30 protein-coding genes (1 of these 30 running past the window's edge) are annotated in these 43,620 nt (G+C 65.3%); 15 read left to right on the top strand and 15 right to left on the bottom strand.

The annotated features are described in order from the left end of the window. Positions 1-19 precede the first annotated feature (19 nt). From ACFPO9_RS14450 to dnaE, 3 genes are all read left to right on the top strand, one after another. Complete coding sequence (locus ACFPO9_RS14450; RefSeq protein WP_379771837.1) at positions 20-7,681, top strand: hypothetical protein; 7,662 nt, start codon at positions 20-22, stop codon at positions 7,679-7,681. 288 nt (positions 7,682-7,969) lie between these two features. Further along, the gene (locus tag ACFPO9_RS14445; RefSeq protein WP_379771835.1) at positions 7,970-9,004 is read left to right on the top strand and encodes a hypothetical protein; all 1,035 of its coding nucleotides are present in this window, start codon (positions 7,970-7,972) and stop codon (positions 9,002-9,004) included. A gap of 94 nt (positions 9,005-9,098) precedes the next feature. Further along, on the top strand, positions 9,099-12,593 hold the full coding sequence (gene dnaE / locus ACFPO9_RS14440; RefSeq protein ID WP_379771833.1) for a DNA polymerase III subunit alpha: 3,495 nt from the start codon (positions 9,099-9,101) through the stop codon (positions 12,591-12,593). Between the two features lie 108 nt (positions 12,594-12,701). Here the strand turns inward: dnaE and ACFPO9_RS14435 are convergent, their stop codons facing one another. After that, positions 12,702-13,526 (bottom strand): glycosyltransferase family 2 protein, encoded by an 825-nt coding sequence (locus ACFPO9_RS14435; RefSeq protein ID WP_379771831.1) that lies wholly within the window; start codon positions 13,524-13,526, stop codon positions 12,702-12,704. A 55-nt stretch (positions 13,527-13,581) separates the two neighbouring features. On the opposite strand from ACFPO9_RS14435, the gene ACFPO9_RS14430 reads away from it, so the two are divergent. From ACFPO9_RS14430 to waaF, 3 genes are read left to right on the top strand one after another with little or no spacing between them, the layout of a single operon-like run. After that, positions 13,582-14,823 carry an O-antigen ligase family protein gene (locus tag ACFPO9_RS14430; protein ID WP_379771829.1) on the top strand — a complete coding sequence of 414 codons (1,242 nt, stop codon included), beginning with the start codon at positions 13,582-13,584 and terminating at the stop codon, positions 14,821-14,823. Continuing rightward, entirely contained in the window at positions 14,801-16,546 is a 1,746-nt protein-coding gene (msbA, locus tag ACFPO9_RS14425; protein WP_379771827.1) for a lipid A export permease/ATP-binding protein MsbA, read from the top strand. Before ACFPO9_RS14430 ends, msbA begins: the two co-directional genes overlap by 23 nt. Beyond that, a complete protein-coding gene (gene waaF / locus ACFPO9_RS14420) occupies positions 16,543-17,580 on the top strand; it encodes a lipopolysaccharide heptosyltransferase II (RefSeq protein WP_379771825.1) in 1,038 nt (345 codons plus the stop codon). The genes msbA and waaF overlap by 4 nt, the downstream gene beginning before the upstream one ends. Before the next feature lie 153 nt (positions 17,581-17,733). Here the strand turns inward: waaF and ACFPO9_RS14415 are convergent, their stop codons facing one another. Together ACFPO9_RS14415 and ACFPO9_RS14410 are read right to left on the bottom strand one after the other, a co-directional pair. Continuing rightward, positions 17,734-18,678, bottom strand: a complete 945-nt coding sequence (locus ACFPO9_RS14415) for a VirK/YbjX family protein (protein WP_379771824.1) — start codon at positions 18,676-18,678, stop codon at positions 17,734-17,736. 226 nt (positions 18,679-18,904) lie between these two features. Continuing rightward, the gene (locus ACFPO9_RS14410; RefSeq protein WP_379771822.1) at positions 18,905-21,157 is read right to left on the bottom strand and encodes a family 1 glycosylhydrolase; all 2,253 of its coding nucleotides are present in this window, start codon (positions 21,155-21,157) and stop codon (positions 18,905-18,907) included. Between the two features lie 192 nt (positions 21,158-21,349). Here ACFPO9_RS14410 and ACFPO9_RS14405 point away from each other — a divergent pair, with 192 nt between their 5' ends. After that, positions 21,350-21,586 (top strand): hypothetical protein, encoded by a 237-nt coding sequence (locus ACFPO9_RS14405; RefSeq protein ID WP_379771820.1) that lies wholly within the window; start codon positions 21,350-21,352, stop codon positions 21,584-21,586. On the opposite strand, the gene ACFPO9_RS14400 is transcribed toward ACFPO9_RS14405, so the two are convergent. The 3 genes from ACFPO9_RS14400 to ACFPO9_RS14390 are packed head-to-tail and all read right to left on the bottom strand — an operon-like array spanning position 21,583 to position 25,318. Beyond that, positions 21,583-23,085, bottom strand: coding sequence for a class I adenylate-forming enzyme family protein (locus ACFPO9_RS14400; RefSeq protein ID WP_379771819.1), 1,503 nt, complete (start codon positions 23,083-23,085; stop codon positions 21,583-21,585). The genes ACFPO9_RS14405 and ACFPO9_RS14400 overlap by 4 nt on opposite strands. Next, the gene (locus ACFPO9_RS14395) at positions 23,082-24,236 is read right to left on the bottom strand and encodes an acyl-CoA dehydrogenase family protein (protein WP_379771817.1); all 1,155 of its coding nucleotides are present in this window, start codon (positions 24,234-24,236) and stop codon (positions 23,082-23,084) included. Before ACFPO9_RS14395 ends, ACFPO9_RS14400 begins: the two co-directional genes overlap by 4 nt. Next, positions 24,233-25,318 carry a substrate-binding domain-containing protein gene (locus ACFPO9_RS14390; RefSeq protein WP_379771816.1) on the bottom strand — a complete coding sequence of 362 codons (1,086 nt, stop codon included), beginning with the start codon at positions 25,316-25,318 and terminating at the stop codon, positions 24,233-24,235. The genes ACFPO9_RS14395 and ACFPO9_RS14390 overlap by 4 nt, the downstream gene beginning before the upstream one ends. Before the next feature lie 128 nt (positions 25,319-25,446). On the opposite strand from ACFPO9_RS14390, the gene ACFPO9_RS14385 reads away from it, so the two are divergent. The 7 genes from ACFPO9_RS14385 to ACFPO9_RS14355 all read left to right on the top strand — a co-directional run bounded on the left by ACFPO9_RS14385 (position 25,447) and on the right by ACFPO9_RS14355 (position 35,038). Next, a complete protein-coding gene (locus tag ACFPO9_RS14385) occupies positions 25,447-27,144 on the top strand; it encodes an OFA family MFS transporter (RefSeq protein ID WP_379771814.1) in 1,698 nt (565 codons plus the stop codon). 134 nt (positions 27,145-27,278) lie between these two features. Beyond that, positions 27,279-29,003, top strand: coding sequence for an NAD(P)H-dependent oxidoreductase subunit E (locus ACFPO9_RS14380; RefSeq protein ID WP_379771813.1), 1,725 nt, complete (start codon positions 27,279-27,281; stop codon positions 29,001-29,003). Further along, on the top strand, positions 29,000-31,804 hold the full coding sequence (gene fdhF / locus ACFPO9_RS14375; protein ID WP_379771812.1) for a formate dehydrogenase subunit alpha: 2,805 nt from the start codon (positions 29,000-29,002) through the stop codon (positions 31,802-31,804). The genes ACFPO9_RS14380 and fdhF overlap by 4 nt, the downstream gene beginning before the upstream one ends. A 4-nt stretch (positions 31,805-31,808) precedes the next feature. Next, positions 31,809-32,678 (top strand): formate dehydrogenase accessory sulfurtransferase FdhD, encoded by an 870-nt coding sequence (locus ACFPO9_RS14370; protein ID WP_379771810.1) that lies wholly within the window; start codon positions 31,809-31,811, stop codon positions 32,676-32,678. Between the two features lie 89 nt (positions 32,679-32,767). Continuing rightward, complete coding sequence (locus ACFPO9_RS14365; protein ID WP_379771809.1) at positions 32,768-33,469, top strand: ABC transporter permease; 702 nt, start codon at positions 32,768-32,770, stop codon at positions 33,467-33,469. A 37-nt stretch (positions 33,470-33,506) separates the two neighbouring features. Further along, on the top strand, positions 33,507-34,199 hold the full coding sequence (locus ACFPO9_RS14360; protein WP_379771841.1) for an energy-coupling factor ABC transporter ATP-binding protein: 693 nt from the start codon (positions 33,507-33,509) through the stop codon (positions 34,197-34,199). Between the two features lie 17 nt (positions 34,200-34,216). Continuing rightward, positions 34,217-35,038: an ABC transporter substrate-binding protein gene (locus tag ACFPO9_RS14355; protein ID WP_379771807.1), complete on the top strand. Its 822-nt coding sequence runs from the start codon at positions 34,217-34,219 to the stop codon at positions 35,036-35,038. A gap of 172 nt (positions 35,039-35,210) precedes the next feature. Here the strand turns inward: ACFPO9_RS14355 and ACFPO9_RS14350 are convergent, their stop codons facing one another. The 8 genes from ACFPO9_RS14350 to hemF form a co-directional block, all read right to left on the bottom strand. Beyond that, a complete protein-coding gene (locus tag ACFPO9_RS14350; protein ID WP_379771806.1) occupies positions 35,211-36,314 on the bottom strand; it encodes a glycosyltransferase family 9 protein in 1,104 nt (367 codons plus the stop codon). Positions 36,315-36,765: 451 nt separating this feature from the next. After that, positions 36,766-37,614 carry a class I SAM-dependent methyltransferase gene (locus tag ACFPO9_RS14345; RefSeq protein WP_379771805.1) on the bottom strand — a complete coding sequence of 283 codons (849 nt, stop codon included), beginning with the start codon at positions 37,612-37,614 and terminating at the stop codon, positions 36,766-36,768. A gap of 127 nt (positions 37,615-37,741) precedes the next feature. Further along, positions 37,742-39,220 (bottom strand): ribonuclease G, encoded by a 1,479-nt coding sequence (rng, locus tag ACFPO9_RS14340; RefSeq protein ID WP_379771804.1) that lies wholly within the window; start codon positions 39,218-39,220, stop codon positions 37,742-37,744. Between the two features lie 88 nt (positions 39,221-39,308). After that, positions 39,309-39,929: a Maf family protein gene (locus ACFPO9_RS14335; RefSeq protein ID WP_379771803.1), complete on the bottom strand. Its 621-nt coding sequence runs from the start codon at positions 39,927-39,929 to the stop codon at positions 39,309-39,311. Positions 39,930-39,949: 20 nt separating this feature from the next. Beyond that, positions 39,950-40,420 (bottom strand): 23S rRNA (pseudouridine(1915)-N(3))-methyltransferase RlmH, encoded by a 471-nt coding sequence (gene rlmH, locus ACFPO9_RS14330; RefSeq protein WP_230019787.1) that lies wholly within the window; start codon positions 40,418-40,420, stop codon positions 39,950-39,952. A gap of 9 nt (positions 40,421-40,429) precedes the next feature. Continuing rightward, complete coding sequence (rsfS, locus tag ACFPO9_RS14325; protein ID WP_379771800.1) at positions 40,430-41,152, bottom strand: ribosome silencing factor; 723 nt, start codon at positions 41,150-41,152, stop codon at positions 40,430-40,432. Next, positions 41,152-41,829, bottom strand: a complete 678-nt coding sequence (locus ACFPO9_RS14320; RefSeq protein ID WP_379771799.1) for a nicotinate-nucleotide adenylyltransferase — start codon at positions 41,827-41,829, stop codon at positions 41,152-41,154. The genes rsfS and ACFPO9_RS14320 overlap by 1 nt, the downstream gene beginning before the upstream one ends. Next, on the bottom strand, positions 41,826-42,737 hold the full coding sequence (gene hemF / locus ACFPO9_RS14315; protein WP_379771798.1) for an oxygen-dependent coproporphyrinogen oxidase: 912 nt from the start codon (positions 42,735-42,737) through the stop codon (positions 41,826-41,828). Before hemF ends, ACFPO9_RS14320 begins: the two co-directional genes overlap by 4 nt. Before the next feature lie 175 nt (positions 42,738-42,912). On the opposite strand from hemF, the gene ACFPO9_RS14310 reads away from it, so the two are divergent. Beyond that, positions 42,913-43,206, top strand: coding sequence for a GIY-YIG nuclease family protein (locus ACFPO9_RS14310; RefSeq protein ID WP_379771797.1), 294 nt, complete (start codon positions 42,913-42,915; stop codon positions 43,204-43,206). 47 nt (positions 43,207-43,253) lie between these two features. On the opposite strand, the gene purD is transcribed toward ACFPO9_RS14310, so the two are convergent. Next, positions 43,254-43,620, bottom strand: partial view of a phosphoribosylamine--glycine ligase gene (gene purD / locus ACFPO9_RS14305; protein WP_379771796.1) — the final stretch only. It continues 902 nt past the right edge of the window; the window shows 367 of its 1,269 coding nt (coding positions 903-1,269); the start codon falls outside the window, past its right edge; its stop codon occupies positions 43,254-43,256.

Raw genomic sequence — 43,620 nt, 5'->3', positions numbered from 1 at the left:
GCTGGGCAAGGGCGACTACGTGCAGTTCTCGGTCGACGGCGGCCAGAGCTGGATCGACGCCAGCAGCAACCTGATCCAGACCCTGAGCATCGAAGGCGTTCACGGCACCGTCGACGGTACCGAGCTGACCATCCGCGGCATCGACATGGCCCACACCGACAGCATTTCGGTGCGCGTGGTGGATGCCGCCGGCAACGCCAACGAAGCGACCAGCAAGGAAGTGTCTTACGACACCACTGCGCCGACCACGACCGCGACCGTCACCGCAGTCGGAGAAGACACCGGTAACAGCCCTGACGTGCAAGCTGACCTGGTCACCAACCAGGCCACGACGCATGTGACTGCGACCCTGTCGGCTGCGCTGGCCGCAGGCGAATACGTGCAGTACACGGTCGACGGCACCAATTGGTCGCTGGTCGGCGACAGCCACGTGAGCGTGGACGGCACCGCCGTCACCATCGCCGGCGTGGACGTCACCGGCAGCCCGACCGTGTCGGTGCGCGTGGTGGATGCCGCCGGCAATGCCGGCACCGTCTCCGGCGCGGCGATCAGCTATGACCACGAAGCGCCTACCCAGGTGCTGACGATTCGCTCGATCGACCAGGACAACGGCGACAGCCCGGACACCGTGTCCGACTTCACGACCAACCAGCAGGTGGCGGCCGTCAAGGTCGCCCTGTCGGCACCGCTCGGCACAGGCGACTACGTCCAGTACTCGACCGACGGCGGCAACTCGTGGTCGACCGTGGCTGCGACCCAGGGGAATACCTTTGGCGCATCCGCACCGACCATGTCGATCATGTCCCCGATCGATCACACGATCACCATCGACGGCATCTCGACCGTGAACAATCCGCTGCTGCAGGTGCGCGTGGTGGATGCTGCCGGTAACGAAGGCAGTACCGTGTCGCAACAGATCACCTATGACGGTACGGCGCCGGAAAACAAGGTGTCGATCGTCTCGGTCGACCACGACACCGAAAGCAGCCCGGATAGCGCACCGGACGATTTCGTCACCAACGTGCAGTACGCCACGGTTCACGCGACCCTGGACGCGGCGCTGGGCAACGGCGATTACGTGCAGTTCTCGGTGGACGGCAGCAACTGGATCGACGCCGGTGTCAACAACCCGTCGCTCATCCAGACCCTGAACTTCAGCGGCCCGAGCGCCACTGTGAGCGGCACCGACATCGCCATCCACGGCCTCGACCTGGCCGCGACCAGCCAGGTGCAAGTGCGCGTGGTGGATGCTGCCGGCAATGCCAACGACGGCGCCAGCCAGGCCATCACCTTCGACGACGTCGCGCCGACCACCACGGCGACCTTCGTGTCGATCACCCAGGATACCGGCGCCGGCAGCCCGGATACCGTGGACGATTTCACCACCAACCAGCCGGTGGTGAGCATCAGCGCGTCGCTGTCGGCTGCACTGGTTGAAGGCGAATACGTCCAGTACTCGCTCGACGGCCAGACCTGGCACAACGTGGGTGCGAACCAGCAAGGCTTCCTCCCTAGTGTTTCCAGCAACCTGGACGGCACCACGGTGACGATCGACAACGTCAGCACCGCCGACGTCGGCTCGGTATCGCTGCGTGTGGTGGATGCCGCCGGTAACGAAGGCGCCACGGCAACCCAGGCGATCACCTACGACCACACCGCACCGGCACAGGCGATCACCATCGGCGCGATCAGCCAGGACACCGGCGACAGCCCGGATACCGTGGCCGACTTCACCACCAACCAGCAGCTGGCGGACGTGAAAGTCAACCTGTCGGCGCCGCTCGGCAACGGTGAACACGTGCAGTACTCGGTCGATGGCGGCCAGACCTGGACGAGCGAAAACCTGACCGTGAACGAGAACTCGATGGTCATCGGCAATACCGAGCCGATGATGATCTGGAATGCCGCGCTCGGCATGATGATGCCGAACCCGCTGTGGAACATGGGCGGCGGCATGACCGTGACCGGTTCGGTCACGATCCACGATCTCGACACCACGACCAGCCCGGTGCTGCAGGTGCGCCTGGTGGATGACGCCGGCAATGAAAGCAACGCCGTGTCGCAGCAGATCACCTACGATGGTACGGCGCCGGAAAACAAGGTGTCGATCGTCTCGGTCGACCACGACACCGAAAGCAGCCCGGATAGCGCACCGGACGATTTCGTCACCAACGTGCAGTACGCCACGGTTCACGCGACCCTGGACGCGGCGCTGGGCAACGGCGATTACGTGCAGTTCTCGGTGGACGGCAGCAACTGGATCGACGCCGGTGTCAACAACCCGTCGCTCATCCAGACCCTGAACTTCAGCGGCCCGAGCGCCACTGTGAGCGGTACCGACATCGCCATCCACGGCCTCGACCTGGCCGCGACCAGCCAGGTGCAAGTGCGCGTGGTGGATGCTGCCGGCAACGCCAACGACGGCGCCAGCCAGGCCATCACCTTCGACGACGTCGCGCCGACCACCACGGCGACCTTCGTGTCGATCACCCAGGATACCGGCGCCGGCAGCCCGGATACCGTGGACGATTTCACCACCAACCAGCCGGTGGTGAGCATCAGCGCGTCGCTGTCGGCTGCACTGGTTGAAGGCGAATACGTCCAGTACTCGCTCGACGGCCAGACCTGGCACAACGTGGGTGCGAACCAGCAAGGCTTCCTCCCTAGTGTTTCCAGCAACCTGGACGGCACCACGGTGACGATCGACAACGTCAGCACCGCCGACGTCGGCTCGGTATCGCTGCGCGTGGTGGATGCCGCCGGTAACGAAGGCGCCACGGCGACCCAGGCGATCACCTACGACCACACCGCACCGGCACAGGCGATCACCATCGGCGCGATCAGCCAGGACACCGGCGACAGCCCGGATACCGTGGCCGACTTCACCACCAACCAGCAGCTGGCGGACGTGAAAGTCAACCTGTCGGCGCCGCTCGGCAACGGTGAACACGTGCAGTACTCGGTCGATGGCGGCCAGACCTGGACGAGCAAAAATCTGACCGTGAACGAGAACTCGATGGTCATCGGCAACACCGAGCCGATGATGATCTGGAATGCCGCGCTCGGCATGATGATGCCGAACCCGCTGTGGAACATGGGCGGCAGCATGACCGTGACCGGTTCGGTCACGATCCACGATCTCGACACCACGACCAGCCCGCTGCTGCAGGTGCGCCTGGTGGATGACGCCGGCAATGAAGGCAACGCCGTGTCGCAGCAGATCACCTACGACGGTATGGCGCCGAATATCGGCACGATCGCGTTCAGCCAGGTGACCCAGGGTATCAAGGACACCAAGCTCGACAACGTGACCAATACCGAAGGCAGCGGCGGCAAGACTGGCCATGCCCACGTCGATTTCGTCTACAGCGGCGAAGGTCTGGCCACCGGCGAGAAGTATCAGTGGAGCACCGACGGCACCAACTGGAGCGATGCCGGCATCGACGTGTTCACCGGCACCAAGACCGTGCGCGTGAAGGACGTCGACCTGACCCACGGCACCGCCATCGCCGACAGCGCCAACCTGTCCACGACCGTGTACCTGCGCGCCGTCGACCAGGCCGGCAATGCATCGGGCGTGGTCAGCAAGCCGATCGTGTACGACTTCTCCATCGCCAACGTGACCCTGAAGCTGGACACGGACAGCAAGGGCGACAATATCGGTACGGCGGACGACCACATCACCAATGTGGCCACCTACAAGCTGGAGGGTATCGAGGCGGGCGCGAAGGTCGAGTATTCGCTGAATGGCGAAACCGGCTGGACCGGCAACGCGCCGGCCACGCACGACGGGCAGAACACGTTCTACGTCCGTCAGACCGACAAGTCCGGCAACGTCAGCACCTCGAAGATCGACTTCACGTACGACCACGCCAACCCGGGCACGCCGACCATCACTCTGGATAGCGATACCGGCGCCATCGACGGTGTCACCAGCTCCGGCAAGGTGAAAATCGGCGGCCTGGACACGGATGGTTCGACGATCTGGGAATACAGCCTCGACAGCGGCAAGACCTGGAAGCTGGGCGGCACCGCCGACGAGGCGGGGCAGGGTGAACTCGACCTGGGCCTGACCGAGAACGACGGTGCCCTGACCGTACTGGTGCACCAGGTCGATAAGGCCGGCAACACCAGCGCGAATTCGGCGGAACTGCAATTCACGCTCGATACCAAGGCGCCGGACAACGGCCTGTCGTTCAGCGCGGTGGAGCAAGCCACGACCAATGCCAACGTCACCGAGCTGGAAAGCGCGCGCGTCTATTTCAAGTACACGGGTGACCTCGACCAGAACGCCAAGCTGGAATGGCACTTCACCGATGGCAACGAGAGCGATCTCGCATGGAAAGTCGTGGGTGAGGATGAAATCGACACCGATACGCACACGATCATCGTCGGTCCGATCGACCTGAGCCAGGGCGACCGTACGGTCGAGCTGCGCCAGATCGACGCTGCCGGTAACGTGAACGAGCACCTGGTCACCCAGTTCATCGATGGCCCGATCGAGGCGGCGACCCTGACGACCACGTATGACGTCGATGGAGTTACGGCGAGCAGTACTCAGCCGGGACTGCTGTCCTACGTTGCGGCCGGCTTCGAGGGACCGACCTGGTATATCGATTCGATCGGCGGCGAAGAGCTGGCGCTCCATGCGCGTCCGCCGTACATGCTCGGCGGCACGGTTGATTTCCATGGCGTCGACTATGAGCAAGTGAACTATCAGGACAGCGCCTTCTACAGCAATGTGCGGATCGGCATTTCCCCGCAAAAGGGCCCGTTCTCGCTTGACACCACCGACCGTGTCTATACGCTGGGATCGAACCTCAACGAAGCCCTGCTGGGTCAATACGCCTGGGGCTTTGGTGGCAACGACCTACTGCATGGCACCGGCTCGAACGACTTCCTGTCGGGCGGCGACGGCGATGACATCGTCATCGGCGGCGCGGGTGCCGACATTCTGTACGGCGGCGCCGGCGCGGATATCTTCGTGTTCCGGGGCAATGACGCGGCAGAATTGGTCAGCGCGGACGTGGGCCAGCAGACCATCGATGTCGTCAAGGACTTCGATGCTTCCGAAGACGTGCTGGAGTTCCAGAACGGATTCGTCGCCCATGCCGCATCCGGTGTCACGGTCGATACCACCGCCTACGCGGCGCTCGACGACTTCATCGCCGCTGCCCAGGCTTACCTGGCAAATGGCACGAGCAGCGTCATCGTCGGCCAGGTCGGCAAGGACGTCTATATCCTTGGCGAGAACGGTTCGGGTCTGGAAAACCACTACGACGCCGGCCTGGATGGGATCATCAAGCTGGAAAACGTGAAGGTGCAGGACGTCGATCTGTCGAATTTCACCGGCGTGGAGGGTTCGACCCACTATGTTGGCGATCTTACCGCGGTCGATGGCGTCTCGGCGCCGCATCCGATCAACTCGTCGGAGATGACCGGCCTGGCCTTCGTCGATGGCGAGGGCGAGCCGGTTGGCAAAGGTAGCCCGGAGAATGTCATCTACGTCAGCGGCAAGGGTAGCGATATGGCCATGCAGTTCGGTCATGACCTGTTCGTCTTCAATTCGCCGGCGGATTCCTATCTGGCGACCGACCCGAACGCCGACCCGGATACCGCCGACCTCGTGACTCCGCTGAAGGACGAGGTGCCGCTGACGCTGGACTTCAATGTCGCAGTGACGGCTGTGAAAGCGGTCGACGGTTCCATGCTGGATGGGCAGTTCTATAAGAGCAACACGCAATTGCTTGCCCAACTGAACGACGCGTACCACACCGAACACGGCGCCAACGTCAGCAACGCCGCCATCCTGCTGAACGATGCGAACTTGATGGAATCCGTGCTGGCTGTGGATGCCAACGGCGACGGTTCGATCGACAGCAGCGATTACGTGGTGCGTTTCTCGAATGTGGGAAGCGCGGCGGTCGACCAGCATGGCGACGTCGTCTACACCGTGACGCCGCAGTACATGCTGGTGGGGACGACGGTACAGCTCGATCCCGCAGGACCGACCATGAACTTCCTGGCCGGTGGGGTGCAGACGGCCTACCTCGGCCAGACCCAGGTGGGACAGTGGACGTCCACGATGATGAACACGATCGGGGCACAGCCGAGCGTCGTGTCCGGTGAATATACCCTGGTGGTCAAGGACCTGAATTTCCGGCTCTACGATATGAACCACTTCATCTATACCGTCGGAACGACTGGCGTTGATGAGATGCATGGCAAGTATGTATGGGGCTACAGCGGCAACGACCTGATCAATGCCGATGCGGCGGCTTACATCGCCGGTGGGGCGGGTGCCGACCAGATTCACCTGTTGGGCGGCACTGGCAACACGCTGGCGTACGCAGCCGGCGATACCGCGACGGGCGTGTTCCAGGATGGCGGCTCGACCGCGGCCATGGACATCATTTCCGGCGCGGCGCTCGGCGACAAGTTCCAGATCCAGGCCGTGTATGTCAATAACAGCAATATGATCGGACAGACCAGCTACCTGACCGATGCGACCGCCGGCCATTACGCAATCGTGCAAGGTTCGGATGACAATGGCGTATTCACCGCCAGCACGTCGGCGAACGCGGACGATTACATGGTGCAATGGTCGGATGGTGCGACAGTCAACAGCGTGGTGCTGCACGACTTTGGCACCAGCGCACCGGCGCTTTCGATCAACTGGAACAACATGACCCTGGTGGAAGCACCGGAAGTGCCTGTGACGCCGACGGTGTCGTCGGTCACGTCCGCCACCTACTGGCTGGACGATGGCCTGATCCGTTTGAATACATCGTCGGGCGACGTCGTCAACGACATCGCCAACGCCACATCGTTCGGGCTGGTGGATGCCATCACCAACCAGTCTCTGAGTGCGAATGCGTATGTCAGCGAGGGTGAGCTGCAGTTGAACGTCTACCCGCCGATCGGCGTGTTCCATATGAGCTGGCAGGGCGATACCTTCCTCACCGACAAAGGTGGCGCGGTGCAAGCCGGCGACCTGTACTATGCAGGTGGCACCAACTATGTTGATTCGGTAGAGGATTACCACTGGATCGACGTGAAGGGCTTTACCGTCAGCGCGCCGGTCGACGTCATGGGAATGCCATTCAACGCCGACAACAATGTGGCCAGCAACGACTTCATCAAGGTCGGCCCGCTCATGCCTACCACCGTTCACAGCGGCGGCGGTCATGACGTGGTTTATATGTCGGGCCCTGCGCCGGTCACGCTGCAGTACGACGTGATCGACAACTCGTCGACCGACCTCTTGATTGGCGTTAATCCCATAACTCAGGTTCAGCTGAGCGGTGATCCCGCAAACCGTGTCGATCAAAACCATAACGGGCAGATCGACTGGCAATCCGGTTCGAATGGATCGAGTGCGGAGGGCGTCCAGATCGCGCTGATCGATGGCTTGTCGATGACCAACATGGACATCAACGCTTCAACGCTGAACCAACAGATCGACCTGACCGGAGAAGAAAACGGTCACAGCATGTTGATTCTTGTCAAAGGCGATATGGACGGTGCTTTGTTCCTGTACCAGAACCTCGATGGTAACGACATGATCGACGCCAATGAGCTGACCGCGATTGCGATCTACACCAACGGTGCGTTGGAGTCCGCGCAGATCCAGGTGATCGGTACGCAAACCACCGAGGGTACCGGTATCCCGGGCGGTTAAGCCCGGGCGCGCGTCGAACGACGCGCAATTACCTCGCGAAACCCGCTGCCGCCAGGCAGCGGGTTTTTTTTCGACAGTCGCCAACCCGCTCCGGGTCTGGCCAGAGGCGGGCATCTCCGGTAACATCGCGGCCGGGGCCGATTGGCGGTCCGCGTGTGAAAGCAGACAGGGAAAAGCATGCACCCATCCGGCATATCTCTTGCCGAAGCAAGGCGTCGTGCCCGGCGTGCGTCGACTGGCCGGTCAGCGCCACTCTTGCCGAACGAGCCGCGCATCGTTGGACGCGCCTTGCAGGCCACCCTGACCGAACGCTACCTGCTTTCCATGCCAGGCGCGCTAGAGGCCTGCATGCTGGCCGTGCGCACAGGACTGGACGCTGAGCTGCAGCGAGCGCAGCCGGTCAAGCTAGGCAAGCCCTATCCACTGGGGCAGTGCCTCGAAATTTCCAAGGCCTTCACGCAACGCTTGAGCTCGCTTGACGAGGCGAGTCTGCCGGCGGACGCCGTCGCGGGACTGCGCGCCTTCCGGGCCTTCCTGCGCGCCGGAGGCATCATGCGCCGGGTATGGGGCGATTTGCGCGGTCAATATTTCCAGAATGCGTTTCAGGTCGGCACGCTATATGTCGACGTTGCGAACGATACGGTCAGCCCGGCCAAGCCGAAGGTTGAAATTCTGCCCTTCGACGAGGCCGGACTGACTCCCATCCGCGATTTCGAGCACTTCAGCCGTATCGCGCGCGTTTACTGGGGACATGAGGTTTATCCGAACCACGTACTGCCGGAACTGGCCCCGTATTGCCCACTCATCCATGTCGCACCCGATGGCGTGGTCACGCTGCGCGAGAGTTCGCAATACATGTTGGCGCTGACGTGCTCCCAAGGTTTTGCGCCGAGCGAGGCGGCGCTGCGGCAGGCGTCGATGCCAGATGCCTTGTTCGCGCGGATCTGCAAGGTCTTGCGGAAGGCCGGTCACGCGGTGCCCGGGAACCCTGTGCAGGGCCGCGATCGGGGCCTGGGCTGCTGCCAGGAATACCGTGCCAGTCGGCGGGACCAGGCGCCGGCGCTGGCGGCACATGTGGCGCGTCAGGTGTGGCAGCTCAACCTGCATCTGGCGTCAATCTCAAACGAGGAAACGATGCCCATTATTAAGATCGAAGACAAAGAATACGAACTCGACAGCTTGTCGGCCGAGGCTAGGGCGCAACTTGCCAATATCCGGTTCGTCGATCAGGAACTGGCCCGCCTGCAAGCGACCATGGGCGCGCTGCGCACGGCGCGCGAGGTCTATGTGAATGCCTTGAAAGCGGCGCTGCCGCCCGCCTGAGAGGGGGAGCGGCGGCCGCCGCAGCCTGTTGCATTTTTGAAAGCACCTCGGCCGGGCCTTCGGCGATCCGGCCGTCTCGCGGTAAAATGATGGGATGACATCCCCGACTTTTACCCACCTGCGCGTCCACTCCGAATACTCGATCGTCGACGGCCTGGTCCGCATCGACGACCTGGTGGCCGCCGCCGTGAAGGACCAGCAGCCGGCGCTGGCCGTGACCGACCTGGCCAACGCCTTCGCCCTGGTCCGTTTCTATAAAGCCGCGCGTGGCAAGGGCATCAAGCCCATCGTCGGGGTCGACGCCTGGATCACCAACGACGAGAACCGCGACAAGCCGTTCCGCCTGCTGATCCTGGCAAAGAACAAGACCGGTTATCTGCAGCTGTGCGAGTTGCTGTCGAAAGCCTGGCTCACCAATCAATACAAGGGCAGGGCCGAGATCCGCGTCGAATGGCTGGAAGCGCTCGCGACGTCCGTGTCGACCCTGGAGCCGGAGGTGCCGCAGGCGAATGCCCTGATCGTGCTGTCGGGCGCCCAGTTCGGCGACATCGGCCAGGCCATCGACAACGGCGACATCGAAAAAGCGGAAGCCTGCGCCCAACGCTGGTCGCGCATCTTCCCTGGCCATTTCTACGTCGAGATCCAGCGCGCCGGCCAGCCCAACCAGGAACAGCAGGTGCGCCATTCGGTGGCGCTGGCCGGCCGCCTGGGGCTGCCGGTGGTGGCGACCCACCCGGTGCAGTTCATCAGCAAGGACGAGTACATCGCCCACGAGGCGCGGGTCTGTATCGCGGAAGGCGAGATGCTGGCCAACGCCAAGCGCGTGCGCCGCTTCAACGAGAACATGTGCTTCAAGTCCCAGGCCGAGATGGCCGAGCTGTTCAAGGACTTGCCGGGCGCGCTCGCCAATTCGGTGGAAATCGCCAAGCGCTGCAACGTGACCCTGGTGCTGGGCAAGCCGCAGCTGCCGAATTTCCCGACCCCGGGCATGACGATCGACGAATTCCTGGTCGCCGAAACCAGGAGGGGCCTGGAAGAGCGCCTTGTTCAGTTGTTCCCGGATCCGGAGCAGCGCGAGAAGGAGCGTCCGCGCTACGAGGCGCGCCTGGAGTTCGAGAACAACACCATCATCAAGATGAAGTTCCCGGGCTACTTCCTGATCGTGGCGGAGTTCATCCAGTGGGGCAAGAACAACGGCGTGCCGATCGGCCCCGGCCGCGGCTCGGGCGCGGGCTCGCTGGTGGCCTACGCGCTGAAGATCACGGACCTGGATCCGCTGAAATACAACCTGCTGTTCGAGCGTTTCCTGAACCCGGAACGCGTCTCGATGCCCGACTTCGACATCGACTTTTGCCAGGAGAAGCGAGAGCTGGTGATCCAGCACGTGAAGGATTTGTACGGCCGCGACGCGGTCTCGCAGATCGCCACCTTCGGTACCATGGCCGCGAAAGGCGCGATCCGCGACGTCGGCCGCGTGCTCGATTTCGGCTACAACTTCTGCGACGGCATCTCCAAGCTGATCCCCTTCAAGCCGGGCAAGCCCGTCTCGATTGCCGAGGCGATCGAAGAGGAGCCGATGCTCAAGGAGCGCCTCGAGAACGAGGAAGAGGTCAAGCAGCTGCTCGACCTTGCCCAGCAGGTCGAAGGCATCACCCGTAACATCGGCATGCACGCCGGCGGCGTGCTGATCGCCCCCGGCAAGCTGACCGACTTCTGCCCGCTGTACACCCAGGGCGGCGACGCCGGCGTGGTCTCGCAGTACGACAAGGACGACGTCGAGGCCGCCGGCCTGGTGAAGTTCGACTTCCTGGGCCTGACCACCCTGACCATCCTCGACCGCGCCGTGAACTACATCCGCGCGCTCGATCCGCAGGACGCCGGCTTCAACCTGGAGTCGCTGCCGCTGACCGACCGGCCCTCGTACAAGCTGCTGACGGAGGCGAAGACCGTCGCCGTGTTCCAGCTGGAGTCGCGCGGCATGCAAGGCATGCTGAAGGATGCGCGTCCCGACCGCTTCGAGGACATCATCGCCCTGGTGGCGCTGTACCGTCCGGGCCCGATGGACCTGATCCCGGACTTCTGCAAGCGCAAGCACGGCGAGAAGTTCGACTATCCGGACCCGCGCACCGAGTCCATCCTGTCCGAGACCTACGGCATCATGGTCTACCAGGAGCAGGTCATGCAGATGGCGCAGATCGTCGGCGGCTACTCGCTGGGCGGCGCGGACATGCTGCGCCGTGCGATGGGCAAGAAGAAGGCCGAGGAGATGGCGGAGCACCGCGAGATCTTCCGCGCCGGCGCCGCCAAGGACGGCCTGTCGACCGAGAAGGCCGACGAGATCTTCGACTTGATGGAAAAGTTCGCGGGCTACGGCTTCAACAAGTCGCACGCCGCCGCCTACGCGCTGCTGTCGTATCACACGGCCTACCTGAAGGTCCACCACACCGCCGCGTTCATGGCAGCCAACATGTCGCTGGCCATGGAAGACACGGACAAGATCAAGATCCTGGTCGAGGATTCGATCGACGTCTGCAAGCTGACCATCCTGCCGCCGGACGTCAACGAATCGCAGTTCCGCTTCACCCCGGAAGGCCCGCCGCGCTCCGTCACCGGCAAGCAGGTGTCGAACATCCGCTACGGCCTGGGCGGCGTGAAGGGCGCCGGCCAGGGCGCGATCGAGGCGATCATCGCCGCGCGCACGGACGGCGGCAAGTTCAAGGACTTGTTCGACTTTTGCCTGCGCGTGGACCGCAAGCAGATCAACCGCCGCACCATCGAATCGCTGATCCGCGCCGGCGCCATGGACTGCTTCGGCGTCGACCGCGCGGTGTTATTGGCCTCGGTCGGCTTCGCGATGGAAGCGGCCGGCCAGGCCGCCGCCGCCGCCAACCAGGTGAGCCTGTTCGGCGGCGACGATTCCGACCTGGTCGCCCCGCCGGAATACGTGAAGGCCACGCCCTGGACCGACCGCCAGAAGCTGTCGGAAGAGAAGACCGCGCTCGGCTACTACCTGTCGGGCCACATGTTCGACTCCTACCAGGCCGAGGTGCGGCGCTTCGCCAAGACCAAGCTGAAGGACCTGGAGCCGTCGCGCGACCCGCGCATGCTGTGCGGCGTGATCACCGGCGTGCGCACCCAGCTGACCCAGCGCGGCAAGATCCTGATCGTGACCCTGGACGACAAGACCTCGGTGGTCGAGGTCACGATCTACAACGAGCTGCTGGAAGCGAACAAGAACATCTTCCGCGAGGACGAGTTCCTGCTGGTGGTCGGCAAGGTCTCGGAGGACCGCTTCAACGGCGGCCTGCGCATCACGGCGGAGAAGGCCTTCGGCATCGCCGAGGCGCGCATCCAGTACGGCCACAAGCTGGAAATGGACCTGGCCTGCACGATCAACCCGGCCAAGCTGGCCGAGATCCTGCAGCCTTATCGCCAGGACGGCGGCCTGCCGGTCAGCCTGCGCTTGACGCCGCAGGGGATTCCCTGCGTGGTGCAGCTGGGGGATGGCTGGAGGGTGGCGCCTTCGGATGAGCTCAAGTATGCGCTGGAGCTGCAGCTGGGGGCGAAGGAAGTCGCTGTGGAATACTAGTTTCTGTCGTTCCCGCGAAGGCGGGGACCCAAGTTTGCACGCGCTATCGAAACGCAGGCAGAACTTGGACCCCCGCCTGCGCGGGGGCGACGATTGCCCGAACGTTGGTCAGACCGCGTGTTCCCGCAACCCGATCGTCGCCTGCGTAACCCTGTTCGCCGCCCGCTCCAGCACCACCCGCCGGTTACTCGACTCCTGATCGCGCTGCGCCTCGCGGTGCCACAGGTGGAACACCTCGGTCGCAAACGCCCCGTCCTTGCGCTTCACCCCAGCGTGAAACAGGCGCACCACGAGATCCGAATCCTCGTGGCCCCATCCCGTAAAACTCTCGTCGAAGCCGTTCACGCGTTCCAGGTCGCTGCGCCAGACCGCCAGGTTGCAGCTCTTGATGCGGCGCCAGGAAAAGCTGTTGCGCACGCGGCCCAGGTCGGGCCAGCGCAGGCCCAGCTGCAGGGTCTTGTTGAGGTCGCCGCGCAGGCGCCAGGCCATGCGCGCGGCGACGCCGGTGTTTGGGATCTCGATGCCGTCGTCCAGCACGCGCCGCGTCAGGCGCTCGCTCATCAGGATGCGGCTGCCCGACACCAGGCAGCCCGGCTCGGACAGGGCGCGGTGGCGGGCGATGAAGTCGCGCTGCGGGATGCAGTCGCCGTCCAGGAAGATGATGTAGTCGCCATGCGCGGCCAGGGTGCCGCGGTTGCGCGCCATCGCCGCGCGGAAGCCCTCGTCGGGCTGCCAGACGTGGCGCAGCGGCACCGGCGCTCCCTGGCCAAGTTGTTGCAGAAGATTACGCGTGTTGGCAGTCGAGCCATCATCAGCGATAATGATTTCGAAATTCTTGTCGTTCTGCATAAAACATGCCCGCACCACGGCTTCCAGCGCGTCTGGCCGGTTGTAGGTGGTGATCACGACCGAGATTGTCTGTGCATGCCTCATAAGGTCCGATGTACACTGCTGTATTCAGGGGCAAGAGTATCCCACAAGAACATCAATGAACAGTAATCCGACGAATACGAGGGGACCGGTGCAAGCCTGGACCGGTTCCCTGGCCTTCCTGTTTCCGTTTCTAAGCCTCGTCACCCTGTTCGGCGTCAGTCTTGGTAGTTTCCTCTTCCTGGCCACCGCTTTGATCTCGTTCAAGCCGTGCCGTGACGCGCTGGTGCGCCATTGGCCGCAGGTGCGCTGGGTCGTGCTAGCCTTTCTGCTGCACTTCCTGTTCGTGCTGGGTTGCGCGCTCGTGCGCGGAGCGAATATGAACACGGTGGAAAAGCCTGCCCGCATGTTCTTCGCGGTCACTGCGCTGGCGGCGGTGCTGGCGGCGCGGCCGTCGCGGCGCATGCTGTGGTGGGGCGTGATCGGCGGCGCACTGGCGGCCTTGCCCTTCGTGGCCTGGCAGCGGATTGCGCTGGGCATCGAGCGTCCGGGCGGCCTGATCAACGCGATCACTTTCGGCGACCTGGCCCTGCTGCTGGCGCTGCTGGCGGTGACGGCCGCGATCGACATGCGCGAGAATACGCGCCAGGCTGGCCTGGCGGCAGTGGGTGCGATTGCCGGACTGGCGGCCTCGCTGATGACCGGCAGCCGCGGCGGCTGGCTGGCGCTGGCGGTGGCGGCGCTGCTGTTCCTGCGCCATGCGCGCCGGATCAAAGGGCTGCGCTTGCGGGTGCTGCTGGCGGCCGGGGCGGCGGTGGTGCTGGCCGCCTGGTTCGTGCCGGCCAGCGGCATGCAGGGACGCTTCGACGAAGGCGTGAGCGACGTCCGCGGCTGGTTCGAGGACGGTACCGTCTTCACGCGGGTCGGCACCCGGCTCGAACTGTGGAAAGGTGCGTCCATGCTGGTGGCCGAGCATCCGCTGCTGGGCATGGATTTTTCGGCCTGCCGCGAGCGCCTGGCGGAATTTGCGCGCGAAGGCCGGCTCGATCCTGTGGTATTGACGCTGCCGCACCTGCATAATGATGCATTGCAGGAATTGGCGACCGGCGGCGCGGTCGGCTTCGCGCTGTGGGCCGCGATCCTGGCGGCGCCGCTGCTGTTCTTCCTGCGCGAGCTGCGCGCCGGCGCGGCCAGGCCGCAGTCGGCGCTGGCGCTGGCGGGGGTATTGGTCGTGACCAGCTATGTGTGCTTCGGCCTGACCGAGGTGATTTTCTGGTCGATGAAAGGCAGTCTGTTTTATGCGCTCATGGTGTTCCTGCTCATGGGCTTCTGCCTGAATGCGAAAGATAAAATTGGATAACCGTATCATCATCAAGCGCCTCTGGGCGATCCTGAAACCCTATCGCGGGCGCGCCTTCATGGCGCTGCTGGCGATGGCGCTGACGGCCGCCACCCAGCCGCTGGTCGCCAAGGCGCTGGAGCTGCTGATGGACGAAGGCTTCCGCGGGAATCCCGGCTTTTCGCTGTGGTGGATTCCTGGCGTGCTGGTATCGCTGTTCGTCCTGCGCGGCATCGGCACCTTCGCCACCGCCTACTACAACAACTGGGTGCTGAGCCGGATGACCAACGACCTGCGCGCGATGGCCTTCGCGCGCGTGCTGCGCCTGCCGGTCGCGCGCTTCCACCAGGAGTCGACCGGCAAGATCATCAACACCGTGGTGGCCGACGTGCGCCAGGTCGTGGACATGATCCAGTCGGTGTTCGTGGCCTTCGTGCGCGACACCCTGGTGGTGGTCGGCCTGCTGGGCTACCTGCTGTACCTGAACTGGAAACTGACCCTGGTGGCCATCGTCGTGGTGCCGCTGACCGCGGTCATCGTGCGCACCACCAGCAAGCGCCTGCGCCACCTGAACCGCGAGAACCAGCGCGTCACCGCCGAGATGACCCAGGTGGTCGAGGAAGCCGCGCGCGGCCACCAGGTGATCCGCGTGTTTTCCGGCGAACGCTATGAAAGCCTTCGCTTCTTCCGGCGCGCCGAAGCCCTGCGCGGCTTCTCGCAGCGCATGACGGTGGCGTTTGCCGCCACCACGCCGGTGACCCAGATCGCGACCTCGCTGGCGCTGTCGCTGGTGGTGGTGCTGGCGCTGCGTTCCGGCATGACCCAGGGCGAGTTCACCGGCTTCGTGACCGCGATGCTGATGCTGCTGACCCCGTTGAAGGCGCTGGCCGAAGTGAACGGCCCGATGCAGCGCGGGATCGCCGCCGCCGAAACCGTGTTCCAGCTGATCGACGAACCGGTCGAACACGATCCCGGCACGCGCACGCTGGGCCACGCGCAGGGCCAGGTGCGCTTCGAGAATGTCGCCTTCCGCTACCCGAACGCGCAGGTACAGGCGCTGGATGGCGTCTCGCTGGACGTCAAGCCCGGCCAGACCGTGGCCCTGGTCGGCATGTCGGGCGGCGGCAAGTCCACTTTCGTGAACCTGGTCGCGCGCTTCTACGAGCCGCAGGGCGGCCGCATCCTGCTGGACGGCGTGCCTTACCAGGACATCACCCTGCCCAGCCTGCGCGCGCAGCTGGCGCTGGTGAGCCAGAACGTGGTGCTGTTCGACGACACGCTGAAGGCCAATATCGCCTACGGCGTGGAGGAAGTCGACTACGCGCGCCTGGCGGCGGCGATCAAGGCGGCCCACCTGGACGAGGTGGTGGCGCGCCTGCCGGAAGGCGTCGAGACCAACATCGGCGAGAACGGCATGCGCCTGTCCGGCGGCCAGCGCCAGCGCGTGGCGATCGCGCGCGCGATCTACAAGGACGCGCCGATCCTGATCCTGGACGAAGCGACGTCCGCGCTGGACAACGAATCCGAGCGCGCGGTGCAGGCCGCTCTCGACACGCTGATGGCCGGCCGCACCACCTTCGTGGTCGCGCACCGCCTGTCGACCATCGAGCGCGCCGACCTCATTGTGGTGATGGAGCAGGGCCGCATCGTCGAGCAGGGCACGCATGAGGAACTGCTGGCCCGGAGCGGCACCTACGCCAACCTGTACCGCCTGCAGTTCACGACCCCGGCGGAAGCGGCATGAGCAGTCAGGACCGCACCCTCGTCATCTCGCCGAACTGGATCGGCGACGCCGTGATGGCCCAGCCCCTGCTGCGCCTGCTGAAACAGGCCCACCCCGAACGCGCCATCGACGTGCTGGCGCCGCCGCAGGTGGTGCCGGTGTGGAAGCGCATCCGGGAAGCCGACCAGATCATGGAGACGCCGTTCCGGCACCGCGCCCTGCAGCTGGGCGAGCGCCTGAGGACGGCGCAGCAGCTGCGCAAGCGCGGCTACCGCGACGCCTACGTGCTGCCGAACACCCTGAAGTACGCGCTGATCCCCTGGCTGGCGCGGATTCCGCGCCGGGTCGGCTACAAGGGCGAGATGCGCTACGGGATGGTCAACGTGATGCACTTCGACGACAGCCCGCCGCGCCCGATGGTGCCGTTCTACGCGGCGCTGGCGCGCGAGCCCGAGCTGCCGCTGCCGGGCCAGCTGGCGCGGCCCTCATTGGTGGTGGCCGGCGAGGAGACCGAAGCCGTCGCCCGCCACCTGGGCATCGCGCTGGACCGTCCGCTGGTCGCGTTTGCGCCGGGCGCGGAATTCGGCATCGCCAAGCGCTGGCCGCCGGCCCACTACGCCCAACTGGCGGCGCGCGTGGCCGACACTGTCCCGAACGTGCAGATCGCGCTGATGGGATCGGCGAACGACGCCGAGACCTGCGAGCAGGTGCTGGCGCAGGCGGGCATCGCCGGCGGCGTGGTGCGCAACCTGGCCGGCCAGACCTCGCTCGACGACGCCATCGCCCTGCTGGCGCAGGCGCGCGCCGTGGTCTCGAACGACTCCGGCCTGCTGCACATCGCCTCGGCCCTGAACCGCCCGGTGGTCGCCCTGTACGGCTCGACCGACCCGAACTACGCCCCGCCGCTGTCGGAAATCGCCCGCACGATCTCGCTGCGCCTGGAATGCTCACCCTGCCGCCAACGCGAATGCCCGCTGGGCCACCACGACTGCATGAACAAGATGAGCGTGGACCGTGTCTGGAGCGAACTGCTGCCGATCCTGAACCGCGCTTGAGAAAAAACAAACCGGGGTCAGAGCCCGGTTTTTGGAAATAACTCCCCAGCACTAAACAATTCGGGGTCAGCGCACATTTTAAAAAGTGCTCTGACCCCGATTTGTTTTAGAGCTCTTGCCAAAAATCGGGGTCTGACCCCGGTTTGAGATGGATCAGTTGCGGGCGCGCAGGCCGACGCAGACGCCTTCGGCCAGGCCGCTCAGCATCTCGTGGCGCTTCCTGGCTTCCGAGCGTTTTTTCGATGGGATGCTTTCCAGATCCGGCGCCGCCAGCGGGGCGCAATCCAGTTCGTAGTCGCCGCTGGCGTTCTTGAGCGCGCCCAGCTCTTCCCAAAGCAGGTCGTAGTCGGCCAGCACGCGGCCATGCCTGATCGCCTTGTAGATCACGCGGTTGCGGTTCGAGACCAGGTGCATGCGCTCGCAGCCGTACTCGAAGCCGAGCTGGCGCACCAGGCTCACCATCAGCTGCTTGGGACGCAGGCCGTGCAGGTCGCGGGTGGCGAGGCGGATCGCTTCGCGCGCGTCGTCCGTCTTGCCGCCCTGGACGCAGCCGATGCTGAGGGCGGGGCGGCCGGCGCGCGGCGCGACGGTGAAGGCGACCGTGTAGATCACCTTGCCGTCCTGTGCCAGCTGCAGCACCAGTTCGCCTTCGCGGTCGAACATGTTCACCGTGCGCAGCTGGATCTCGTAGGGCAGGCCGCTCTTGCCTTCGCAGGCCGCCAGCGCCACCGGCCCCAGGCTGGCGCGCGCCAGCGTCTGGCCCAGGCCGCGGCGAAACACGAAATCGTAGTGGGCCTGGATGGCCGCCAGGCGCTCTTCCGGCGCCAGCGCATGGCTGCTGTAGGGCCGGTAGACCTTGTACAGGAAGCGCGGGCAGTTGCGCACGTAGTCCGAAAAGGCCGGATGGGAATTCAGCAGGCGCAGCCAGGCCGGGGTCTGCAGCGGGTGCAGCAGGGCGCGCACGCGGATCTTGATGCGTTCGCGCAGCAGCGGCAGGCGTTTCAGGTGCAGGGGCACCGCAGAGTCCAGCGTGACCGAGGGCGTGGCCGCGGTGGCGAGGCGCTCGGCCCAGGCGAAATCGTTGCGATAGAGCTTCATGCCGGCCGCCCGGCGGTAAAAGGGACAGAAAAGGGCAGAGCGGAGCAGGCTGACATGGCTGTATGTACTGAGTTGCGTAAAGTAACGCTATGTAACACAGTGTAACTAAAGAAATGCAGCCAGTAAATATAATGCGATTCGTTAAGCTTATAAAGCACAACAGCCGCGCCAAATCGATGAGCGGCTGTTGCGATTAGGTCATAAGCGGCAAGGACTACAGGCAGGATCAGCTGGCGTAATGGGCGGACTCCTCGTGGCCGAAACGCTGCTCGCCCAGCTCCCGTTCGCGCAGATAGCGACCCAGGGCGTCGTCGAAGGACGGCAGGATCAGGCCGCGTTCGCTGGTCAGCGCGCTATGGAGGGGGCGCGGGGCCGCCATCCCGAGTTCGCTGGACGGCAGCGCCTGCAAGCCGGCCGGATCGATGCCGGCGGCGGCGCAGGCGCGCCGGGCCAGCTCGGCCCAGCTCATGGCCTGGCCGTTGGTCAGGTGCCAGATGCCGGATTCCCTGTCGATCAGCAGGTCGAGGCAGGCGTTGACCAGGTCCGGCACATAGGTCGGCGACACCGTCACGTCGCCGGCCGCCGCGAACGGCCGGCCTTCGGCCAGCGCCGCCAGGGCCTGGGTCACGAAGTTGTGCCCGTCCCAGGGGCCGAAGAAGGCGCTGGTGCGCACCACCAGCGCCTGCGGATCGGAATCCAGCACGCGGCGCTCGGCGTCGGCCTTGCTGCGGCCATAGGCGTTCAGCGGCGCTACCTTGTCGGACTCGACATACGGCCGTCCGGCAGCGCCGTCGAACACCAGGTCGCTCGAGAAGGTGAGGAAGCGCACCGCATGGCGGATCGCCGCCAGCGCCAGCACGGTCGGCCCGTGGGCGTTCTCGCGCATGCAGCGCTCGAACTCGTGTTCGGCATCGTCGACCCGCACATAGCCGCTGGCATTCACGATCGCCCATGGCTTGTAGCGCACGATCGCCGCTTCGACCGCGGCCGGGTCGGTGATGTCCATCTCCTGGCGGCTCAGCACGTGGCAGGCCAGGTTGCGCCGTTCGCAGATGCGGGCGAAGGCGCGGCCCAGGGTGCCGGTGGCGCCGGTGATCAGGATCGGCTGCGGGAAGGTCGAGCGGAAGGCGCCGCGGTCGTTGATGTCGGCCACCGCCGTGCGGGTCGCGACCGGCTTCGTCCAGAAGCGGCCGGGACGGCGCCACCAGCCCTGGCCCTGCAGCACCGGATGCGACAGCGGACGGCCGGTGGCCAGTTCGCGCATCAGGTGCGCGACCGCGGTCTGGCGCGGCTGCGGGCCGCGGACGTCGTAGGGACCGGGCTCGTAGTAGCCGCGGCATTCGGTGACCAGGCAGTTCCAGTCGAAGGAGCCGAGCAGGGCCCAGACCGTGACGGCGCGGATGTCGGCGCCGTTCTGCTGCACCTTCCTGGCGGCATGCCAGACCTCGACCAGCCAGCGCAGCTGGTCTTCGCGGTGGGCGTCGATGTGGGCTTCGGTGATCGCGATCGGCAGGCCGTAGCGGTCCCAGGTTTCCTGCAGCAGCGGGCCGATGCCCGGGGTCGGCGTGGCCAGCACGCGCGGGCATTCCATGTCGGCGTGCGGGACGCCGCGGTACTGGGTGCGGTGCGATTCGGGATAGCGCTCGACGCGATGGTCGAGCCAGCGCTCGCTGGTGATGTAGTAGTTGACGCCCATGATGTCGGGCGGGCAGGGGTTCTCCTTGAACCACAGCAGTTCCTCGGGCGTCGCTGCCGACGCGAGCAGGTAGTCCCACAGCGCGTGGTGTTCGTCGATGCGGCCGCACAGCATGTCCCAGCCGAGCCAGCGGCGCTCGTTGAAGAAATTCGCCATTTCCGCCATTTCCGGCGTGCCGTAGGTGCGCGACAGGTCGTCGGTCTGCACCAGCTTCGCGTTCGGATTGACCTTGCGGATTTCGCGCATCGCCAGCACGGTGGCGCGGCATTGATTGACCAGGGCGCGCACGAAAGTCGCCTCGCTGGTGCCGTGCGGGTACCAGACGCCGTTCAGGCCGGAGAAGCGGGCGGTGGTGCAGATCTCGTTGACCGGAGTGTAGTACTCGACCCAGGGGTAGCGCCGGGCCACCGCGCCGGCGTATTCCGCCAGCTTTTCGGGGAAGTCTTCGGAGACCAGGCTGGTATGGCGCGGACCGCTGCCATGGTGGACCAGGCCGACGATGGGCGTCACGCCCAGCTGCTGCAGGATAGGCAGGCGTTCGTCCGGCCACGACCAGTCGGCGTTGTCGATGCCATCGGGCGCGGTGCGTTCCCATAGCACGGGATAGCGGATGGCGCGGATGCCGAGCGAGGCGAAGCGCTCGAGGTCCTGCAGCCTGGCTGCATGGCCGTTGCGGTCCATCTGGGAGAAGTAATTGTCGCGTACGCGGTTGACGGTGCATTCGAGGCCGCCCCAGAGCTGGAGCGGCGAGCTTGCTGGCTGGATATGGTTATTCAGATTCATGAGTCTTCCTGCGGTTTTGAACCAAGGTGTAAGCCTAGTCGGCAGACCCAGCTTCCTTTGTGGGCCAGCGAACATATAGAGGCGATTTAGGACAAGTCCTACGTAGAGTCAGCCGTTGTCCAAGACATCATGGGAAGCGTGCGCGAGCCATGAGAAAATGCGTTCAGATAGACGAAGAAGGAGAACGAAGCCATGTACATGGTGTACTGGAGCATCATCGAAGAGGAGGGCGGCGTGCCGCATGCCGAGCCCTTCGACACCAGCGAAATGGTGGCCGCCATGAAGTTCATGGAAGAGCTGCGCGCACGCCAGCGGGCCGGGGAGGCGCTGCGTTTCATCACCATGTGCTCGGAGCATCCGGACGTGGTCGGGCGCCCCGGCGTGGATGTGACCGGGCCCGATTACAACTGGAAGAAAAGGCGACGCTAGGCCAGCAGCGCCAGTTTCAAGCGGTGCTTGAGCACCTTGCCGCTGGCGGCCGCCGGCAGGGTGTCCATGAAGACGATGCGGGCCGGGCGTTTATACGGCGCCAGCCGAGCAGCGGCCCAGCCGTTCAGCGCATCGGCCGACAGCACGCTGCCGGCAGCAGCCTGTACGAAGGCCACCACTTCCTCATTGCCATCCTCTTGCACCCGCCCGACCACCGCCGACTGCGTCACCGCCGGGTGCGCGTTCAGCACCGTCTCCACTTCCAGCGGATAGACCTTGAAGCCGGAGCGGATGATCAGCTCCTTGCTGCGTCCGTGGATGAACAGGGCGCCGTCCGCATCCTGGCGCGCCAGGTCGCCGGTCGCCAGCCAGCCGTCTTCGTCCAGCACCGCCGCGGTGCCGGCCGGGTCGCGGTAATAACCCAGCATGACGTTCGGGCCGCGCACGAACAGCTCGCCGTCCGGCCCTTCCACACGCACTTCCACGCCGGGGATCACCTGGCCGACCGAGGTATCGGCGCGCGGCGCGTCCAGGCGGGTCTGGCTGACCGTGGGCGCCGCTTCAGTCAGCCCGTAGCCGTTGTGCAGCGGGACGCCGAGCAGGCTTTCCACCTCGCGCTTGAGCAGCGGGTCGAGCGGCGAGCCGCCGGCGTAGGCGAAGCGCAGCTTCGACGCCAGCGGCGCTTGCACGCCGTCGAGCGCGCATAGCTCCAGCAGGCGCGCATACATGGCCGGCACGCCCTGCACGATGGTCAGGGCACCGCCGCGAATCGCCTCCAGCATGGCGCGCGGCGTGAAGCGCGCCTCGAGGCGCAGGCAGGCGCCGGCGTACAAAGTCCCCAGCAGCACGGACGTCAGGCCGTAGACGTGCGAGATGGGCAGCACGCCATAAGCGAGGTCGCCCGGCGCCAGGCCGCGCAGGCGGCTCGAGACGGCGGCCACGAACAGCAGGTTGCGGTGGCTGAGCATCACGCCCTTGGGCTTGCCGGTGGTGCCGGTGGTGTAGACCAGGGCGGCCGGCGATCCGGCGGCGATGGGCTGCCCGGTAGCCGGTTCGGGTGCTCCACCGTTCGCGTGCAGGCTGGTCACCAGTCCGCCATGCGCGTGTGCGTGCGCGCCCGCTTCCGCAGCGTGTGCGGCCGCATCGGGCGAAGCCGCCGCCGTGTACAGCACGACGCGCGCGCCGCAATGCTCGCGGATCGCTTCCAGCTCGGGCCCGGTCAGGCGCGCGTTGACGTTGACGGACCAGGCATCCAGGCTGGCGATCGCGAACAGGGCGGCCACCTGGGCGATGCAGTTCTCGCTGACCAGCATCACGCGCTCGCCCGGCTGCACCTTGAAACCGCGCATCCAGTCGGCGCAGGCGTCGATCTCATTTGCCAGTTCGCGGTAACTCAGCGTACGGCCGTCTTCCTGCAGCGCCGGCGCATCCGGCGTCACGGCGGCATGCCCGCGCACGACGGCATCGATGCGCGCCGGCAGCGCGTTCATATCGATCATGCGCCGGCCCGTCTGATCATGTTGCGCGCAATGACCAGCTGCTGGATCTGCGACGTGCCCTCGTAAATGCGGAAGAGCCGCACGTCGCGGTAAAAGCGCTCGGCCGCATAGTCCGACACATAGCCGGCGCCGCCGTGGATCTGCACCGCGCGGTCGGCCACGCGCCCGCACATCTCGGACGCGAACAGCTTGCAGCTGGACGCTTCCAGCGTGACGTCGCGGCCCTCGTCGCGCAGGCGCGCGGCATCGAGCACCATGCTGCGCGCGGCGTAGAGCTCGGCCTGGCTGTCGGCCAGCATCGCCTGCACCAGCTGGAATTCGGCGATGGGCTGGCCGAACTGCTTACGCTCCATCGCATAGCGCAGCGCATCGTCCAGCATGCGCCGCGCCGCGCCCACGCAGACGGCGGCGATGTGCAGGCGGCCCTTGTCGAGCACCTTCATCGCGGTCTTGAAGCCGACGCCCTCCTTGCCGCCGATGAGATTCGCGGCCGGCACCCGGCAGTTCTCGAAGATGACGTCGCAGGTATGCGCGCCGCGCTGGCCCATCTTCCTGTCGATCCTGCCCAGCGAGAGTCCGGGCGCGCCGCGTTCGACCAGGATCGCCGAGATCGCGCCGGCGTCCTTGCGCGTGGCGTCGGTGCGCGCCATCACGGTGAACACGCCGGCTTCGGGCGCGTTCGTGATGAAACGCTTGACGCCGTTGATGAGGTAGTCGTCGCCTTCTCGGACCGCGCTGGTGCGCAGCGAGGCGGCATCCGACCCGCTGTCCGGCTCCGTCAGCGCGAAGGAGCCGATGATCTCGCCCGCGGCCAGGCGCGGCAGCCAGGCCGCCTTCTGCTCCGGCGTGCCGTCGATGACGATGCCTTGCGCGCCGATGCCGTTATTCGTGCCGACCAGCGAGCGGAAGGCCGGCGCGGCATAGGCCAGCTCCATCGCCACCAGCACCTCTTCTTCCATGCTCAGCGCCAGGCCGCCGTATTCTTCCGGAATGCAGAGGCCGAACAGGCCGAGCTCGCGCATCTGCCCGACGATGGGTGTGGGGATGGCGTCGGTTTCGGCGACGAGGTCTTCGTTCGGGATCAGCACCTCGCGCACGAAGCGGGCGATGCTGTCCTTCAGCAGGTTCAGGGTTTCCTGGTCACGGATCATGCGGGTCTTTCAGGGAAGGCTTCCTGGATGGTTTCGATGGCGCCGGTGCGCGCGGCGTCGTAGCCGGGCAGGGCGTCGACCAGGCGATGGTAGCCGGGCTGGCGCAGCACCGCCAGCAGCTGGGCCATCAGGCTGTCCTCCAGGGCGTCCAGGTGCAGGGCGAAAAAATAACGCTCGCGCAGCAGCGGGATGAAGCCGAGCTTGAACTGCTCGGCCGCGGTGCGCATGCCGATGCCGACGTCGGCCATGCCGCTGGCGATGTAGGCGGCCACCGCCGAGTGCGTGAATTCGGCGCTGTTCCAGCCGTTGATGGCCTCACCGTCGATGCCGGCGCGATCGAGCATCATCTCGAGCAGCATGCGGGTGCCCGAACCGGCCTGGCGGTTGACGAAGCGGAGCCTGGTGTTCTGCAGGTCGGCGAGTCCCACGACGCCGAGCGGATTGCCCGGCGCGACCAGCAAGCCTTGCTGGCGTCCGCAGATATGGACCAGGCAGTGCCGCTCCGGGTCCAGCCAGCGCAGGTAGCGGCGCGCCGTCGCCTCTTCGAATTCGCCTTCCGGCACATGGAAGCCGGCCAGGTCGCATTCGCGCCGCGCCAGCGCGGCCACGGCGTCCATGCTGGTGCGGTAGCGCAGCTCGACCGGCAATTCCAGCTTGTCGAGGTAGCCGGTGAGGGCGGCCACCGCGAAGCCGTGGCTGGCGTCCATGCGGATCGTGCGCAGGCCGATGCCGCGCATGCGCACCTTGCCCAGTTCCGCTTCCAGCTCCGAGGCCAGGCTGTCCAGCGTCGGCGACAGGCGCGCGGCGATGCGCCGATCGGCCCACACCAGCTTTTGCGCCAGCAGGGTCAAACGGGTGCCGCGTCCGCGTCCGGTCTCGAGCAGGGGCTCGCCGAACAGCTCCTCGGCCTCGCGCAGCACGCCCCAGGCGTAGCGGTAGGACAGCCCGGCGGCCTTGGCCGCGGCGGCGATCGAACCCTGGTCCTGGATCGCCAGCAAAAGGGCCAGCAACGTGGCCGTGTCGAGCGGCGCGTCATTATTGAAACTTATTTCCCAGTGCGGACGGATGTGGACCTTGAGCATGGCTTATATGCTTAATAAAGCCTATTTCTGGCAAGAAGACACCATGATACGCTCGGCCTTGCAGTAAATGTAAGCCAAAAGTATATGCTTTTTAAAACATATTAATTCGAACAAAAAACGGAGGAGACATGGCTTTACTGGATAAGCTGGACCGGGAGCACACCATTGCCAGGCCCGGCTTCAACCGCTGGCTGGTGCCGCCGGCCGCATTGGCGATTCATCTTTGCATCGGCATGGCCTATGGCTTCTCGGTGTTCTGGCTGCCGCTGTCGAAGGCGATCGGCATCAAGGAATCGATCGCCTGCCCGGCCGAGATGGGCTTCTTCGACGTGATCACATCCACCACCTGCGACTGGAAGATCTCGATGCTGGGCTGGATGGTCAGCCTGTTCTTCCTGTTCCTGGGCTTGTCGACCGCGTTGTTCGGCGGCTGGCTCGAGCACGCCGGCCCGCGCAAGGCCGGCGTCGTCTCGGCCCTGTGCTGGTGCGGCGGACTGGTGATCTCGGCCCTGGGCATCTACAAGCACCAGATCTGGCTGATGTGGCTGGGCTCCGGCGTCATCGGCGGCATCGGCCTGGGCCTCGGCTATATCTCGCCGGTCTCCACGCTCATCAAATGGTTCCCCGACCGCCGCGGCATGGCGACCGGCATGGCCATCATGGGCTTCGGCGGCGGCGCCATGATCGGCGCGCCGCTGGCCGACAAGCTGATGAAGCATTTCGCCACCCCGACCTCGGTGGGCGTGTGGGAAACCTTCCTGGCCCTGGCCGCCATCTACTTCGTGTTCATGATGGTGGGCGCGCTGTCCTACCGCGTGCCGGCCAACGGCTGGAAGCCGGAAGGCTGGACCGCGCCGGCCGCCAAGAGCAGCAACACCATGATCACCAACCGCCACGTGCACGTGAGCCGCGTGTGGGGCATCCCCCAGTTCTGGCTGGTGTGGCTGGTGCTGTTCCTGAACGTCTCGGCCGGCATCGGCATCCTGGCGATGGCCTCGCCGCTGCTGCAGGAAGTGTTCGGCGGCCGCCTGATCGGCATTACCGCCGGCTTCAACGATCTGGACACCGCGCAGAAGGCGCAGATCGCCACCATCGCCGCCGGCTTCACCGGCCTGCTGTCGCTGTTTAACATCGGCGGCCGCTTCGCCTGGGCCACCTGCTCGGACTACATCGGCCGCAAGATGACCTATTTCGTGTTCCTGGTGCTGGGCTTCGTGCTGTACGCGGCGATCCCGACCCTGGCCCACGGCGGCCACCTGGGCCTGTTCGTGCTGTCCTTCTGCATCATCCTGTCGATGTACGGCGGCGGCTTCTCGACCGTGCCGGCCTACCTGGCCGACCTGTTCGGCACCCAGATGGTGGGCGCGATCCATGGCCGCCTGCTGACCGCCTGGGCCGCCGCCGGCCTGCTCGGCCCGACCCTGGTCAACTACATCCGCGAATACCAGATCGCGCACGGCGTCGCCAAGGCCCAGGCCTACGACACTGCGATGTACGCGATGGCCGCCCTGCTGGTGCTGGGTTTCATCTGCAACCTGCTGGTGCGCCCGGTGGCCGACAAGTACTTCATGACCGACGCCGAGCTGGCGGACGAGAAGCGCAGCGCCCATGAACGCGACGTTGCCGCCTCGGCCGGCAGCCGCGCAGCGGCAGCAGCCGGCGGCGACACCATGGTGGCGGGCGTGTCCGGCGGCGCAGCCATTGCTGCAACCCCGGTTGCCGCGGGCGGCGCGCTGGTCACGCTGCTGGCCTGGGCCGCGGTCGGCATCCCGCTGCTGATCGGTATGTGGATCACCTTGCAGAAGGCGATCGTCCTCTTTAAATAAGCGACGTAGGGTGGGCACCCTGTGCCCACGTCGGCAAAACGCGAACGTCACACGTGGGCACGGGGTGCCCACCCTACGAAACTGAACGCCGGCAAAACGATCGAATACGTAACACGCATTACAGGACTACCGCCATGAACCATCCCGTCATCCCCATTGCCGTGCAGGGCGCCAGCCGCCAGCGCAAGCGCGAAGCCCCGAAAGGCCGCCGCGCCGATCCGCAAGCCCTGCGCGAGGTGCAGGACCTGCTGGGCGACATGCCGCGCCGGCGCGACCTGCTGATCGAGTGCCTGCACAAGATCCAGGACGCGTTCGGGGCCCTGGCAGCCAACCACCTGGCCGCGCTGGCCCAGGAGCTGAAGCTGGCGCAGTCGGAGGTCTACGAGGTGGCCAGCTTCTACCACCACTTCGACGTATTGCGCGACGGGGAGGATGCGCCGGCATCGCTGACGGTGCGCGTGTGCGCGGGGCTGTCCTGCGAGATGGCGGGCGCTTCCTCGCTGCTGGACAGGCTGCCGGCCATCCTCGGCACCGACGTTCGGCTGCAGGCGGCGCCTTGCGTGGGCCGCTGCGAGCAGGCGCCGGCGGTGCTGGTCGGCCAGCATCCGGTGCCGCGCGCGACGCCCGAGACGGTACTGGCCAAGGTGCGGTCCGTCGCCACGGCGGCGAAGGAAACCACCCACATCCACACCGGCCATGACGGCCTGGACGCCTACCGCGCCAAGGGCGGCTACGCGCTGCTGCGCGATTGTGCCGAAGGCCGCCGCGACGTCGAGTCCGTGATCGCGGCGCTGGAAGCCTCCGGCCTGCGCGGCCTCGGCGGCGCCGGCTTCCCGGCCGGCCGCAAGTGGCGCATCGTGGCCGCGGAACCCGGCCCGCGCCTCATGGCCATCAATATCGACGAAGGCGAACCCGGCACCTTCAAGGACCGTGTTTACCTCGAGCACGACCCGCACCGCTTCCTGGAAGGCGCCTTGATCGCCGCCTGGGCGGTCGGCATCGAGACCATCTATATCTACCTGCGCGACGAATACCACGGCCTGCGCGGGATGCTGGAAGCCGAGCTGGCGGCCTTGCGCGCCGCTCCGCCGCTCGAGAACATGCCCGAGCTGATCCTGCGCCGCGGCGCCGGCGCCTACATCTGCGGCGAAGAGTCGGCCATGATCGAGTCGATCGAAGGCAAACGCGGCATGCCGCGCCTGCGCCCGCCTTACGTGGCCCAGGTCGGCCTGTTCGGGCGCCCGACGCTGGAGCACAACTTCGAGACCCTGCACTGGGTGCGCGACATCGTCGAGCAGGGCCCGGAACAATTCGCCAGCCACGGCCGCCACGGCCGCAAGGGCCTGCGCTCGTTCTCGGTCTCGGGCCGCGTGCGCGACCCGGGCGTCAAGCTGGCCCCGGCCGGCATCACGATCACGGAGCTGATCACCGAATACTGCGGCGGCATGCAGGAAGGGCACCAGTTCTACGCCTACCTGCCGGGCGGCGCCTCGGGCGGCATCCTGCCGGCTACGATGGGCGACATCCCGCTCGACTTCGACACCCTGCAGCCCTACGGCTGCTTCATCGGCTCGGCCGCGGTGGTGGTGCTCTCGGACCAGGACACGGCCAAGGCCGCGGCCCTGAACACGCTGCGCTTCTTCAAGGACGAGTCCTGCGGCCAGTGCACGCCCTGCCGCGCCGGCACCGCCAAGGCCGTGGCCATCATGGAGCAGCCGGACTGGGATATCGAACTGCTGGACGACCTGTCCCAGGTGATGCGCGACGCCTCGATCTGCGGCCTGGGCCAGGCCGCGCCGAACCCGTTCGACTGCGTCATCAAGTACTTCCCGCATGAACTCAAAGGAGGCGCACAATGAACGCCAGCCTGCAAACCCTCAGCTTCACGATCAACGGTCGCGAAGTCCAGGCCCTGCGCCACGAAACATTAATCGAAATCGCCGATCGCGAAGGCATCGAAATCCCGCGCCTGTGCTACGCAGAAGGCATGGAAGCGGTCGGCAACTGCCGCTCCTGCATGGTCGAGATCGACGGCGAGCGCGTGCTGGCGCCGTCCTGCTGCCGCCATCCCTCGCAAGGCATGAAGGTCACCACGAACAGCGCGCGCGCCGTGAAGGCGCAGAAGATGGTGCTGGAGCTGCTGGCCTCGGACATGCCCGAGAAGGATTACACCCGCCACAACGAAGTCGACGCGTGGGCAATGAAGCTCGGCGTCGGCAAGCCGCGTTTCCCGGCCACGCGCCGTGAGCCGCAACAGGACGCGAGCCACGCCGCCATCACTGTCAACCTCGACGCCTGCATCCAGTGCACGCGCTGCGTGCGCGCCTGCCGCGACGAGCAGGTCAACGACGTGATCGGCCTGGCCTTCCGCGGCCAGGATGCGAAGATCGTGTTCGACCAGGACGACCCGATGGGGAACTCCACCTGCGTGGCCTGCGGCGAATGCGTGCAGGCCTGCCCGACCGGCGCCCTGATGCCGGCGCGCGACGCGGCTTTGAGCGTCCCGGACAAGCAGGTGGACTCGGTGTGCCCGTATTGCGGCGTCGGCTGCCAGCTGACCTATAAGGTCAAGGACAACAAGATCCTCTACGTCGAGGGCAGGGACGGTCCCGCCAACCACGGCCGCCTGTGCGTGAAGGGCCGCTACGGCTTCGATTACGCGCATCACCCGCACCGCCTGACAAAACCGCTGATCCGCCGCGCGGGCGTGCCCAAGACTGGCGACTTCACGATGGACCCGACCACGGTGATGGACGTGTTCCGCGAAGCGAGCTGGGAAGAAGCGCTGGCGCTGGCCGGCGGCACGCTGGCGCGCATCCGCGATACGAACGGAAAACGCGCGCTGGCCGGCTTCGGCTCGGCCAAGGGCAGCAACGAGGAAGCCTATCTGTTCCAGAAGCTGGTGCGCACCGGCTTCGGCAGCAATAACGTCGACCACTGCACGCGTCTGTGCCACGCTTCATCGGTGGCCGCGCTCCTGGAGGGCATCGGCTCGGGCGCGGTCTCGAACCCGGTGATGGACGTGACCCGCGCCGAAGTGGTGATCGTGATCGGCGCGAATCCGACGGTGAACCATCCGGTGGCCGCCACCTGGATCAAGAACGCGGTCCGCACCGGCACCAAGCTGATCATGATGGATCCGCGCAAATCGGACCTGACCCGCCACGCCCACCGCCACCTGCAGTTCAAGCCGGACACCGACGTCGCCATGCTGAACGCGATGATGCACGTGATCGTGCATGAGAACCTGGTCGACAGGGACTTCATCGCCAGCCGCACCATCGGCTTTGAGGAGCTGGCGAAGAACGTCGAAGGCTACAGCCCGGAGCAGATGGCGCCGATCTGCGGCATCGATGCCGAGACCCTGCGCTACGTGGCGCGCCTGTATGCGACATCGAAGGGCTCGATGATCCTGTGGGGCATGGGCATCTCGCAGCACGTGCACGGCACCGATAACGCGCGCTGCCTGATCGCGCTGGCGCTGATGACCGGCCAGATCGGCCGTCCCGGCACCGGCCTGCATCCGCTGCGCGGCCAGAACAACGTGCAGGGCGCTTCGGACGCCGGCCTGATTCCGATGATGTACCCGGACTACCAGCGCGTCGACAACCCGGACGCCAAGGCGCGCTTCGAAGCCGCCTGGGGCATGGCGCTGGACGACAAGCCCGGCCTGACCGTGGTCGAGATCATGGACGAGATCCTGGCCGGTTCTATCCGCGGCATGTACATCATGGGCGAGAACCCGGCCATGTCCGACCCCGACGCCAATCACGCCCGCGAGGCGCTGGCCGCGCTGGACTGCCTGGTGGTGCAGGACATCTTCCTGACCGAGACCGCCTACCTGGCCGACGTGATCCTGCCGGCATCCGCGTTTGCCGAGAAGGCCGGTACCTTCACCAATACCGACCGCCTGGTGCAGCTGGGCCGCCAGGCGATTACGCCGCCGGGCGATGCGAAGCAGGACCTGTGGATCATCCAGCAGATGGCAAACAGGATGGGCCTGCCGTGGAACTACGGCCACGTGTCCGAGGTGTTCGACGAGATGCGCAGGCTGATGCCCAGCATCGCCGGCATCACCTGGGAGCGCCTGGAACGCGAGGACGCCGTCACCTACCCGTGCGCGGTCGAGGGCGACCCGGGCCAGCCGGTGGTCTTCGTCGAGGACTTCCCGCGTGGGCAAGGGGCCGAGAAGGGCAGGGCGCGCTTCGTCCCGGCCGACATCATCCCGGCCAACGAGCGTCCGGACGCCGAATACCCGATGGTATTGATTACCGGGCGCCAGCTCGAGCACTGGCACACCGGCAGCATGACGCGGCGCGCCGGCGTGCTGGATGCGATCGAGCCGGATCCGGTGGCGCTGGTGCATCCGCTGGACCTGGAGGCGATGGGCGGACGGCCGGGCGACGTCATCACGATCACCTCGCGCCGCGGCGAGGTCAGCCTGTATGCGCGGGCCGACGACAGCTCGCCGCGCGGCGCCATCTTCGTGCCCTTCTGCTACTACGAGGCGGCCATCAACCGGCTGACCAACTCGGCGCTCGACCCCTTCGGCAAGATCCCCGAGTTCAAGTACTGCGCCATCCGCACGACGCTGGGCGGGGAGGTGGGGCAGCAGGGTTCCTACGGTGGCGGCCAGATCCTCGCGGCCGTGGCACAATAAGCTGATGAACGAGCAACGTTATCGACCTCAGCTATCCCAAGCCAGCGCCAGCCTGACCCATGAGGTGACGGCCATCGACGAGCGCGGGCGCCGCTCGTCATTACATATCCCGGCCGAGCGCCCGCTGACGGTCTACGTCGACAAGCGCGAACTCGTGACCCTGATGACCCTGGGCGGCGCGCCCGAAGCGCTGACCCTGGGCTATCTGCGCAACCAGCGCCTGGTGCGCTCGCTGGAAGACATCGTGTCGATCCAGGTCGACTGGTCGGTGGACGCGGTGGCGGTGGTGACCCGCAACGGCATCGCCGGCATCGAGGAGCGTACCGCGAAGAAGGTCGTCACCACCGGCTGCGGCCAGGGTTCGGTGTTCGGCGGCCTGATGGACGAGGTCGACCAGATCCAGCTGCCGCCGGACGCGCGCCTGACGCAATCGGTGGTGTACCGCATCGTCGAGACGATCCGCACCCAGCAGTCGGTCTACAAGCAGGCCGGCTCGGTGCACGGCTGCGCGCTGTTCTCGAACACGGGCGAGCTGCTCTACTTTGTCGAGGATGTCGGCCGCCACAACGCCGTCGACGCCATCGCCGGGCTGATGTGGCTGGACGGGGTCAGCGGCGCGGACAAGGTCTTCTACACCACCGGGCGCCTGACTTCGGAGATGGTGATCAAGGGCGCCCAGATGGGCATCCCCTTCCTGCTGTCGCGCTCCGGCACCACCCAGATGGGGCATATGGTGGCGGAGAAGGTCGGCATGTCGCTGCTGGCGCGCTGCACCGGGCGGCATTTCCTGCTGCTGTCGGGGGAAGAGCGGCTGGTGTTCGAACCGGCATTCCTGGACGCGCTGGAAGCGGAGCGTCAGCGGCACTATGCGTAAGCTTGCCGTCGTCCCCGCGAGCAGCACAGCCGTCGTTCCCGCGAAGGCGGGAACGACGGCAGTGCGTGTCGCGGGAACGGCGATGTAACATGCTCGACGCCACGCTGCGCGCCTTCAACCTGCTGTTCACCGGCGACCCCGGCCTTTGGCGCATCATCTGGGTCTCCCTCAAGACCAGCGTGCTCGGGCTGCTGCTGGCCACGCCGCCCGCCGTGCTGCTGGGCTACCTGATCGCCATGCACCGCTTCCGCGGGCGCCGCATTGCGATCTGGCTGGCCCAGGCCGCGCTGTCGCTGCCCACCGTCCTGATCGGCCTCCTGCTCTACCTGCTGCTGTCGCGCCACGGTCCGATGGGCGGGCTGCAATGGCTGTTCTCGCAGCCGGGCATCATCGCCGGGCAGTTCGTGGTGGGCCTGCCGGTGCTGCTGGCTTTCACGCTGGCGGCGGTGCAGGCGATCGACCCGCGCTATGCCGAAACCGCGGTCGCTCACGGCGCCTCGCGCATCCAGGTGATGGTGCGCGTGCTGCACGAGGCGCGCTTCGGCGTGATGGCCGCGGTGCTGTCGGGCTTCGGACGCGTGATCTCGGAAGTCGGCTGCGCGCTGATGGTGGGCGGGAATATCGAAGGCGAGACCCGCACCATCACCACCGCCATCGCGCTCGAGACCAGCAAGGGCGAGTTCGCGCAGGGCATCGCGCTGGGCATCGTGCTGGTGGCGATCGCGCTGCTGATGAACGGCATGCTGATGCTGCTGCAGGGCGACGCTCACGTGGCGAGGGATCGGCCATGAGGAAGCGGCCATGATCCAGCACATCACGCTGCAGGGCATGCTCGGCGCTACCCCGGCGCGCACCGGCGACGAGCGCCGCAAGTCCCTGCTGGGCGTGAAGGGACTGCGCAAGCGCCATGGCGAGCGCCTGCTGTTCGACATCGGCTGCATGGAGATCGCGACCCACAGCGCCTACGTGCTGACCGGGATGAACGGCGCCGGCAAGAGCACCCTGCTGCGCGTGCTGGGCGGCCTGGAACGCGCCGAGATCGACAGCCTGCGCTTCGAAGGCATGGAGGAGCGCCCCTACCCGTATCCGCGCGCGCTGCGCGAAGCCATCGTCTACGTGCACCAGCACCCCGTGATGTTCTCGACCAGCATCGCGCACAACATCGGCTACGGCCTGCAGGTGCGCGGCGTGCCGAAGCTGGAAGCCGCGCGCAGGGTCGAGGAGGCGATGCTGTGGGCCGGCGTGGCGCACCTGCAGGACGTCGAGCCGGGCCGGCTGTCGGGCGGCGAACGGCAGCGCGTGGCGCTGGCGCGCGCCAAGGTGTTGTGCCCGAAGCTGCTGCTGCTCGACGAGCCGACTTCCAACCTGGACGGCCAGGCGCGCGAACAGGTGATCGAATTGATCCCCACCATGGTCGAAGCAGGAGGCAGCGTGGTCGTGGCCTGCCACGACCGTGATTTGATTGGACTACCCGGCGTGCAGCGCCTCAAGCTGCGCGACGGGCATCTCGAAGTACGTTGATAACAAGGAGAACACACATGCAACGCCGTTTATTCAGTATCGCCCTGGTCCTGGGCGCCACCCTCGGGATGTCGTTTGCGCCGGCCCATGCACAGGATGCCAAGGTGCTGCGCCTGTCCACCACCACCAGCACCGAGAATTCCGGCCTGCTCACTTACCTGCTGCCCAGCTTCGAGCAGAAGTACGGCATCAAGGTCAACGTGATCTCGGTCGGTACCGGCAAGGCCCTGGAACTGGGCAAGAACGGCGACGTCGACGTGACCCTGGTGCACGCGCGCCAGCTCGAAGACAAGTTCGTGCTTGATGGCTGGGGCATCGACCGCCGCGACGTGATGTACAACGACTTCATCGTCGCCGGCCCGACGGCTGACCCGGCCGGCGTGAAGGGCAGCCATGACGTGCTGGCCTCGTTCAAGAAGATTGCCTCGACCAACGTCAAGTTCATCTCGCGCGGCGACAATTCCGGTACCGACGTGATGGAAAAGGCCTACTGGAAGGAAGTGAACACCAAGCCTGCGGGCGCCAACTACGTGTCGGCGGGCCTGGGCATGGGCGAGGTGCTGAACATGGCGGCCGAAATGAACGCCTACACCCTGACCGACCGCGCCACCTACGGCGCGTATAAAGCCAAGACCGGCCTGGCGATCCTGGTCGAAGGCGACAAGCGCATGTTCAACCCCTACGGCATCATCGCGGTGAACCCGGAGAAGCACAAGGGCGTGAACTACAAGGGCGCGACCCAGCTGATCCAGTGGATCACGTCGGCCGAGGGGCAGGCGAAAATCGCGGCGTTCAAGCCGGCTGGGGAGCAGCTGTTCTTCCCGTCGGCGGGTAAATAAGCTGGTGGCTGATTGAGCAAGCTTGGATTCCCGCCTTCGCGGGAATGACGGTCTTGAGGCCAGCGGCTCTAGCACGTCGTTCCCGCGCAGGCGGGAACCCAAGTTCGTCGAGAAGCCGCAAAATGAAAAGGCCGCAGTCAGCGGCCCTCGTCATTCCAAGCGCAGGAAAAACTCACGCCAGCGCGTGCATCACATCCTGCACCGGAATCGCCTTCACCCAATCCCTGCGCTGATGCGCCGTGATCACGGTGCTGTTGGCCTTGTCCACCGGCGCCCATTCCGGCGTCTTCTGGCGCATCAGCGCCACCACCGGCACGCCGACGGCGTTCGCCAGGTGCATCACCGCGGTTTCCACCGAGACGATCAGGTCGCACTGGGCCAGCATGGCCGGCAGCTGGAAGAAGTTCTCGTTGGCGCTGAACAGTTCGGTGCGGTCCAGCTGGCGCTCGGCCAGCATGGTCTTCACGCGCTCGACTTCCTGCGGCACCGCGTTGACGATGAAGCAGGCGTCGCGCCATTCCGGCTGGCCGCGCATGGTGGTGATCAGTTCGGCCACGCGCTCGACCGGCCAGCAGCGCTTGCGGGTCTTGGCGAAGGGATTGATGAAGACCAGCTTGCCCTGGCGCTTGTCGAAGCCCCACTCGTGCAGGCGGGTCTTGGCGCCTTCGACGAAACGCGCCGGGATGTGGACGAAGGGAATCCGTTCGCGCGGCGGGATCTCGACCCCGGCCAGCTGGCGGAACCACTCGGCGTGGACGTCGCTGATGTGCGGCGCGGCGCTGCGGTCGGCCACGTCCGGGTCCAGGGCGGCGTCCAGCTTGCGATAGGTGAAGTAGTGCGGCAGGCCGGACAGGCGCATCGGCTTTTTCAGGCCGACCACGAAGCCATCCGGGCTGATGCGGCGCGCCAGGTTGGCGTAGAAGTGCGGGCGCAGGGTGCCGAGCGAGACCACGATCGGGTAGTGCTCCGCGCGCGCTTCCTTGATCGAGGCTTCGAACAGCTCGGGCGAGTAGTTCTGCTTGTAGGTCTTGTCGATGAACTCGCAGGCGTCGAGCCAGTCGTACAGCACGTTCTTTTTCAGGTGCGGCCACTGCGACGCGTCGCTGGTGCGGCGGACCTCGTCGACCCACAGGTGCAGCTTCAGGTGCGGGTAGGCCCGCGCGAACGCCTGGAAGCAGTTCTGCAGATACGTGTAGTCGCCCAGCGCCAGATGGGCGATGAACAGGATCTTGTCCGATTTCTTCAGCAAATCGGATGGAATAAGTGGGTCGTTCATTGTCTCTTACGGGTCGCTAGTCAGCTTCGGGCCGACGCCGCCGCCAGTGGTCAATCAGAAAGCTTGCGATTCATGGGCCGCGATGCATGGCCGATTTCGCAGCGCCTAGCGGTCGGCAGGTCGCCTTGCAAGCCTTCGCTTGCAACCATGCTACCGCCAACTCTCGAATTATCAGCAAATTGTCACAAATTGTAGTCCAAACTCGCCAACAACGTAGTGCCTACCAAGATTTTTGGCGGTATTGTCCTTTGCTAGCAACATCAGCTCAACAGGATGACAATCGGCTATCGCTCGGCTGTCTAATTTGACGTAAAAATCCCACTGACGATTGTTCGGGAGGACAAGCAGGCTTGATCCCAGAAGCAACAGGGATTCTACGTTATTGGTGGATTATGCAGTGAAGAGATCGCTGTGCGTATCGAGGACCGGGCGGCGCCGTAAGCTTGCCGATTCAGATCGCAGGTTTTTGCAGGACGAAGGCGATCGATATCGGACGAATCTTTTGCCAGATATGCGTCGCGTGATAATGGCGCGGCCATATCGGTAGCCGGCAAACCAGCGCATCGAGCCGGATGACCCAGCGGTAGGTCCAAGGCGGACGTTGATTGATGTGTGGAAGTCTGGAAAATAGCGAGAAACCGCAGCGGGCTTCGCGTACTACGCGATAACCCGCCTCCTCGATGATATTGCGGAAAATCGCGGGCGGAATCCCGCGTTCGTTCTTGGTCAGCCCGCGTCGCGGATGGCGCCAGTCCCCCATCGAATGCGTAGGCTCGCGTAGCAAAACATAACCACCAGGCTTTAGCACCCTATACATTTCACTCAAGACCGTGCTGACGTTCGGAATATGGTGCAAAGTGTGGAAGCACACGATAATGTCGAAGCTGTCGGCATCGAAGGGCATGATGCCATTCGATGCGGGTTTGACATAGGTTACGGGCTTGCCGTCGAGCGAGGTTTGGGAAAAGCCGTCGGAAGGTTCCAGGATGGTAACCGTATCGCTCCTCGACAGTAAGGGCCGCAACTCTGTCCCGTCTGCACTGCCAATCCCTAGCACTGACGAGAAATCGCGGTCAGGCAACCATCTGAACCCATGCTCGTCAGCCACTTCGGCATAGCAGTATTCCGGTTTCGACACATCCGATGCGTTCTTGTCGCCGTAGAGTTCGTAGTAGCCTTCCCGTTCGTCTTCGAACCAGGCCGTAATCTCTTCATCCGTAAAATCGTTCCCGTACAGCACCCTGCCGCGTAAAGCCAACTCGATGCGCGCCGCATTCTGGATATGTTCAGGACGATTCATGTATATCCCCTCTGTCAATTGCTTTCCCGAGCTTGGCACATTCTCGGGAGCCAATTGCCATAGTCCTGCTCGCTATGCCGATTCATTTGACATAGATCATGTAGCGGCCAGAAAGAAGAAGAGAAACCTACATCAGGATCACGTCGTACTGTTCCTGGTGATAGCCTTTTTCCACCTGCAGCGAGATTTTCTTGCCGATGAAGTCGCCCAGCATCGCCAGGTGCTGCGATTCCTCTTCGAGGAACAGGTCGACCACTTCCTGCGAGGCCAGGATGCGGAACTCGCGCGGATTGAACTGCTTGGCTTCGCGCAGCAGCTCGCGCAGGATTTCGTAGCAGATGGTGCGCGAGGTTTTCACTTGTCCCTTGCCGGCGCAGGCGGGGCAGGGCTCGCACAGGATGTGGGCCAGCGACTCGCGGGTGCGCTTCCGCGTCATCTCGACCAGGCCCAGCGCCGAGAAACCGCTGACGGATACCTTGGTGCGGTCGCGCGACAGGGTCTTCTTGAGCTCCGCCAGCACGGCGTTGCGGTGCTCGTTGTTCTCCATGTCGATGAAGTCGAGGATGATGATGCCGCCCAGGTTACGCAGGCGCAGCTGGCGTGCGATCGCGTGGGCGGCCTCGAGGTTGGTCTTGAAGATGGTGTCGGCGAAGTTGCGCCCGCCGACGAAGCCGCCGGTGTTGACGTCGATGGTCGTCATCGCCTCGGTCTGGTCGACGATCAGGTAGCCGCCCGACTTGAGGTCGACACGGCGGCCCAGCGCGCGCAGGATCTCTTCCTCGACGCCGTAGAGGTCGAACAGCGGGCGCTCGCCGGTATAGTGCTGCAGGCGCGACAGCACGCTGGGCGTGTAGACCTGGGCGAATTCCGCCAGCATCAGGTAGTTCTCGCGCGAGTCGACCAGGATGGCGGCGGTCTCGTCGTGCACGAAGTCGCGCAGCACGCGCTGGGCCAGGTTCAGGTCCTGGTACAGCAGGCTGGTGGCGGGACGGGTACGGGCGCCCTGCAGGATCGCGCTCCAGGTCTTGCGCAGGTAGTCGATGTCGGCCGCCAGGTCGGCGTCGGCGGCGTCTTCGGCCTGGGTGCGCACGATGTAGCCGCCTTTTTCTTCCGCCGGCAGCAAGCCCTGCATGCGCACGCGCAGGGCCTCGCGCTCGCTTTCCTTTTCGATCTTCTGCGAGATGCCGATGTGCTTGTCCTGCGGCAGATACACCAGCATGCGTCCGGCGATCGAGATCTGCGTCGACAGGCGCGCGCCCTTGGTCCCGATCGGATCCTTGATCACCTGCACGGTCAGCACCTGGCCGTCGAACAGGATTTTCTCGATGGGGGTCGGGGCGGCGTTGCCGTTGCCGCCGCCGTTGTTGTCGTGCGGACGGGCTTCCCAGATGTCGGCCACGTGCAGGAAGGCGGCGCGTTCCAGGCCGATGTCGATGAAGGCGGACTGCATCCCCGGCAGCACCCGCACGACCTTGCCTGAATAGACGTTGCCGGCCAGGCCGCGGGTGAGCGTCCGCTCGATGTGCAGCTCTTGCACGGCTCCCTGTACCACCAGCGCCACGCGCGTTTCCTGTGGGGTGATATTGATCAGGATGTCTTCAGTCATGAGGCTAGGGCCGTGCGTTATTGTTCAGGATGACATCATACACGGCGCGACTGTAGGGTGGGCTCCCCGAGCCCACCTTTGCCGGCAATTACATGATCTCGACGCCAGCCTTTTTGAGCAGCTGTGCCGTCTCGAACACCGGCAAGCCCATGATGCCCGAATGGCTGCCCTCGATATGCTCGATGAACAGCGCCGCCAGGCCCTGGATGCCGTAGGCGCCGGCCTTGTCGTAGGGTTCGGACGTGGCGCAATAGGCCTTGATGGCGGCGGGACTCAGTTTTGTAAAACGCACGTTCGACACCTGCGTGACCTGCTCGGCCAGGTCGACGTGGTGAAGCGCCACCGAGGTCAGCACCTGGTGGGTGCGGCCCGACAGGCGCTCCAGCATCGCCGCCGCCTCGTCGGCATTGGCCGGCTTGCCGAGGATCCGGCCGTCGATGGTGACGGTGGTGTCGGCCGACAGCACCGGACGCAGCGGCATGCGCCGCAGCGCCAGGATTTTCCACGCGAACGCGCCCTTTTCATGCGCCACCCGGGCCACATAGTCGAGCGGCGATTCGCCCGGCAGCTCGGCCTCGCTGACGTCGGGACCGCGCGCGGCATCGGTACGCAGGCTGAGCAGTTCGAAGTCGACGCCGACCTGACGCAGCAGTTCGCGCCTGCGAGGGCTCTTCGAGGCGAGGTAGATTTTTTTATCGAGGAGTTTCATCGGGAGAGGAAGCGGGCTTCCTAGACTCTGTGATAAGGGTGGTTTTGGGTGATCGACCAGGCACGATATAACTGTTCCGCAAGCATCACGCGCACGATTCCATGGGGAAGCGTCATGCTGGAAATGCGGATCAGGCCATCGGCGCGGGCTTTCAGTTCGGGATCGAGCCCATCCGCGCCGCCGATCAGGAAGGCGACGTCACGCCCATCCTGCTGCCAGGCTTCCAGCTGCTGCGACAGGCCGACGCTGGTGAGATCCTTGCCGCGCTCGTCGAGGGCGACGATGCGCACCCCCTTCGGCAGCACGGCTTCGATGCGCTCGCGTTCGAGTGCCATCGCAGTGGCCGCGGTCTTGCTGCCGGACCGCTCGACCGGCTTGATCTCCTTGAGCACGATGCGCAGCTCGGGCGGCATGCGCTTCGTGTACTCGGCGAAACCGGTCTCGATCCAGGCCGGCATCTTGTGGCCGACCGCGGCAATGATCAACTGCATTGAAACGGTTTACTCTTCAGTCTTCTTGATGCGGCGGATGACCTTCTTGGCCGGTGCTGCATCCGCGGCCGGGGCGGCCTTGGTCGCGCGCTTCGGTGCGGCGGCCTTGGCGGCTTTCGCGGCGGCAGCCGAGGCGGCGGCGGTCTTCGATACGGCCACTTTCACCTTGGCGCCGGTCGGAATCTTGGCGGCCGGCTTCTTGGCGGCCGGCTTCTTCGCGGCGACGCCTTCGCCGGCGGCAGTCTTCGAGGCGGCCGTCGCGCGCTTGGCGGCCGGCTTTTTCTCGACGACCGGCTTGGCTTCCGGCTGTTCCTGGTTGGCCGCCAGGTGCTTGCCCTTGCCCTTCGGCGCGGCGGCGGCTTCGAGGCCTTCCACGGTCGACTTGCGCTTGGCGGCGCCCAGCTTGACCGGCTTCTCGCCCCAGATCTCTTCGAGGCGGTAGTACTGGCGGATCGCCGGCTGCATGATGTGCACGATCATGTCGCCGAGGTCGACCAGCACCCATTCGCCGGTGTCTTCGCCTTCGAGGCCGACGACATCGCCGCCTGCTGCCTTGACCTTGTCGCGCACCGAGGCGGCCAGGGCCTTGGTCTGGCGATTCGAGGTGCCCGACACGACCGCGATGCGGTCGAACAGGCTGGTCAGGTTGGTCGTGTCGAACAGGGCGATGTCCTGGCCCTTGACGTCTTCGAGGGCGTCGACGACGAGTGCTTGCAGTTTCTTGATGTCCATTAGCTCTTGTATAAGTTGTGTTGTTGAATATAGTCTAGCACTTGCGGCGCAAGGAGCGCGCCTGGCTTTTTCCGCTCAGTTGCATCCGCCGCAGCGCCCGCGTGCAGGGCCGCACGCAGCTCGGTGGCCGAGATATCGACCGCCAGCGTGTGCGCCAGGCAGACACGTCCCGCCTTGCTTTCGCGCACCTCTTCCGGGGTGGCCAGGCGCGGCGCCAGTTCCCGCGCCACCGCGGGCGGCAGGAACGCGGCATCGAGTTCGTAGCCGGGACGGGCGGCGACGCCGAAATTCGCCAGCCCGAACAAGTCCTGCCAGTCGACCCAGCTGTCCAGTTTTTGCAGCTGGTCGGCGCCCATCAGGAACACGATGGAAGCATCGGGCCCGAGTTCGGCGCGCAGCTCGCGCAGGGTCTCGACCGTGTAGGTCGGGGTGTCGCGCTCGATTTCGCGGGTGTCGATCCTGGGCTTGATCGCGGCATCTTCGAAAGCCAGCTTCAGCATCGCGACGCGGTCGGCCGCGCCGGCTTCCAGGCCAGCCTTCTTTTGCCACGGCTGCCCGGCCGGCATGATGCGCAGTTCGTCCGGATGCAGCAGGTGCACGAACAGATCGGCCAGCGCGACGTGGCCGTGATGCACCGGGTCGAAACTGCCTCCCAGCAGGGCAACGCAATGTGTCACGTCGCCAGCCAGTCCCGATGCGGGAGGAAATCGCTATACAGCCTGGCCTCGGGGCTGCCCGGCTCGGGATGCCAGTCGTAGCGCCACTTCACGATCGGCGGCATCGACATCAGGATCGCCTCGGTGCGCCCGCCCGACTGCAGGCCGAACAGGGTGCCGCGGTCCCACACCAGGTTGAACTCGACATAGCGTCCGCGGCGATAGGCCTGGAAGTCGCGTTCGCGCTCGCCGTAGGGCTGGTTCTTGCGCGCATTCAGGACCGGCAGGTAGGCATCGAGGAAGCCGTTGCCGACCTTCTGCATCATTGCGTACGACTGCTCGAAACCGAGCTCGTTGAAATCGTCGAAGAAGATGCCGCCGACGCCGCGCGCTTCCTTGCGGTGCTTCAGGTAGAAATAATCGTCGCACCAGCGCTTGAAGCGCGGATGCAGATCCTCGCCGAAAGGCTGCAAGGCATCGTGGCAGACCTGGTGAAAATGGCGCGCATCCACTTCGACACCGTAATAAGGTGTCAGATCCATGCCGCCGCCGAACCACCAGACCGGTTCTTTTCCTTCCGCGGTCGCCTCGAAAAAGCGCACGTTCATGTGCACGGTCGGGGCATAAGGATTACGCGGGTGAAGCACCAGCGACACGCCCATCGCTTCCCAGGCCCGGCCCGCCAGTTCCGGCCGCGCAGCCATCGCCGACGGCGGCAGGCTTTTCCCTTGCACGTGCGAGAAATTGCAGCCGCCGCGCTCGAACACATTGCCTTCCTCGATCAGGCGCGAAATCCCGCCGCCGCCCTCGGCACGTTCCCAGGCGTCGCGCAAAAAAGGCTTGCCATCGACTTCCTCGAGCGCCTGCACGATGCGCGCCTGCAGGTCGAGCAGCCAGGCCTTGACGGCGGCAGGGTTCGGGGTGGACATGTGGGAATGGGTGTGGGCTGAAAAATGAACGGGGGATTGTACACTAAGGCCCCGCCACCGTCATTACCGGCCCTCGTCATTCCCGCGAAGGCGGGAATCCAAGTTCGGCGAGCGCCTGCTGCGCACCATTGATAGCTATCAGCGACTGAATGATCGGAGATGAGACGATGCCGCGATGGACAAATCCAGCTACGTCTACATCCTGGCAAGCAAGCCTTACGGCCCACTGTACATAGGCGTGACGTCGAATCTCATCAGGCGCGTGTGGGAACATCGCGAGGGTGTCGTCGACGGCTTTTCCAAGCAATACGGCGTCAAGCAACTCGTCTGGTTCGAAGTCCATTCCGAGATCATTCACGCAATTACGCGCGAAAAGCAGATCAAGAAGTGGAACCGGGATTGGAAGGTCAATCTCGTCCAGCAATCGAATCCTGATTGGCGCGACCTGTTTGATGAGATTGCGACCTAGCGTGCAAACTTGGGTCCCCGCCTTCGCGGGAACGACGGTTCTTACGCTTACTGCTTCACCCCACGCCACCCGATATCGCGCCGGTACTGCGCGCCATTGAAGTGGATCTTTTCCACAGTCTCGTAAGCCTGCTTCTGTGCCATTTTGACGCTGTCGCCCAGGCCCACCACGCACAGCACGCGGCCGCCCGAGGTTTGCAGGGTGCCGCCGACGATGCGGGTGCCGGCGTGGAAGGTGACGCATTCCGGGGTTTCGGCCGGGATGCCGTCGATGACGTCGCCCTTGACCGGGTCGTCCGGATAGCCGCCGGCCGCCATCACCACGCCCACCGCGGTACGGCGGTCCCATTCGAGTTCGACGGTGTCGAGCGTGCCGTTGCAGGCGTGTTCCAGCACGGTCACGAAGTCGCTCTTC

Source organism: Massilia aerilata (genome assembly GCF_042656905.1).
Taxonomy (GTDB): Bacteria; Pseudomonadota; Gammaproteobacteria; order Burkholderiales; family Burkholderiaceae_D; genus Telluria; species Telluria aerilata.
The sequence above is the reverse complement of the archived record's forward strand: the minus strand, read 5'-3'. Positions and strand labels throughout refer to the sequence as shown.

What these genes read in the sequence shown, in the direction of transcription:
- rng (WP_379771804.1), bottom strand. Translation starts at nt 39,220, where the DNA reads ATGACTGAAGACATCCTGATCAATATCACCCCACAGGAAACGCGCGTG.
- ACFPO9_RS14380 (WP_379771813.1), top strand. Translation starts at nt 27,279, where the DNA reads ATGAACCATCCCGTCATCCCCATTGCCGTGCAGGGCGCCAGCCGCCAG.
- ACFPO9_RS14345 (WP_379771805.1), bottom strand. Translation starts at nt 37,614, where the DNA reads ATGAATCGTCCTGAACATATCCAGAATGCGGCGCGCATCGAGTTGGCT.
- ACFPO9_RS14365 (WP_379771809.1), top strand. Translation starts at nt 32,768, where the DNA reads ATGCTCGACGCCACGCTGCGCGCCTTCAACCTGCTGTTCACCGGCGAC.
- ACFPO9_RS14395 (WP_379771817.1), bottom strand. Translation starts at nt 24,236, where the DNA reads ATGATCCGTGACCAGGAAACCCTGAACCTGCTGAAGGACAGCATCGCC.
- ACFPO9_RS14310 (WP_379771797.1), top strand. Translation starts at nt 42,913, where the DNA reads ATGGACAAATCCAGCTACGTCTACATCCTGGCAAGCAAGCCTTACGGC.
- ACFPO9_RS14355 (WP_379771807.1), top strand. Translation starts at nt 34,217, where the DNA reads ATGCAACGCCGTTTATTCAGTATCGCCCTGGTCCTGGGCGCCACCCTC.
- dnaE (WP_379771833.1), top strand. Translation starts at nt 9,099, where the DNA reads ATGACATCCCCGACTTTTACCCACCTGCGCGTCCACTCCGAATACTCG.
- ACFPO9_RS14415 (WP_379771824.1), bottom strand. Translation starts at nt 18,678, where the DNA reads ATGAAGCTCTATCGCAACGATTTCGCCTGGGCCGAGCGCCTCGCCACC.
- ACFPO9_RS14370 (WP_379771810.1), top strand. Translation starts at nt 31,809, where the DNA reads ATGAACGAGCAACGTTATCGACCTCAGCTATCCCAAGCCAGCGCCAGC.
- msbA (WP_379771827.1), top strand. Translation starts at nt 14,801, where the DNA reads ATGCGAAAGATAAAATTGGATAACCGTATCATCATCAAGCGCCTCTGG.
- ACFPO9_RS14385 (WP_379771814.1), top strand. Translation starts at nt 25,447, where the DNA reads ATGGCTTTACTGGATAAGCTGGACCGGGAGCACACCATTGCCAGGCCC.
- ACFPO9_RS14410 (WP_379771822.1), bottom strand. Translation starts at nt 21,157, where the DNA reads ATGAATCTGAATAACCATATCCAGCCAGCAAGCTCGCCGCTCCAGCTC.
- ACFPO9_RS14335 (WP_379771803.1), bottom strand. Translation starts at nt 39,929, where the DNA reads ATGAAACTCCTCGATAAAAAAATCTACCTCGCCTCGAAGAGCCCTCGC.
- rlmH (WP_230019787.1), bottom strand. Translation starts at nt 40,420, where the DNA reads ATGCAGTTGATCATTGCCGCGGTCGGCCACAAGATGCCGGCCTGGATC.
- ACFPO9_RS14430 (WP_379771829.1), top strand. Translation starts at nt 13,582, where the DNA reads ATGAACAGTAATCCGACGAATACGAGGGGACCGGTGCAAGCCTGGACC.
- ACFPO9_RS14360 (WP_379771841.1), top strand. Translation starts at nt 33,507, where the DNA reads ATGCTCGGCGCTACCCCGGCGCGCACCGGCGACGAGCGCCGCAAGTCC.
- ACFPO9_RS14350 (WP_379771806.1), bottom strand. Translation starts at nt 36,314, where the DNA reads ATGAACGACCCACTTATTCCATCCGATTTGCTGAAGAAATCGGACAAG.
- rsfS (WP_379771800.1), bottom strand. Translation starts at nt 41,152, where the DNA reads ATGGACATCAAGAAACTGCAAGCACTCGTCGTCGACGCCCTCGAAGAC.
- ACFPO9_RS14435 (WP_379771831.1), bottom strand. Translation starts at nt 13,526, where the DNA reads ATGAGGCATGCACAGACAATCTCGGTCGTGATCACCACCTACAACCGG.
- hemF (WP_379771798.1), bottom strand. Translation starts at nt 42,737, where the DNA reads ATGTCCACCCCGAACCCTGCCGCCGTCAAGGCCTGGCTGCTCGACCTG.
- ACFPO9_RS14400 (WP_379771819.1), bottom strand. Translation starts at nt 23,085, where the DNA reads ATGATCGATATGAACGCGCTGCCGGCGCGCATCGATGCCGTCGTGCGC.
- waaF (WP_379771825.1), top strand. Translation starts at nt 16,543, where the DNA reads ATGAGCAGTCAGGACCGCACCCTCGTCATCTCGCCGAACTGGATCGGC.
- ACFPO9_RS14405 (WP_379771820.1), top strand. Translation starts at nt 21,350, where the DNA reads ATGTACATGGTGTACTGGAGCATCATCGAAGAGGAGGGCGGCGTGCCG.
- fdhF (WP_379771812.1), top strand. Translation starts at nt 29,000, where the DNA reads ATGAACGCCAGCCTGCAAACCCTCAGCTTCACGATCAACGGTCGCGAA.
- ACFPO9_RS14390 (WP_379771816.1), bottom strand. Translation starts at nt 25,318, where the DNA reads ATGCTCAAGGTCCACATCCGTCCGCACTGGGAAATAAGTTTCAATAAT.